Annotated in this window: 49 protein-coding genes (2 of these 49 cut by a window edge); 29 read left to right on the top strand and 20 right to left on the bottom strand. The window is 60.7% G+C overall.

The annotated features are described in order from the left end of the window. Positions 1–3,357 carry the 5' portion of a DEAD/DEAH box helicase gene (locus AC1RO5_RS11405; protein ID WP_493174945.1) on the bottom strand. Its footprint begins 969 nt before the window's first position, so only the first 3,357 of its 4,326 coding nucleotides appear in the window; it begins with the start codon at positions 3,355–3,357; its stop codon lies beyond the left edge, outside the window. 264 nt (positions 3,358–3,621) lie between these two features. On the opposite strand from AC1RO5_RS11405, the gene AC1RO5_RS11400 reads away from it, so the two are divergent. Together AC1RO5_RS11400 and AC1RO5_RS11395 are read left to right on the top strand one after the other, a co-directional pair. Beyond that, positions 3,622–4,506 carry a sugar nucleotide-binding protein gene (locus AC1RO5_RS11400; RefSeq protein WP_032830563.1) on the top strand — a complete coding sequence of 295 codons (885 nt, stop codon included), beginning with the start codon at positions 3,622–3,624 and terminating at the stop codon, positions 4,504–4,506. Continuing rightward, positions 4,499–5,428 (top strand): NAD-dependent epimerase/dehydratase family protein, encoded by a 930-nt coding sequence (locus tag AC1RO5_RS11395; RefSeq protein ID WP_493174944.1) that lies wholly within the window; start codon positions 4,499–4,501, stop codon positions 5,426–5,428. Before AC1RO5_RS11400 ends, AC1RO5_RS11395 begins: the two co-directional genes overlap by 8 nt. Before the next feature lie 274 nt (positions 5,429–5,702). Here the strand turns inward: AC1RO5_RS11395 and AC1RO5_RS11390 are convergent, their stop codons facing one another. The 5 genes from AC1RO5_RS11390 to AC1RO5_RS11370 all read right to left on the bottom strand — a co-directional run bounded on the left by AC1RO5_RS11390 (position 5,703) and on the right by AC1RO5_RS11370 (position 9,901). After that, positions 5,703–6,401, bottom strand: a complete 699-nt coding sequence (locus AC1RO5_RS11390) for an OmpW/AlkL family protein (protein ID WP_493174943.1) — start codon at positions 6,399–6,401, stop codon at positions 5,703–5,705. Between the two features lie 236 nt (positions 6,402–6,637). Then, complete coding sequence (locus AC1RO5_RS11385) at positions 6,638–7,156, bottom strand: DUF3299 domain-containing protein (protein WP_493174942.1); 519 nt, start codon at positions 7,154–7,156, stop codon at positions 6,638–6,640. 11 nt (positions 7,157–7,167) lie between these two features. Beyond that, complete coding sequence (locus tag AC1RO5_RS11380; protein WP_007933653.1) at positions 7,168–8,433, bottom strand: ABC transporter permease; 1,266 nt, start codon at positions 8,431–8,433, stop codon at positions 7,168–7,170. Position 8,434: 1 nt separating this feature from the next. Beyond that, a complete protein-coding gene (locus tag AC1RO5_RS11375; RefSeq protein WP_493174941.1) occupies positions 8,435–9,145 on the bottom strand; it encodes an ABC transporter ATP-binding protein in 711 nt (236 codons plus the stop codon). A gap of 156 nt (positions 9,146–9,301) precedes the next feature. Next, entirely contained in the window at positions 9,302–9,901 is a 600-nt protein-coding gene (locus AC1RO5_RS11370; RefSeq protein WP_493174940.1) for a DUF2796 domain-containing protein, read from the bottom strand. Positions 9,902–10,036: 135 nt separating this feature from the next. Between AC1RO5_RS11370 and AC1RO5_RS11365 the strand changes: the two genes are divergently transcribed. Next, positions 10,037–10,384 (top strand): hypothetical protein, encoded by a 348-nt coding sequence (locus tag AC1RO5_RS11365; protein WP_493174939.1) that lies wholly within the window; start codon positions 10,037–10,039, stop codon positions 10,382–10,384. Between the two features lie 29 nt (positions 10,385–10,413). On the opposite strand, the gene trxA is transcribed toward AC1RO5_RS11365, so the two are convergent. From trxA to AC1RO5_RS11350, 3 genes are all read right to left on the bottom strand, one after another. Next, a complete protein-coding gene (gene trxA, locus AC1RO5_RS11360; protein WP_493174938.1) occupies positions 10,414–11,286 on the bottom strand; it encodes a thioredoxin in 873 nt (290 codons plus the stop codon). Between the two features lie 195 nt (positions 11,287–11,481). Beyond that, positions 11,482–12,138, bottom strand: coding sequence for a class I SAM-dependent methyltransferase (locus tag AC1RO5_RS11355; RefSeq protein WP_493174937.1), 657 nt, complete (start codon positions 12,136–12,138; stop codon positions 11,482–11,484). Then, positions 12,135–12,599, bottom strand: a complete 465-nt coding sequence (locus tag AC1RO5_RS11350; RefSeq protein WP_019650858.1) for a YbaY family lipoprotein — start codon at positions 12,597–12,599, stop codon at positions 12,135–12,137. Before AC1RO5_RS11350 ends, AC1RO5_RS11355 begins: the two co-directional genes overlap by 4 nt. Before the next feature lie 116 nt (positions 12,600–12,715). Between AC1RO5_RS11350 and nrdR the strand changes: the two genes are divergently transcribed. The 12 genes from nrdR (at position 12,716) to AC1RO5_RS11290 (ending at position 21,425) form a co-directional block, all read left to right on the top strand. Then, positions 12,716–13,180, top strand: a complete 465-nt coding sequence (nrdR, locus tag AC1RO5_RS11345; protein ID WP_007906838.1) for a transcriptional regulator NrdR — start codon at positions 12,716–12,718, stop codon at positions 13,178–13,180. Continuing rightward, entirely contained in the window at positions 13,177–14,310 is a 1,134-nt protein-coding gene (gene ribD / locus AC1RO5_RS11340) for a bifunctional diaminohydroxyphosphoribosylaminopyrimidine deaminase/5-amino-6-(5-phosphoribosylamino)uracil reductase RibD (RefSeq protein ID WP_493174936.1), read from the top strand. The genes nrdR and ribD overlap by 4 nt, the downstream gene beginning before the upstream one ends. Positions 14,311–14,354: 44 nt before the next feature. Then, positions 14,355–15,032 (top strand): riboflavin synthase, encoded by a 678-nt coding sequence (locus AC1RO5_RS11335; RefSeq protein WP_493174935.1) that lies wholly within the window; start codon positions 14,355–14,357, stop codon positions 15,030–15,032. Positions 15,033–15,048: 16 nt separating this feature from the next. Beyond that, positions 15,049–16,140, top strand: a complete 1,092-nt coding sequence (ribBA, locus tag AC1RO5_RS11330; RefSeq protein ID WP_413695130.1) for a bifunctional 3,4-dihydroxy-2-butanone-4-phosphate synthase/GTP cyclohydrolase II — start codon at positions 15,049–15,051, stop codon at positions 16,138–16,140. 91 nt (positions 16,141–16,231) lie between these two features. Continuing rightward, complete coding sequence (gene ribH, locus AC1RO5_RS11325) at positions 16,232–16,708, top strand: 6,7-dimethyl-8-ribityllumazine synthase (RefSeq protein WP_003228649.1); 477 nt, start codon at positions 16,232–16,234, stop codon at positions 16,706–16,708. After that, on the top strand, positions 16,705–17,205 hold the full coding sequence (gene nusB / locus AC1RO5_RS11320; protein ID WP_493174934.1) for a transcription antitermination factor NusB: 501 nt from the start codon (positions 16,705–16,707) through the stop codon (positions 17,203–17,205). The genes ribH and nusB overlap by 4 nt, the downstream gene beginning before the upstream one ends. A gap of 23 nt (positions 17,206–17,228) precedes the next feature. Beyond that, on the top strand, positions 17,229–18,194 hold the full coding sequence (thiL, locus tag AC1RO5_RS11315; RefSeq protein ID WP_493174933.1) for a thiamine-phosphate kinase: 966 nt from the start codon (positions 17,229–17,231) through the stop codon (positions 18,192–18,194). Next, positions 18,191–18,694, top strand: a complete 504-nt coding sequence (locus tag AC1RO5_RS11310) for a phosphatidylglycerophosphatase A family protein (RefSeq protein ID WP_018925692.1) — start codon at positions 18,191–18,193, stop codon at positions 18,692–18,694. The genes thiL and AC1RO5_RS11310 overlap by 4 nt, the downstream gene beginning before the upstream one ends. A gap of 22 nt (positions 18,695–18,716) precedes the next feature. Beyond that, entirely contained in the window at positions 18,717–19,451 is a 735-nt protein-coding gene (locus AC1RO5_RS11305; protein WP_493174932.1) for an ABC transporter substrate-binding protein, read from the top strand. 140 nt (positions 19,452–19,591) lie between these two features. After that, positions 19,592–20,209, top strand: a complete 618-nt coding sequence (gene ribA / locus AC1RO5_RS11300; protein WP_007906827.1) for a GTP cyclohydrolase II — start codon at positions 19,592–19,594, stop codon at positions 20,207–20,209. After that, positions 20,206–20,625 carry a hypothetical protein gene (locus tag AC1RO5_RS11295; protein WP_019581376.1) on the top strand — a complete coding sequence of 140 codons (420 nt, stop codon included), beginning with the start codon at positions 20,206–20,208 and terminating at the stop codon, positions 20,623–20,625. Before ribA ends, AC1RO5_RS11295 begins: the two co-directional genes overlap by 4 nt. Then, on the top strand, positions 20,625–21,425 hold the full coding sequence (locus AC1RO5_RS11290) for a cobalamin-binding protein (protein ID WP_493174931.1): 801 nt from the start codon (positions 20,625–20,627) through the stop codon (positions 21,423–21,425). The genes AC1RO5_RS11295 and AC1RO5_RS11290 overlap by 1 nt, the downstream gene beginning before the upstream one ends. Positions 21,426–21,480: 55 nt before the next feature. Here AC1RO5_RS11290 and dxs read toward each other — a convergent pair whose 3' ends face one another. The 4 genes from dxs to AC1RO5_RS11270 all read right to left on the bottom strand — a co-directional run bounded on the left by dxs (position 21,481) and on the right by AC1RO5_RS11270 (position 25,852). Next, positions 21,481–23,379 carry a 1-deoxy-D-xylulose-5-phosphate synthase gene (dxs, locus tag AC1RO5_RS11285; protein WP_493174930.1) on the bottom strand — a complete coding sequence of 633 codons (1,899 nt, stop codon included), beginning with the start codon at positions 23,377–23,379 and terminating at the stop codon, positions 21,481–21,483. 91 nt (positions 23,380–23,470) lie between these two features. Then, positions 23,471–24,358, bottom strand: coding sequence for a (2E,6E)-farnesyl diphosphate synthase (gene ispA / locus AC1RO5_RS11280; RefSeq protein ID WP_493174929.1), 888 nt, complete (start codon positions 24,356–24,358; stop codon positions 23,471–23,473). Continuing rightward, positions 24,355–24,597 carry an exodeoxyribonuclease VII small subunit gene (locus tag AC1RO5_RS11275; RefSeq protein WP_007894317.1) on the bottom strand — a complete coding sequence of 81 codons (243 nt, stop codon included), beginning with the start codon at positions 24,595–24,597 and terminating at the stop codon, positions 24,355–24,357. The genes ispA and AC1RO5_RS11275 overlap by 4 nt, the downstream gene beginning before the upstream one ends. 109 nt (positions 24,598–24,706) lie before the next feature. Further along, the gene (locus tag AC1RO5_RS11270) at positions 24,707–25,852 is read right to left on the bottom strand and encodes a Fic family protein (protein ID WP_493174928.1); all 1,146 of its coding nucleotides are present in this window, start codon (positions 25,850–25,852) and stop codon (positions 24,707–24,709) included. A 276-nt stretch (positions 25,853–26,128) separates the two neighbouring features. Between AC1RO5_RS11270 and AC1RO5_RS11265 the strand changes: the two genes are divergently transcribed. Genes AC1RO5_RS11265 through AC1RO5_RS11240 form a run of 6 tightly spaced genes read left to right on the top strand, consistent with a single transcriptional unit; the run spans position 26,129 to position 36,307 of the window. Then, complete coding sequence (locus AC1RO5_RS11265; RefSeq protein ID WP_493174927.1) at positions 26,129–26,920, top strand: YfaP family protein; 792 nt, start codon at positions 26,129–26,131, stop codon at positions 26,918–26,920. Positions 26,921–26,957: 37 nt separating this feature from the next. Then, entirely contained in the window at positions 26,958–28,670 is a 1,713-nt protein-coding gene (locus tag AC1RO5_RS11260) for a DUF2138 domain-containing protein (RefSeq protein WP_493174926.1), read from the top strand. Then, positions 28,640–29,305 carry a DUF1175 domain-containing protein gene (locus AC1RO5_RS11255; protein ID WP_493174925.1) on the top strand — a complete coding sequence of 222 codons (666 nt, stop codon included), beginning with the start codon at positions 28,640–28,642 and terminating at the stop codon, positions 29,303–29,305. Before AC1RO5_RS11260 ends, AC1RO5_RS11255 begins: the two co-directional genes overlap by 31 nt. A gap of 11 nt (positions 29,306–29,316) precedes the next feature. Beyond that, positions 29,317–33,876 carry an alpha-2-macroglobulin family protein gene (locus tag AC1RO5_RS11250; RefSeq protein WP_493174924.1) on the top strand — a complete coding sequence of 1,520 codons (4,560 nt, stop codon included), beginning with the start codon at positions 29,317–29,319 and terminating at the stop codon, positions 33,874–33,876. A gap of 1 nt (position 33,877) precedes the next feature. After that, positions 33,878–35,497 (top strand): DUF2300 domain-containing protein, encoded by a 1,620-nt coding sequence (locus AC1RO5_RS11245; protein ID WP_493174923.1) that lies wholly within the window; start codon positions 33,878–33,880, stop codon positions 35,495–35,497. 3 nt (positions 35,498–35,500) lie between these two features. Beyond that, entirely contained in the window at positions 35,501–36,307 is an 807-nt protein-coding gene (locus AC1RO5_RS11240; protein ID WP_493174922.1) for a YfaP family protein, read from the top strand. A 362-nt stretch (positions 36,308–36,669) separates the two neighbouring features. On the opposite strand, the gene AC1RO5_RS11235 is transcribed toward AC1RO5_RS11240, so the two are convergent. Then, positions 36,670–37,557: a LysR family transcriptional regulator gene (locus AC1RO5_RS11235; protein ID WP_493174921.1), complete on the bottom strand. Its 888-nt coding sequence runs from the start codon at positions 37,555–37,557 to the stop codon at positions 36,670–36,672. Between the two features lie 127 nt (positions 37,558–37,684). Between AC1RO5_RS11235 and AC1RO5_RS11230 the strand changes: the two genes are divergently transcribed. Both AC1RO5_RS11230 and AC1RO5_RS11225 read left to right on the top strand, forming a co-directional pair. Continuing rightward, entirely contained in the window at positions 37,685–38,887 is a 1,203-nt protein-coding gene (locus AC1RO5_RS11230; protein WP_493174920.1) for a serine hydrolase domain-containing protein, read from the top strand. Beyond that, positions 38,884–40,068, top strand: coding sequence for an MFS transporter (locus tag AC1RO5_RS11225; protein ID WP_493174919.1), 1,185 nt, complete (start codon positions 38,884–38,886; stop codon positions 40,066–40,068). The genes AC1RO5_RS11230 and AC1RO5_RS11225 overlap by 4 nt, the downstream gene beginning before the upstream one ends. Positions 40,069–40,193: 125 nt before the next feature. Here the strand turns inward: AC1RO5_RS11225 and AC1RO5_RS11220 are convergent, their stop codons facing one another. After that, positions 40,194–40,352 carry a hypothetical protein gene (locus tag AC1RO5_RS11220; RefSeq protein WP_493174918.1) on the bottom strand — a complete coding sequence of 53 codons (159 nt, stop codon included), beginning with the start codon at positions 40,350–40,352 and terminating at the stop codon, positions 40,194–40,196. 417 nt (positions 40,353–40,769) lie between these two features. Here AC1RO5_RS11220 and AC1RO5_RS11215 point away from each other — a divergent pair, with 417 nt between their 5' ends. After that, positions 40,770–41,186 (top strand): Lrp/AsnC family transcriptional regulator, encoded by a 417-nt coding sequence (locus AC1RO5_RS11215; RefSeq protein ID WP_493174917.1) that lies wholly within the window; start codon positions 40,770–40,772, stop codon positions 41,184–41,186. A 49-nt stretch (positions 41,187–41,235) separates the two neighbouring features. Here the strand turns inward: AC1RO5_RS11215 and AC1RO5_RS11210 are convergent, their stop codons facing one another. The 5 genes from AC1RO5_RS11210 to AC1RO5_RS11190 are packed head-to-tail and all read right to left on the bottom strand — an operon-like array spanning position 41,236 to position 45,808. After that, positions 41,236–41,913 (bottom strand): phenylalanine--tRNA ligase beta subunit-related protein, encoded by a 678-nt coding sequence (locus AC1RO5_RS11210; protein ID WP_493174916.1) that lies wholly within the window; start codon positions 41,911–41,913, stop codon positions 41,236–41,238. Between the two features lie 4 nt (positions 41,914–41,917). After that, positions 41,918–43,135, bottom strand: coding sequence for an ATP-grasp domain-containing protein (locus AC1RO5_RS11205; protein WP_493174915.1), 1,218 nt, complete (start codon positions 43,133–43,135; stop codon positions 41,918–41,920). 12 nt (positions 43,136–43,147) lie between these two features. Continuing rightward, positions 43,148–44,329: an MFS transporter gene (locus AC1RO5_RS11200; RefSeq protein WP_493174914.1), complete on the bottom strand. Its 1,182-nt coding sequence runs from the start codon at positions 44,327–44,329 to the stop codon at positions 43,148–43,150. Between the two features lie 8 nt (positions 44,330–44,337). After that, positions 44,338–44,652 carry a Rieske 2Fe-2S domain-containing protein gene (locus tag AC1RO5_RS11195; RefSeq protein WP_493174913.1) on the bottom strand — a complete coding sequence of 105 codons (315 nt, stop codon included), beginning with the start codon at positions 44,650–44,652 and terminating at the stop codon, positions 44,338–44,340. A gap of 13 nt (positions 44,653–44,665) precedes the next feature. Beyond that, complete coding sequence (locus AC1RO5_RS11190; RefSeq protein WP_493174912.1) at positions 44,666–45,808, bottom strand: iron-containing redox enzyme family protein; 1,143 nt, start codon at positions 45,806–45,808, stop codon at positions 44,666–44,668. Between the two features lie 937 nt (positions 45,809–46,745). Between AC1RO5_RS11190 and AC1RO5_RS11185 the strand changes: the two genes are divergently transcribed. The 5 genes from AC1RO5_RS11185 to AC1RO5_RS11165 form a co-directional block, all read left to right on the top strand. Beyond that, on the top strand, positions 46,746–47,477 hold the full coding sequence (locus tag AC1RO5_RS11185; RefSeq protein ID WP_493174911.1) for a thioesterase II family protein: 732 nt from the start codon (positions 46,746–46,748) through the stop codon (positions 47,475–47,477). Next, a complete protein-coding gene (locus tag AC1RO5_RS11180; protein WP_493174910.1) occupies positions 47,464–48,288 on the top strand; it encodes an SDR family oxidoreductase in 825 nt (274 codons plus the stop codon). Before AC1RO5_RS11185 ends, AC1RO5_RS11180 begins: the two co-directional genes overlap by 14 nt. A gap of 280 nt (positions 48,289–48,568) precedes the next feature. Next, positions 48,569–51,316, top strand: a complete 2,748-nt coding sequence (locus AC1RO5_RS11175; protein ID WP_493174909.1) for an amino acid adenylation domain-containing protein — start codon at positions 48,569–48,571, stop codon at positions 51,314–51,316. Continuing rightward, entirely contained in the window at positions 51,316–54,963 is a 3,648-nt protein-coding gene (locus AC1RO5_RS11170; protein ID WP_493174908.1) for an amino acid adenylation domain-containing protein, read from the top strand. Before AC1RO5_RS11175 ends, AC1RO5_RS11170 begins: the two co-directional genes overlap by 1 nt. 16 nt (positions 54,964–54,979) lie before the next feature. Beyond that, positions 54,980–57,671, top strand: partial view of an amino acid adenylation domain-containing protein gene (locus tag AC1RO5_RS11165; RefSeq protein ID WP_493174907.1) — the 5' portion only. 2,378 nt of this gene lie beyond the right edge of the window; 2,692 of the gene's 5,070 nt are visible here — the first part of the coding sequence; its start codon is at positions 54,980–54,982; its stop codon lies off the right edge, out of view.

Genomic DNA, 57,671 nt, shown 5'->3' with positions numbered 1-57,671 from the left:
CCGCGCCGGCAGAATGTCGCTGTCCCATGCCGAAGCGGCGGCGGGGTAGCCTTCGAACTGGCTGATGATCGCCGGTAATACCGCGCTGCCCTGGCCTCGGCTCGCGGTAGAAAGATGCTGCCAGTCGAACAGAAAACGCATGAAGTCCTGCAACGCCACCGGCTCGATTTCCCGCCGCAGCCGTTTGACCGTGTAGCGATGAATTCGGGCCAGCAGATGTCGTTCGCACCATTCCTCTTCGCGGGCGTCCGGGCTGAATTGCCCGCGCAGCACGTAACCTTCGCGTTCCAGTTGGGCCAAGGCCTGAGTGACTTGAAGCGCCGGTAAACCAAGCGGTTCGGCAATCGCCGTCAGCGGCAACGGACCAAACGCGCTGAGCCGCGCACGGATCACTTCCAGCACTGCTTCGTCTGGCTCCCAGATTTCATCGAAACCCGGCAACGCTTCCAGCAGTGGAATCAATGTGGCCTGTGGATAAATCGCCTTCAGACAGGTCAGCCGTTCCAGCGCCAACCACAGCGAATGCTCGGCATTGATCTGCAAGCGGCTGGCGCGGCCACTGTCGGCCAGGGTGTTCAGCCACTCGAGCCAATTCGGGTTGGCCTGGGCCTCGCTTTCGGTAATGCACGCCAGGCTCATCAAGGCCTCATGCATTTCATCGAGGCCGGTTGGCGTTGGCCAGGCTTCGTCGCGCACGGCGGCAATCGCCTCGGCGTCCAGCGCGCCGAGGTCATTGGTGGACTGCGGATCGCTCCAGCGGCGGTTGAGTACCGCCTGAGTACGGCGTTCTTCCAGCGGTGCGTCGTCGAGGAAGGTGTAGGGGCGGGCGCTGAGGATTTCTGCTGCCAGTGGTGAAGGCGCCGGCAAATCGCGGCTGATCAGGCGGATATCGCCCTGTTCCATGCGCCGCAACAGCGCCAGCCAGCCTTCGCTGTCCATGGCCTCGTGCAGGCAATCGTCGAGGGTTTGTTCCACCAGCGGATGGTCGGGAATCTCGCGCTCACCGGCGAGGTTTTCCACGCAGGCGATCTGATCGGGAAACACGCTGGCGATCAGGTCTTCGCTTTTCATCCGCTGGATCTGCGGCGGTACTTTGCGGCCGCCGCTGTAGCGTGGCAGCGCGAGGGCGACCCCGGCATTCCAGCGCCAGCGCACGCCGAACAGCGGGGCTTCGAGCACCGCTTGAGTCAGGATATGTTCGGCACTGTTGCTGTGCAGGTAGCGCCACACGTCGTCCAGCTCGAAGCTGTGGCTGGTGGACAGCGACAGCACGATGGCGTCCTCGCTGGCGGCGGCCTGCAATTCGAAATTGAAGGCGCGGCAGAAACGCTTACGCAGGGCCAGGCCCCAGGCACGATTGATGCGGCTGCCGAACGGCGAATGGATGATCAGTTGCGTGCCGCCGGACTCGTCGAAAAACCGCTCCATCACCAGTGTGTCTTGCGACGGCAAGGCGCCGAGGGTCAGGCGGGCCCGGGCCAGGTAGTCGACCAGTTGCTCGGCGCTGGCGAGGTTCAGGCCGAGGGTGTCGGTCAGCCAGTCGAGGGCTGGTTGCAGATCGCCGGGTGTGGCGGCGAGCAGTTCATCGAGTCGCGCTTGCAGGCGGGCCACGGCGAACGACAGTTCATCGCTGCGACCGGGTGCTTCCCCGAGCCAGAACGGAATGGTCGGCGGCTGCCCCTGAGCGTCTTCGACCCGGACCTTGCCGGTTTCGACCCGCAGGATTCGATACGAGGTATTGCCCAGCTGAAAGATATCCCCGGCGATGCTTTCCACCGCGAAGTCTTCGTTGACGCTGCCGATGTTCAGCCCCTGAGGCTCCAGCAACACGCTGTAGTCGGCGTTGTCCGGAATCGTCCCGCCGCTGGTCACGGCAGTCAGCTTGGCGCCCCGACGGCCGCGCAAGGTGCGGCTTACGGCGTCCCGGTGCAGGTAAGCGCTGCGAATTCCCTGGCGACCGTTGTAGCCCTCGGCGAGCATGTGCAGCAGTGCCTGATAGTGCTTTTCGTCGAGTGTGGAGTAGGGCGAGGCGTTGCGTAGCATCTCCAGCAGCGCCTGTTCCTGCCATTCCTGGCAACTGACCTCGGCGATGATCTGCTGGGCCAGCACGTCCAGTGGCGCTTCGGGGATCAGCAAGGTGTCGAGTTCGCCACGGCGCACGCAATCGAGCAGGGCGGCGCATTCGATCAGGTCGTCGCGGGTGGTGGCGAACAACCGGCCCTTGGGCGTGCCGCCAACCTGGTGCCCGGAGCGGCCGACCCGTTGCAGAAAACCGGCAATCGAGCGCGGTGAAGCGATCTGGCACACCAGGTCGACATCGCCGATATCGATCCCCAATTCCAGCGAGGCGGTGGCGATCAGCACTTGCAGCTCGCCGCGCTTGAGCCGTTGCTCGGCGTCCAGGCGAAACTCCTTGGCCAGGCTGCCATGGTGGGCGGCCACGGCCTCTTTGCCGAGGCGTTCGCTCAAGTGCCGGCTCAGGCGTTCGGCCAGGCGCCGGGTGTTGACGAAAATCAGCGTGGTCCGGTGATCGCGGGCGAGGGCGGCGAGGCGGTCATAGACCAGCTCCCACACGTCGTTGGCCATCACCGCTGACAACGGCACGGGAGGCACTTCTATATCGAGATCCCGTGGGCGGGCGTGGCCAATGTCGATGATTTCACAGGCGCGATCGCGGCCAACCAAAAAGCGCGACACCGCTTCGATGGGTTTTTGCGTGGCCGACAGGCCGATCCGCACCAGCGGTTGCGGGCAAAGCGCTTGCAGGCGCTCCAGGCTCAGGGCCAGGTGACTGCCGCGTTTGCTGGCGGCGATGGCGTGGATTTCGTCGACGATTACCGTTTGCGTGGTGCCGAGCATTTTTCGGCCGGAATCGGAGCCAAGCAGCACGTAAAGGGATTCCGGGGTGGTCACCAGAATGTGCGGCGCGGTTTTGCGCATGGCCGAGCGGTCTTTTTGCAGCGTATCGCCGGTGCGCACGGCAGTGCTGATCGGCACGTCGGGCAGGCCCATCACACGCAACTGCTCGGTGATGCCGGCCAGCGGGTTTTGGAGGTTGATCTGGATGTCGTTGGACAGCGCCTTGAGCGGCGAAACGTAGACCACCAGGGTTTCGTCCGGCAGGCCATCCGGGTTTTCAAGGCCGCAATGGACCAGATCGTCGAGCACGGCCAGAAACGCGGTGAGGGTTTTGCCGGAACCGGTGGGCGCGGCAATCAGCGTTGAACGGCGCTGGCGGATCAACGGCCACGCCCGGGCCTGGGCGGCGGTGGCCGTCGCGAAGGTGTTGCTGAACCAGGCGCTGACGGCGGGGTGAAAGCCTGCCAGTGCAGCGTCCGTGGGGATGGGCAGATTCATGAAGTAATTTATGCGGGTGGGGCGGGGAAGTTGCAAGTACCGCTCAGGATCTGCGTCTATTCCGAGGGCCTCTTCGCGGGCAAGCCTCGCTCCTACAGCGAAGAGGCCGGTAGCGGCACCACAAATCCCCGGGAACTACACTTTACGGGTGACGGTTGCGCACTAAACCCGCAAAATGCAACGATTCCGGCAATTATTGAGGACATCGCCTGCGGGCGCTGTCGATAAAGCCATCGTTCCAATCAGACTGGGCCTGCTGACTCTATGCGAATGCGCCTTATGTTACTGGGCGGCGGAAATGCCCTTGGGCAGGCGCTGATTCGCCTCGGTGCGGAGGAAGACATCGGTTTCCTCGCCCCCCGCCCACCACAAGACGGCTGGGACGCCGCGAGCCTGACGCAACTGCTCGACGATACCCGTCCGGATGCGTTGATCAATCTCGCCTACTATTTCGACTGGTTCCAGGCGGAGACCGTCAGCGAGCAGCGTCTGGCCGGGCAGGAGCGCGCGATCGAGCGGCTGGCCGAGCTGTGCCAGCATCACAACATCGTGCTGCTGCAACCGTCGAGTTATCGCGTGTTCGATGGCTCCCGGGCGACCGCCTACAGCGAAAAAGACGAACCGGTACCGTTGGGCCTGCGCGGTCAGGCCTTGTGGCGCATCGAGCAAAGCGTGCGCGCCACCTGTCCGCAGCACGTGTTGCTGCGTTTCGGCTGGCTGCTCGATGACAGCCCCGACGGTACCCTTGGGCGATTCCTCGCCCGGGCCGAGAAAGCGGAAGAACTGCTGATGGCGGATGATCGTCGCGGTAATCCGACGCCGGTGGACGATGCAGCCCGGGTGATCATTTCGGTGCTCAAGCAACTCGATTGCGCGGCGCCGCTGTGGGGCACTTACCACTACGCCGGGCATGAGGCGACCACACCGCTGGCACTGGGGCAGGCGATTCTCACTGAAGCACGCGCCCTGCACCCGCTGGCCATCGAAGCACCGACCGCCCAGGCTCACGCCGCGCGGCCCGACGCTGCCGAAGAACCGCAACACGCGGTGCTGGCCTGCAAGAAAATTCTGCACACTTTCGGGATCAAACCCCGCGCCTGGCGCGCGGCACTCCCGGGCTTACTGGATAGGTTTTATCGCCATGGCTGACGGCCCTGTTTTAATCACCGGCGGCGCCGGTTTCATCGGTTCGCACCTGACCGATGCCTTGCTCGCCAAAGGGCATTCGGTGCGAATTCTCGATGACTTGTCCACCGGCAAACGCAGCAACCTGCCGATGGGCAATCCCCTCGTCGAACTGATCGAAGGCGACGTCGCCGATGCCGCCCTGGTGGCGCAGGCGATGCTCGGTTGCAGCGCGGTGGCGCATCTGGCCGCAGTGGCTTCGGTGCAGGCTTCGGTGGACGATCCGGTGAAAACTCATCAGAGCAACTTCATCGGCTCGCTGAACGTTTGCGAAGCCATGCGTCAGGCCGGTGTCAAACGCGTGTTGTACGCGTCCAGCGCAGCGGTCTATGGCAACAATGGCGAAGGCGAGTCGATTGACGAAGACACGCCCAAGGCACCGTTGACGCCGTATGCGGTGGACAAGTTGGCGAGCGAGCATTACTTCGATTTCTATCGCCGCCAGCATGGTCTGGAACCGGTGATTTTCCGCTTCTTCAACATCTTTGGCCCGCGTCAGGATCCGTCCTCGCCATACTCCGGTGTGATCAGCATTTTCAGCGAGCGCGCGCAGAAAGGATTGCCTATCACCGTGTTTGGTGATGGCGAGCAGACTCGGGATTTTGTCTACGTCGAGGACCTGGTGGACGTGCTGGTGCAAGCCATCGAGAAACCGCAGGTCGAGGTCGGGGCGGTGAATGTCGGCTGGAATCAGGCGACGACTCTCAAGCAGATGCTTGAAGCCCTTGAAGCCGTGGTCGGCAAGCTGCCGCCCGTGAGCTACGGCCCGGCGCGTTCCGGTGACATCCGCCATTCACGAGCGAATAACCGGCGGTTACTGGAGCGGTTCACTTACCCGGAGCAGACGCCAATGAGCGTTGGCCTGGCGCGGTTGTTGGGACGATAAATCGTTCCCCATGCTCCGCGTGGGAATGCAGCCAGGGATGCTCCGCGTCCCAAGAGCGGACGCGGAGCGTCCGGTGAAGCATTCCCACGCGGAGCATGGGAACGATCAGTGAAAAAGGCGCCTTGAAGGCGCCTTTTTCACGGCTGGAATTTGCGTTACCGCTGATGCAATCCTTGTGACGGGGGCGTTTTACTCCCGGTCGACCGCGTATCGGCCGCCATCAGTTCTAAGTCTGACCGTCACAACGCCTCATTCACCACCACGTGAACGTTCTTTAGAACTTGTAACCCAGACCGACCATGTAGATGAACGGATCGACGTCCACGTTCACCCGTGCGCGGGTGCCCGGGGCTACGGCATTGTTCTCGACGGTGGCACGGGTGTCGATGTCGATGTAGCGCACCTGGGCGTTGATCATCACGTTGTCAGTCAGCATGTAGTCGGCGCCGACCTGCCAGGCCAGGCCCCAGGAGTTTTTCGCATTGAAGTTGCTGAAGCCATTGGCGCTGGCTTCGCTGCCGACGTGCTCGTCGTAGATCCAGGTGTAGTTGATACCGCCGCCGATATACGGCTGGAATGCGGACTTGGAATCCAGTGGGTAGTAGACCAGGCTCAGGGTTGGCGGCAGGTGTTTCAGGGTACCGAGTTTGCCGTTGGCGGCGCCGAGCGCGGTGCCTTTGAGCTTCACGTCATGCTCGAACGGCGAAGCCGCCAACAGTTCGATCCCCAGGTTGTTGGTGATCATGTAGGCGAAGTTCAGGCCCAGTTGCGTGTCGCTGCTCATGGTGGCCTTGCCACCCAGATCGGCGCCCTTCAGCGGGCCCTGATCGACCTTGACGCTGGAGCTGTCGGCCGTCGGATTCACGGTGATCGCACCGGCCCGAACGATGATGTCGCCGGCGGTGTGGGCATGGGCGAGCGGGGCTGCGAGCGCGAGGGCAAGCAGCGAAGCGCTGAGCAGGGACTTGTGCATGGGGGCTCCAAAGGACGTTAAAAATGTTCGATGTCCAATGGTAGGGATCCAACTGATACGGTCTTTTGACTCAGCTCAATGAAACAGTGATGGGCTGATTTTGATGGATCTTTGATGGCCTCTTCGCGGGCAAGCCTCGCTCCTACAAGGGCAATGTTGAACCTGTGGGAGCGAGCGGTGCGGCGATCCGACTTGCCCGCGAAGGCGTCCTTTCAATCAACACCTGACTGCCGGATTCACTCCGGCAGTTCATACATATAAATCTTCTGCGCCTCCATCTGATACCCGGCATCCGCCAATTCGCTGGTGGACGCCTTGACCTGCAACGCACCTTCGACCCAGTACGGCTGATACAGCTCATCGAGCTTCACGCCGACTTCGCTTTTGACATGCACGATCTGGTTCGACGGTGGAGGCGGTACGTGGATGCAGGCGCCGAAATATGGCACCAGCAGAAACTCCGTGGTGCGGCCTTCTTCACTGACTTCCAGTGGCACGATGTACCCCGGCAAGCGAATGTTCTGGCCATCGAGACTCTTCACCACCGGCGCGTTCGGCATGTCTTGTCTGGCGGCCGGCGCCGACTCCGCGGACAACGCGTCGCTCATCTTCGACAGGTCGTGCAGCGGCGTCATGTTCGGCACTTCTGGCGGGGCATCCGGCGGGATCATTTCCGACCAGGTCAAGTCTTTCGGCTCGGCCGCCCACAGGGGCAGGGCGACCAGCATCAACAGCGCAAGCAGGGCGCGGGGCATGTTCAAGGTCCTCACAGGCGGATCGACAGGCCATCGGCCAAGGATTGACGATAAGCGCGCCAGGCCGGCACGCTGCCCATCAGCAGCGCGGCGATCAGGATGCCACCGAGCAGCGTCCATTCATATTCGCTTGGCCAGGCCAGCGGCAGGTACAAGCCGTAATTCGACTGCACGTAACCCTGCGCCACGGCGATGCCAACATACAGCAGCGCCACGCCGGCAATCACTCCCGACAACGCCAGGGCAAACGCTTCCAGCACCAGTAAAGTCGCAATATGCCACGGCCGCGCGCCCACCGAACGCAGAATTGCCATCTCGCGGCGGCGCTCGTTGAGGCTGGTGAGAATCGCCGTGAGCATGCCGATCAACCCGGTCAGCACCACGAACAACGAGACGACGAACAAGGCTTTTTCCGCCGTGCTCATCAAACTCCACAGCTCCTGCAACGCCACACCCGGCAGGATCGCCAGCATCGGTTCGCCACGGAACTCGTTGATTTCGCGTTGCAGCGCGAAGGTCGAAATTTTGTTGTTAAGGCCGAGCATGAACGCGGTGATTGCTTGCGGCGTCAGGTCCATGTTGCGCGCCTGATCGGCACTGACCCGACCGTTACCACGCGCCGGCACGCCGTTGTGCCAGTCGATGTGGATCGCTTCCATGCCGCCGAGGCTGATGTGCAGCGTGCGGTCCACCGGGGTGCCGGTGCGTTTGAGGATGCCGACCACGGTAAATGGTTTGTCGTCGTGCTTGACCAGGCTGATCGCCGCCACGCCATGGGCCAGCACCAGTTTGTCGCCGAGTTTGTAGTGCAGTGCATCGGCCACTTCGGCACCGAGCACCACTTCGAACGGATCGCTGGCGAAGGCGCGGCCGTCGGCCAGTTCCAGATGCTGTTGATGGCCGTACTGGTAATGCTCGAAGTACGCCTCGGTGGTGCCCATCACCCGATAACCGCGATGGGAGTCGCCGAGGGACATCGGGATCGCCCACTTCACTTTCGGGTTGTTGGCGAACTGCTCGAAGCTGTCCCAGCGGATGTTGTTGGTGGCGTTGCCGATGCGGAATACCGAATACAGCAGCAGGTTCACCGAGCCGGAACGCGCGCCGACGATCAGATCGGTGCCGCTAATGGTGCTGGCGAAACTGGCCTTGGCCTCGGTGCGCACCCGCTCCACCGCCAGCAGCAGGCAGACCGACAGGGCGATGGCGAACGCGGTGAGGATCGCGGTGAAGCGACGGTTAGCCAGGCTGGCCATGGCTAGACGAAACAAATACATCTCAAACCTCGGACAGGGTGGCGGCGCGATTGAGATCGGCCAGCGACAGGTGGCGATCGAACAGCGGCGCGAGGCTCTGATCGTGACTGACGAACAACAGGCTCGAGCCGGCTTCGCGGCATTCGGCGAATAGCAGGCGAATGAAGTTTTCGCGAGCGTCGTAGTCCAGGGCCGAGGTCGGTTCGTCGGCGATGACCAATTCCGGTTGACCGATCAACGCACGCGCGGCAGCGACCCGTTGCTGCTGGCCGATGGACAGCGAATCGGCGCGGCGGCCCAAAATGTTTTCGTCTTTCAGGCCCAGATGGGCGAGCAGGGTAGCGGCGGCCTGATCGACGCTGCCGTGGCGCTGTTTCGCCCGCTCGGCACGCAGTTTCGAGAAGTGGCAGGGCAGTTCGACGTTCTCCCGCACTGACAGAAACGGCAGCAAGTTGAACTGCTGGAAGATGTAGCCGGTGTGATCGACCCGGAAGTGGTCGCGGGCACCGGCCGAGAGTTCGGTCAGCTCCTGGCCGAGCAGGCGAATGCTGCCGCGATCAGGCTTCTGCACACCACCGAGCAGGCCGAGCAGGGTGGTCTTGCCGCTGCCGCTGGGGCCTTTGAGGAACAGGGTTTCACCAGGCTCCAGGCGGAACGCCGGGATGTCCAGCAGCGGCGGGTGACCGGGCCAGCTGAAGCCCAGGTCGGACAGTTCGATGAGTGCTTGGGTCATGGCGCCGATTTCATGAGGTTTGTCTCGACTTCACATTCAACATTACTCCCTGTAGGAGCGAGGCTTGCCCGCGAAGAGGCCAGTAGATCCAACAGAGATGTTGACTGACAGATCGCTTTCGCGGGCAAGCCTCGCTCCTACAGGATGGGGGTTGGATCAGAACTTGAGGGCAGCAGCCTTGGCTGTCACTTCAACCCCTTGTTGTCCGCCCGGGCTGATCAGTTGTACCTGAATCTTCTGGGTAGCCGGGAATGTGTTGAAGACAGTCGCCAGATCCAGGGTTTTCAGCGCGCCTGGGGCCGAGCAGCTGAATTGGTAACGGGCGTGGATTTCGCTGTGGTCATGGTGATGCTCGTGACCGTCCTTGGCTTCTTCATGCTCATCTTCGTCATGGTCGTCGGCATCCGGCTTGTCACCGAACAGCGGGCTTTCCAATTCTTGAGTCGCGACCACGCAACCGGCGGCTTTCGGCAGGTTGAACAGCGCCAGCGGTTTTTCCAGTTGGGCACGGACCGCGGCGACCTTGGCCTTGTCGGCGTCGGTGGTGGCGGCGTGTTCGAAGCCCACCAGGTTCATTGCCGGGCTTTCCAGTTCCAGCTCGAGGGTCTGGCCGTCCAGAGCCGCATTCAAACGACCGACGCCGTGTTCGTGGGCGCCGAGGCTGCCGTGCTCATGGTCGTGATCATGCTCGACAGCCGCGTGGGCGACAGCCAGTGGCAACAGGGCAAACGGCAAAGCGAGCAGCAGACGGCGCATGGCGGGTCTCCGAAAAGTAAAATGAAAAATTTGTTATGTAATCTTATAACGAAAGTGTCGAGAGTTTGACCGTCTGCTTGGCGTTGTGCAAGACCCATGGGAGCATGCGAGTCATGTGTGGGCAGGAGCAGACTTATGTTGCGAATACGCGGAAGCATCGGCGACTGGCCGGTGGATTTGACCCTGGAACTGGATGAGGGCGACTGGGCGCAGCTCGGTGCGCAGTTGCAGGCAGCCAAACCCGAGGCGAGTGTGACCCCCGCCAAACCGGTGAATCAGGACGAGGCGCTGTGGCAGATCGCCAAAGAATTGCTGCGCAAGGCCGGGCAATTGAGCGGGCCGGATTTGCTGGAGCAACTGGAAGGGCTGACCGGCAGCGCAGCGACGGGCAAGCGCTTGTTGGTGCGCTTGCGCCACTGCGCAGATGTCAAAGTGGTGAGCGGCGGGGATACACCGCTTTATAGCTGGCGCGAGCCAGCGTAGGAGCTGCCGCAGGCTGCGATCTTTTGATTTTAATAGAGCGCGGCAAACAGCTTGCGACGGTATGTGGTCACCAGCGGGTGATCGTTGCCCAGCAGGTCGAACACTTGCAGCAAAGTCTTGTGCGGCAAGCCTTCGTTATAGCTGCGGTTGCGGATGAACAGTTTCAGCAAGGCATCCAGCGCCGCGTCGTATTGCTGACGGGCCAGCTGCTGGATCGCCAGTTGATAGACCGCCTCATCGTCCTGCGGGTTTTTCGCCAGACGTGCTTTCAGGTCTGCCGCATCCGGCAAGTCCCTGGCCTGACCGAGAAACTGGATCTGCGCCTTGGCGCCGGCCAGTGCGGCCTTGTGCTCATCGGTCTTGACCGCGTCGAGCACGACTTGCGCTTCACCCAGTTCACCGCGCTCGGTGAGGCAGCGGGCGTAGAGGATCAGGGCCTTGGCATTGGTGTTGTCTTCAGTCAGCAAGACTTTGAGCGTGGCTTCGGCGTCGGCGAAACGGCCGTCATCGAACAACGCCTGAGCCTGTTCGAATGGATCGGCGGCGGCTGGAGGCGGCATTTGCACATGAGGTTCGAGCATCGTGCGTACAGCGGATTCCGGTTGCGCACCGGCAAAACCGTCCACCGGCTGACCGTCCTTGAACAGCACCACGGTCGGCAGGCTGCGAATGCCGAAACGCGCAACAATGTCCTGCTCGATATCGCAGTTGACCTTGGCCAGCAGCAACTCGCCCTGATAGCTCTCGGCGATGGTTTGCAGCATCGGCATTAAGGCCTTGCACGGCGCACACCATTCGGCCCAGAAATCCACCAGTACCGGTTTGTGAAAAGAGTTCTCGATCACCGACTGGTCGAAATCGGCAGTCGTGGCGTCGAAGATGTACGGCGTTTCCTGACTCATGGGGGATCTCGTAAAAGCGTGGATGGAACCACTATAAAGCTTGGTGGGGGGCGGCTGAAAGCGGGGTGACCATGATCGTTCCCACGCTCTGCGTGGGAATGCCTCCAGTGACGCTCTGCGTCACGCCATATGAAAGGACGCGGAGCGTCCCGGGCTGCATTCCCACGCTGGAGCGTGGGAACGATCATGTCGGCTTCAAGCACGCCGCGCGTGGTAAAGGCTCACATGCCGAAACTCTTCGGGTTCGGCCAGGTCCGGCAAGGTCATCGCCTCCAGCATCTCGATGCGCCGATACAGCGGATGGCGAAAATCCCGCACCCGCGAATCCGCCACCAACGCTTCCCGGCCACGGCTGAGAAATTCGTCGAGTAACGGCAGATTTTCCCGGTCGTACAACACATCGGCCACCAGAATCAGATCAAACCGATCCGCCTCGGCGAAAAAGTCCGTTGAATAGCTGAGCGGCACATCATTGAGTTCGGCATTCGCCCGACACGCGGCAATCGCCAGCGGGTCCAGGTCACAGGCCACCACTTCCAGCGCCCCGGCCTTCACTGCCGCAATCGCGGCCACCCCGGAACCGGCGCCGAAATCCAGCACCCGTTTGCCTTCGACCCAATGCGGGTGTTCGGCGAGATAGCGGGCCACGGCCAACCCACTGGCCCAACAGAAACTCCAGTACGGCGGCTCGTGGAGAATCCGCCGGGTTTCTTCGGGGCTGAAGGCGCGGTCCATGTTGTCGCCGTCGATCAGCCAGAGTTTCAGCTCGGTGCCCGGTAACTCACAGGCTACAAGCTGTGCGTCACCGAGCAGTTCACCCAACGCCTGTTGCAGGTCGAGCGGTGCAATCATGGCGCTTTGACGAATTGCAGCTGACCCAGGGCCTGGGTTGTCGGCTGTGTGACGATTTGCGCCGGCAGATGCAGTATCAACTGCCCGGACTGGCTGGCACGGCCGCGCAGTTCAACGCGAGCGCCAACCGGGAAGGATTCAGGGTTGAAACGCAGGCGAAACGGCAACACCTGATTGGTGCCGATCAGGTTGGCACTGGCGAGCAATTGTTGCGGGCGACCCTTGTCGTCGATCACCAGCAGCGCCAGTTCGACTTCGGCGTCGGTCGGCACGCCTAGCAGGGTGCCGCTGATTTCACGTTGGTAAGCCGGCAGCGGGCCGAGCTCGGCAGACGCCTTGGCTTTCTTCTGTGCCTGTTGCGGCGCCGGGCCGGGCGTCGGTGGCTGGGGCTTGGGTGCATCGCTGCCACAGGCCACCAGCAGGCTGAAAAGACTGAGCAAAACGAGCGGTCGTAACGACATTGGCGGCTCCGGCAAGGTGAAAACATTATAGCCCGTCTGTATACCGCAAACCCTATGGCTTGTCTTGCCACGGGGATGCGCTACCATGGCCCTCCCATTTTTTGTTGCCTGCCACCATGCACTGTCCCTTCTGCGGTGCCAACGACACCAAGGTCATCGACTCGCGTCTGGTCGCCGAGGGCGAACAGGTGCGCCGCCGGCGTGAATGCCTGGCCTGCGGCGAACGTTTCACGACGTTCGAAACCGCTGAACTGGTGTTGCCGCGCCTGATCAAAACCGACGGCAGTCGCCAGCCGTTCGACGAAGAAAAACTCCGTGCCGGCATGCAGCGGGCGCTGGAGAAGCGCCCGGTGAGTGTCGAGCGCCTGGAATCGTCGCTGGTGCACATCAAGCACAAGCTGCGCGCCACCGGCGAACGCGAGGTCAAATCCCTCGTGGTCGGCGAACTGGTGATGGCCGAGCTGAAAAAGCTTGATGAAGTCGCCTATATCCGCTTCGCTTCGGTGTATCGACGCTTCCAGGACCTCAACGAGTTCCGCGAAGAGATCGATCGCCTCGCCCGTGAACCGGTGAAAGAATGACCACCTCCCCGGAACAAGCCATCCTCGACGCCCATTACATGGCCCGTGCCCTGGAACTGGCGCGCAAAGGTCATTACACGACGCACCCCAACCCGCGGGTCGGCTGCGTGGTGGTGCGTGACGGGCAGATTGTCGGCGAAGGCTGGCATGTGCGCGCCGGCGAGCCCCATGCCGAAGTCCACGCCCTGCGCGCCGCTGGCGACAAGGCGCGAGGCGCCACGGCTTACGTGACCCTCGAACCGTGCAGCCACCACGGCCGTACGCCGCCCTGCGCCGATGCGCTGGTGAATGCCGGTGTGGCGCGCGTCGTTGCGGCGATGCAGGACCCGAACCCGGAAGTCGCCGGTCGCGGTCTGCAACGTCTGGCCCAGGCGGGTATCGCCACCGAAAGCGGCGTGCTGGAAGTTGAGGCGCGCAAGCTCAATGAAGGCTTCCTCAAGCGCATGGAGCACGGCTTGCCGTTCGTGCGGGTCAAGTTGGCCATGAGTCTCGACGGTCGCACGGCGATGGAAAGCGGCGAGAGCCAGTGGATCACCGGCACAGCGGCGCGTTCGGCGGTACAACGGCTGCGCGCTCAGGCCAGCGTGGTGCTGACCGGCGCCGACACGGTGCTGGCGGACAATGCCCGCTTGACCGTGCGTGCCGATGAATTGGGCCTGGATCCCGAACAAACCGCCTTGGCCATGAGCCGTCCTCCATTGCGGGTGCTGATCGACGGTCGCCTGCGGGTGCCGCTGGACGCGCCGTTCTTCAAGGCCGGCCCGGCATTGGTCGCGACGTGCATGGCGATCGAAGAGCAATACGCCAACGGTCCGGAATGCCTGATCGTGGCTGGCGACGATGGCCAGGTCGACTTGCGCAAGTTGCTGGTTGAGCTGGCTGCCCGTGATGTCAACGAGGTGCTGGTCGAGGCTGGCCCACGTCTGGCCGGGGCGTTTGCTCAGCAAGGGTTGGTGGACGAGTTCCAGATATTCATTGCCGGCAAGTTCCTCGGCTCCACGGCCCGACCGTTGCTGGATTGGCCGCTGGCGCAGATGAAAGATGCGCCCGAGCTCAAAATTACCGAAATCCGCGCGGTTGGCGATGACTGGCGAGTCATTGCCATACCTGTCCCAACGGTCAGCGTATAATTCCCGGCTGCAGCCCAGAAGGCCCTGTTCTCGAGGAGGACTCCATGTTTACCGGCATCATCGAATCCATCGGCAGTATTCGTGCATTGACCCCAAAAGGCGGAGATGTGCGGGTTTACGTAGAAACCGGCAAGCTCGACCTGAGCGACGTCAAACTGGGCGACAGCATTGCCGTCAACGGCGTGTGCCTGACGGCGGTTGAACTGCCGGGCAATGGCTTTGCGGCGGACGTCAGTCGCGAAACCCTCGACTGCACCGCCATGAATGACCTCAAGAGCGGCAGCCCGGTGAATCTGGAAAAAGCCCTGACCCCGACCACCCGCCTCGGCGGGCACTTGGTCAGCGGTCACGTCGACGGTGTCGGCGAAGTGGTCTCGCGCACCGACAATGCCCGCGCCGTGGAATTTCGCATCCGTGCGCCGAAAGAACTGGCCAAGTACATCGCCCATAAAGGTTCGATCACCGTCGACGGCACCAGCCTGACGGTGAACGCGGTCGATGGCGCCGAGTTCTTGCTGACGATCATTCCGCACACCCTGAGCGAAACCATCATGGCTGCTTACAAGCCAGGGCGCCGGGTGAACCTGGAAGTCGACTTGCTGGCCCGTTATCTGGAGCGCCTGCTGCTGGGCGACAAGGCTGCTGAGCCTGGCTCTTCACAAAAGTCTGGCGGCACTATTACTGAAAGCTTTCTGGCCCAAAACGGCTATCTCAAATCCTGACTCAAGGGGGTGCCTTGTGGCGCTCAATAGCATCGAAGAACTGGTTGAAGACATCCGCCAAGGCAAGATGGTCATCCTCATGGATGACGAAGACCGCGAGAACGAAGGCGACCTGATCATGGCCGCCGAGTGCTGCAAGGCTGAACACATCAACTTCATGGCCAAGCACGCCCGTGGCCTGATCTGCATGCCGATGAGCCGCGAGCGCTGCGAACTGCTCAGGCTGCCGTTGATGGCGCCACGCAACGGTTCCGGTTTCGGCACCAAGTTCACCGTGTCCATCGAAGCCGCCGAAGGCGTGACCACCGGTATCTCTGCGGCCGACCGTGCGCGTACCGTACAAGCCGCTGCCGCCAAAGACGCCAAGGCTGAAGACATCGTCAGCCCTGGCCACATCTTCCCGCTGATGGCCCAAGCCGGCGGCACCCTGGCCCGCGCCGGCCATACCGAAGCGGCCTGCGACCTGGCGCGCATGGCCGGTTTCGAGCCGAGCGGTGTGATCTGCGAAGTGATGAACGACGACGGCACCATGTCCCGTCGCGCCGAACTCGAAGCGTTTGCCGCCGAGCACAACATCAAGATCGGCACCATTGCCGACCTGATTCACTACCGGATGATCCACGAACGTACCGTTCAGCGGATTGCCGAGCAGCCATTGGACAGCGAACTGGGCCAGTTCAACCTGGTGACCTATCGTGATTCGGTGGAAGGCGACGTGCACATGGCCCTGACCCTGGGCACCGTGTGCGCCGAAGAACCGACCCTGGTTCGGGTGCACAACATGGACCCGCTGCGTGACCTGCTGATGGTCAAGCAACCGGGCCGCTGGAGCCTGCGCGCCGCTATGGCCGCGGTTGCCGAGGCTGGCAGCGGTGTGGTGCTGTTGCTCGGTCACCCGCTCGATGGCGACGTGTTGCTGGCGCACATCCGCGAAACCGCCGATCACCTGGCGGTGAAGAAACCGACCACCTACAGCACTGTGGGTGCCGGTTCGCAGATCCTTCGGGACCTGGGCGTGCGTAAAATGCGCCTGATGTCTGCGCCGATGAAATTTAATGCGATATCCGGTTTCGATCTGGAAGTTGTAGAATACGTGCCCTCCGAATAATGACCGGTTGTTTCCAGTCCTTGATTCGCGGCTAACACATCACTGAGGGACGCGTAGAAAGCGCGTCCCGGCTCTTTAAGAGATCTAACGAATGACCCTGAAGACCATCGAAGGTACCTTCATCGCCCCTAAAGGCCGCTACGCTCTGGTAGTGGGCCGTTTCAACAGCTTCGTCGTTGAAAGCCTGGTCAGCGGTGCAGTTGATGCCCTGGTTCGCCATGGCGTGAGCGAAAGCGACATCACCATCATCCGTGCGCCTGGCGCCTTCGAAATCCCGCTGGTTGCGCAGAAAGTCGCTCAGAAGGGCGAGTTCGCGGCAATCATCGCCCTGGGCGCGGTCATTCGTGGCGGTACTCCGCACTTCGAATACGTGGCTGGCGAATGCACCAAGGGCCTGGCCCAGGTGTCCATGGAGTTCGGCGTGCCGGTCGCTTTCGGCGTACTGACCGTTGATTCCATCGAACAAGCCATCGAACGTTCCGGCACCAAGGCCGGTAACAAAGGTGCTGAAGCTGCCCTGTCCGCTCTGGAAATGGTCAGCCTGCTGGCGCAGTTGGAGGCCAAGTGATTAGCGACGATAGCGATCGTTTCAACCCGCGCGATCCAAAGCCTGCGGATGCCGGCAAGCCATCGAAAAGCGCCAAGCGTCGCGAAGCCCGTCAGCTCGCGACTCAGGCGCTGTACCAATGGCACATGGCTAGGCAGTCGCTGAACGAGATCGAAGCGCAGTTCCGGGTCGATAACGATTTCACCGATGTCGATGGCGCGTACTTCCGCGAAATCCTGCACGGGGTTCCGCAGTTCAAGACCGAGATCGACACCGCGCTCAAGCCTTGCCTGGACTTGACCATCGAAGAGCTGGACCCGGTTGAACTGGCCGTTCTGCGCCTGTCCACCTGGGAACTGCTCAAGCGTGTCGACGTGCCATACCGCGTTGTGATCAACGAAGGTATCGAACTGGCCAAAGTATTCGGTTCCACCGACGGCCACAAGTTCGTCAACGGTGTGCTCGACAAGCTGGCCCCGCGTCTGCGTGAAGCTGAAGTGAAGGCGTTCAAGCGCTGATCGGCGCTTGAACTGCCATTGCCATGGGCGAGTTTGAGCTGATCCGCAATTTCTTCGCCGCCGCGCCTTGTGCGCAGGGCGGCGAAGGCGTTGCCCTCGGGATCGGCGACGACTGCGCCTTGCTGGCTGTTCCTCCCGGGGAGCAGTTGGCGATTTCCACCGATACCCTGGTGGCCGGTGTGCATTTCGCCGACCCCTGCGATCCGTTTTTGCTCGGCCAGCGCTCGCTGGCCGTGGCCGTCAGTGACCTGGCCGCCATGGGCGCCACCCCCGTTGCCTTTACCCTTGCCTTGACCTTGCCGACCGGGACTTCCGATTGGCTGGAAGCATTCGCCCGTGGTTTGAACCTCATGGCGCAGAATTGCCGTGTGGCACTGGTGGGCGGCGATACCACTCGCGGGCCGTTAAGCCTGACCATGACGGTATTCGGCCGGGTGCCGACCGGTCTGGCGCTGACCCGCAGCGGTGCACAGCCGGGCGATTTACTCTGTGTGGGCGGTGATCTGGGTAACGGCGCGGGCGCATTGCCGCTGGTGCTCGGCCAGCGGACTGCGGACGCGGCCATCGCCGATCCATTACTGGCCCATTACTGGTCGCCGCAACCGCAACTGGCGTTGGGCCAGGCGTTGCGCGGCAGGGCCACTGCGGCGCTGGATATCTCCGATGGCTTGCTCGCCGACTGCGGGCATATTGCCCTGGCGTCGAAAGTCGGGATTGAGGTAGAGCGCAGCAGGCTGCCGTTGTCGAAGGCGCTGCTGGCTTTCCTCGGTCAACCCGACGCGGAGCAAGCCGCCCTGAGCGGCGGTGACGATTACGTGCTGGCCTTCACCTTGCCGCCCGCCGAGCTGCCATCGTTGCTGGCGGACGGCTGGCCGATCCATGTGCTCGGGCAGGTTGTTGCAGGGCAGGGCGTGATTCTGCTGGACGCCGACGGGCACGACATCACCCCGCCAATCCGGGGTTATCAACATTTTCGGGAGACACCGTGACAGATCATCCCAAACAGGTTCCGTCGGAGTTCGTACCGCCGTCGGTCTGGCGCAATCCGTGGCATTTTTTGGCGTTCGGCTTCGGCTCGGGCACCCTGCCAAAAGCGCCGGGCACCTGGGGTTCGTTAGTGGCGTTACCCTTTATTCCGTTGTGGCAGATGCTGCCCGACTGGGGCTACTGGCTGATGCTCGGCATCACCATGCTGTTCGGCTTCTGGCTGTGCGGCAAGGTCGCCGACGATTTGCGCGTGCACGACCATGAAGGCATCGTCTGGGACGAAATGGTTGGGATGTGGATCACCCTGTGGCTGGTGCCGCAAGGTTGGTATTGGTTGTTGGCGGGGTTCCTGATGTTCCGCTTCTTCGACATCCTCAAGCCGTGGCCGATTCGCTGGATCGACCGGCATGTGCACGGTGGCGTCGGGATCATGCTCGACGACGTGCTGGCCGGGGTGTTCGCGTGGTTGGCGATGCAAGGGCTGGTTTGGCTTTTCGCCTGAAGGCTGCAGTCGAGGACGAAAGATGGCTCGCTGGTTGATGGTGATGGTTTTCGCGACGTTTTGCTCGTTCGCCCGGGCGGGGGATGCACCGACGACGCCGTCCGTGATTCACCTGGCCAGCGAGGCGTGGGAAGACTTTACCGCCGCCGATGGCCGTGGTTTGGGCTGGGACGTGTTGCGCGAAGTGTTTGAGCCTGCGGGTGTCAAACTGGATATTCGAATCGAACCGTACACGCGCGCCACGGGTCTTGCACAGCGTGGCGAAGTGGACGCGTGTGTCGGTGCCTATCGGGATGAAGTCAGTGACGTGCTCTATCCGCACTGGAGTTTCGATACCGATCCGATCTATGCACTGGGCCTGGCCACCAATCCGGCGCCGACCGCGGAAAATCTGGGCAATTATCGATTGGCCTGGGTACGCGGCTACAAGTACCAGGCTTACCTGCCCAACGTGCAGCGCTATAACGAAGTCGCGCGGCGTACCGGGATTCTGCCGATGCTGATCCACAACCGCGTCGACTACTACATCGACGCGCTGACCGAAGTCGATGACATCGTCAGACGAGCCAAGGACCCGTCGCAGTTTCGTCGCACGCACATCGCGGATTTGCCGCTGTACCTGTGCTTCGCCGATACACCTCGGGCCCGGCAATTGATGGTGCTGTTCGACCAGCGCATGGAATTGCTGGTAAAAAGCGGTCAGCTGAAACCGGTCTTCGAACGCTGGAAGCAGCCTTATCCGTTCGGTTCGAAATGAAAGAGTTCAATGTGGGAGCGGGGCAGATATCAAACTTTTTGATCGTTATGGCCGATAATTCAGCCTAAGCGTCTGCGGGAACGTGCTGCTACAATGCCGCCTCTGCGAATCTTCAGTACTTATAGATCAGGAGCACACCGGTGCCTGTCGTTTTTGTCGCCGCTTCCAAGCTGCCAACGCCTTTTGCGCAATTCACCATGCACGGCTTTCTCGATGAAGAAAACGGGCGCGAGCACGTGGTGCTGAGCCTGGGTGAGTTCGCCGACGGTGCTCCGGTACTCGGCCGGTTGCACTCCGAATGCCTGACCGGCGATGCCTTGTTCAGCCAGCGTTGCGACTGCGGTTCGCAACTCGAGGCGGCGTTGCAGGCGATCGCCCGTGAAGGCCGTGGTGTGTTGCTCTACTTGCGTCAGGAAGGTCGCGGCATTGGCCTGCTGAACAAGATCCGCGCCTATGAATTGCAGGATGGCGGCGCCGATACCGTTGAAGCCAACGAACGTCTGGGCTTCGCCGCCGACCAGCGCGACTACGCCATGTGCCTGCCGATGCTGGAGCACCTGGGCGTGAAGTCCCTGCGTCTGATGACCAACAACCCACGTAAGGTCAAAGCCTTGACCGACATGGGCATCGTGGTTGCCGAGCGCGTGCCGTTGCACACCGGGCACAATCCGCACAACAAACTCTACTTGGCCACCAAGGCCAGCAAGCTCGATCACATGATGGGCAACGAGCATCAGGGCGAGGTTGACCGGGCGTGACCCGCGGTCAGGTACGGCGACGACTGGCCGTCAACTGGTGGCAATACCTGGCGTTGGCCTTGCTGCCGCTGTTCGTGGTCAATGGCTTGTTCGGCCAAAGCGAGGCGATTCTGCCGGTGCTGGCCATGCCGTTTTTCATTGCCGGTGTGGCGTCGATGTTTGTCAGCCTGAAGTTCTTTGGCGGTTACAAACATGCGCTGATCGCGACCCAAAAAGCCCTCGATACCCCTGAAGAACCCGCCGCCTGGATCGCCCTGGCCGCGAAACGCCGTGCTGCGTTTCTGGTCGCTGGCCTGCCCGCCTGGATCGGCGCACTGGCAGTGTTCGTTGGTCTGGAAGCCGTACCGCTGATGCTGCTGGCGTTGTCGACTGCGGTGCTGTTCTACCTCTACCGTATCCCACGTCAACTCGGCTGATGCGCAGCGTCTGGCTGGCAGTCCTGTTGCTGGCCGTCAGTGGCCCGGCAGCTTCGGCCGAGCGGGTCGTCAGCCTGGCACCATCGCTTTCTGAAATCGTCATTGAACTGAATTCGGCTGACCTGCTGGTCGGCGTGCTGGATGCCGGTGAGCGTCCTGCCGAGCTCAAAGACATTCCTTCGGTGGGCCGCTACGGTCAGTTGGACATCGAACGGTTGCTCAGCCTCAAGCCCGATTTACTGCTGCTCTGGCCGGGCAGTGTAGGGCCGGCTCAGCGTGAACAGCTCAAGCGGCTGAACATTCCCACCTATGTCGCCGAGCCGCATGACCTCGAACAACTCACTGCGCAGGTTGAGGCGATAGCCACGCAACTCGGTCGACCGGCGCGGGGCGTTGCATTGGCCGAAAACCTGCGTCAGCGACTCGATTCCCTGCGTCAGCGCTATCGAAGGGACGAGCCGCTGCGGGTGTTTTATCAAGTCTGGGATCGGCCGCTGTACACCGTGGGCGGCGGACAGATCATCAGCGATGCGCTGCAGGTTTGCGGGGCAAGCAATGTGTTTGCCGACCTGCCACAGCCTGCACCGCAGGTCAGTGTGGAGGCCGTGTTGCAGCGCAACCCCGAGGTGATTCTGGCCAGCGATCAGGCGCAGCTCGATGCGTGGAAGGCCTGGCCCCAGGTGGCGGCGGTGGCGCAGGGGCAATTGCTACTGGTGACGGATAAAGGCCTGGAACGGCCGAGTGGGCAGATGATCGAAGCGACGGCCAAGCTCTGTCAGTTGATTGCGCCTGATCTCTAACCTGTGGCGAGGGAGCAAGCTCCCTCGCCACAGGGTTTTGCATGTAGCCAGAGGATCAGATATTCAGCAATTGCAGGCGCTGACGCACCGCTTCTTCGATCCCGGCTTCATCCAGCCCGCATTCGGCGAGCATTTGCGCAGGCTTGGCGTGTTCGACGTAGATGTCTGGCAAGCCCAGGTGCAGCACCGACTTGAGGATGTTTTCGCGGGCGAGGAACTCGCTGACCGCGCCACCGGCGCCGCCCATGATCGCGTTCTCTTCGACGGTCACCAGCAATTGGTGACTGCCGGCGATTTCGCGAACCAGTGCTTCGTCGAGCGGTTTGACGAAACGCATATCGACGACCGTTGCATCCAGCTTCTCGGCGACTTTCAGTGCCTCGGCCAGTTGCACGCCGAACACCAGCAGGGCGACTGTGCTGCCCTGACGACGAACCACACCCTTGCCGATTTCAATCGGTTCGAGGTCTTTCGCGATCGGTGCATTCGGGCCCGTGCCGCGCGGGTAACGCACTGCCGCCGGGCCGTTGTACAGGTGACCGGTGCTGAGCATTTTGCGCAGTTCGTTTTCGTCGCTCGGGGTCATCACCAGCATGCCGGGGATGCAACGCAGGAACGACAGGTCAAAGCTGCCTGCGTGCGTCGGGCCGTCTTCGCCCACCAGACCGGCGCGGTCGATGGCGAACAGTACGTCGAGGTTTTGCACCGCGACGTCATGAATCAGTTGGTCGTAACCGCGTTGCAGGAAGGTCGAATAGATCGCCACTACCGGTTTGGCGCCTTCACAGGCCATGCCGGCTGCCAGGGTCACGGCGTGTTGCTCGGCAATCGCCACATCGAAATAGCGCGTCGGGAAGCGTTCACTGAAGGCCACCAGGTCGGAGCCTTCCTTCATCGCCGGGGTGATCCCGACCAGGCGCGGATCGGCTGCCGCCATGTCGCACAGCCACTCACCAAACACACCGGAATATTTCGGCCCGCTGGCTTTTTTCGGCGCGGCGGCCGGAGCGTCCAGCGGTTCGAGTTTGGTGATGGCGTGGTAACCGATCGGGTCGACTTCCGCCGGGGCGAAGCCTTTGCCTTTCTTGGTGACCACGTGCAGGAATTGCGGGCCTTTCAGATCGCGCATGTTGCGCAGGGTGGCGATCAGGGTCGGCAGATCATGGCCATCGATCGGGCCGATGTAGTTCCAGCCCAGTTCTTCGAACAGCGTGCCAGGGACCAGCATGCCTTTGGCATATTCTTCGGTGCGGCGGGCGATTTCCCAGGCGCCGGGCAGGCGCGACAGAACCTTTTTGCTGCCTTCGCGCATGCTCGCGTAAGTGCGGCTGGAAAGGATTTTCGCCAGATAGTTCGACAGCCCGCCGACGTTGCGCGAGATCGACATGTCGTTGTCGTTGAGGATCACCAGCATGTTGGCGTCCACTTCCGGCGCGTGGTTCAGCGCCTCGAAGGCCATGCCAGCGGTCAGTGCGCCGTCGCCGATCACCGCGATCGCCTTGCGATCACTGTGCTGCAGGCGGGCGGCAATGGCCATGCCCAGCGCTGCGCTGATCGAGGTGCTGGAGTGGCCGACACCAAAGGTGTCGTACTCGCTCTCGGAGCGACGCGGGAAGGCGGCGATGCCGTCCTTCTGGCGCAGGGTGCTCATGCGCCCGCGACGGCCGGTGAGGATTTTGTGCGGATAAGCCTGATGACCCACGTCCCACACCAGCCGGTCGTCCGGGGTGTCGAAAACGTAGTGCAACGCGATGGTCAGCTCGATCACGCCCAGGCCGGCACCGAAATGCCCACCGGTCTGGCCGACCGTGTAGAGCAATTCCAGGCGCAACTCATCAGCCAGGGTTTCCAGCTCGGCTTCGCCTAACCGGCGCAGGCCGTCCGGCGTGTTGGCACGGTCGAGCAGGGGCGTGGTCGGGCGCTTACGGGGAATCTCATGAAACGTCGTGGGCATCAGGCGAATCGTTATAGGTATAAAAGATGCGGCAGTTTACCTGATGCATCGCCCCCTGCCCACGCGTTGGTCTTTTTTGGCGGATACGCCGTCAATTGCGGCGGTCAACGATATACCGGGCCAGATCACGCAAGGGCTCGGCTGCCGCGTCAAACGGTCGCAGCGCGTGCAGGGCCTGGTCGCGCAGTTCCAAAGCGTAGGCCTTGGCTGCCTCGAGACCGAGCAGCGCCGGGTAGGTCGGCTTGTCCCGGGCAATATCGGCGCCCTGGCGTTTGCCGAGGGTGGCGGTGTCACTTTCGACGTCGAGAATGTCGTCCTGGACCTGAAATGCCAGGCCGATGGCCTGTGCATAACTTTGCAGCGACTTCAGTTCGTCCTTCTCGGCACGACCACTGGCCAGGGCGCCGAGTTTTACGCTGACTTCGATCAGCGCGCCGGTCTTGTGCCGATGCATGTATTCAAGGGCTTTTTGATCGAGCTTGAGACCCACCGAGCCAAGATCGATGGCTTGTCCGCCGACCATGCCCGCCGGGCCTGCCGCCAGCGCCAGGGCGCTGACCATCTGTAGACGGGTCTCGGCATCCGACGCACTCAGGCGCGGGTCGAGCAGGGCGCTGAAGGCCAGGCTCTGTAAACCGTCGCCGGCGAGAATCGCGCAGGCTTCGTCGAATTTCTTGTGGGTGGTCGGCTGGCCGCGACGCAGGTCGTCATCGTCCATGGCCGGCAAATCGTCGTGCACCAGCGAATAGGCATGGATCAGCTCAACCGCGCAGGCTGCACCGTTAGCTTGCTCGGCCTTGCCGCCCAGCGCTTCACACGCGGCGTAGGCCAGCAGCGGACGTACGCGTTTGCCGCCGTTCATTACGCTGTAGCGCATGGCTTCGTACAGCCGCGCAAGCTCAGGGCTCGGAGGGTTGAACAGGGTTTCCAGTGCCGCGTTGACGCGAGCCTGGCTGGCTGCCGAATACGCTGCAATCATTCTGGCTGATCCGCGTCGAAGGGTTCCTCGGCCAACTCGCCGTCACGCTCGAGCAGCACTTGAACCTTCTGCTCGGCCTGGGCCAGCGCCGCCTGGCAATCGCGGGTCAGCCCGATGCCCTGCTCGAAAGCGGTCAGCGAGTCTTCCAGCGACAATTCGCCGTTCTCCAGACGCTCCACCAGCGTTTGCAGGTCAGCGAGGGATTGTTCGAAATCCAGTGCAGCTTTTTTGCGGGCCATGGCGGCTATTTCCGGTTGACGTTAAACCGGCGCGACACTAGCAGACATGGGGGGTATGGGCAAATGAGCGGGCCTGAAAACCCCTGTCGCGGCGTCGGAAAAACCGGACTCAGAATGCCTCAACCTCAGGGTGAAGGATCTGGTACCGAGTGCTGCGCCCGCCACCGGGCAGGCGTTTCAGGCAGCCCTTCTCCAGCAGTTCGGTCAGATGACGGGTCGCGGTGGCTTTGGAAACCTTTGCCACTGCCTGGTATTGAGCTGCGCTGATCCCCTCCTCGAAACCACGCTCTCCGCCATCGAGTAAACGATTCAACACTTTGATCTGCTCAACTGACAGCTCAGACTCCCGATGCGCCTGCCAGAAGCGCGCTTTGGCCAGCACCGACTCGATCCGGTTCATGGCTTGCTGCAAGCTACGCAGGAGGGTTCGCAGAAACCATTCCAGCCATTGAGTGATATCCAGCGTGGCTTTCTGACTGCTTTCGAGTACTCGATAGTAGCCGGAGCGATCCTCCAGGATGCTCGCCGACATGGCGTAGAAACGGATGGCCTGCGCCTCACCCTGGGCCAGCGCCAGGTCGGTGATGGTTCGCGTGAGACGGCCATTGCCATCGTCGAAGGGGTGCAAAGTGACGAACCAGAAGTGCGCAATACCGGCCCGCAACAATGGATCGAGGCCGGCTTGATTTCGGCTGGCTTCAAACCATCTGAGGAATGTGTCCAGTTGCTGCTCAAGGCCTTGGCGAGGCGGCGCTTCAAAGTGAACGGTTGGCCTGTCGAGACGCCCCGAAACCACTTGCATGGGCTCATCGCCGCGTAACGCGCCAACGTGGATTGGCCGGGCGGCGAAGTCTGTATCCTGATCAGGAAACACCCATTTATGCCAATCCAGTAGTCGCTCAAGCGTCAGTGCTTCAGCAAAATGCTGCGTGGCGTCGAGCATTAATTGCGCCAGACCCTCACTACGTTGGCTCACTTTATCGCCGTCGACCAGATTTAAACCTAACCGTCGCGCCAGTGAAGAGCGCACGGAACCAACATTAAGCTGTTCACCCTCTATAGCTGAAGACGTCACGATATTCTGCAATAACGCATCCAGTTCGTTCTGCGCGCTTAGTGAGCTACCCACGGAACTGGCCATGCCCATCAACCGACCTTGTGCCTGCACACACTCGCGTAATAACGGTGTCAGGCGCTCGGCTTGCCAGTTGAAATTTGGCCAATCAGGCCGTTGCCAGATCCAGAGAGGTGCCATGAACTCGGGTGCTCCAAGGTGAATGAGCCGAATAATAGTCTTATTCGGCTCACTTTATGAGCCGAATAAGATCGATATTCGGCTCACGCCCAACAAACACCGTGATTCCCACCGCAAATATAGATGTATCCGATTGTTAAAAAACTGCCGAATGGCTAATCTTCGCGCCTTCAACGACCCTATATTCAGGGTCTTCTGACGAAACGCAGTTTTTTCGATCTGTAACGCGCCGAGGATCGGGCGCCAGGTTTCGTTATGCATGGCAGGAGGCGTCACATGCGTTGGGTTCTTTCATTGCTGATCATGCTGGTCTGCGCTCAGGTTGCGTGGGCCGAGCCCACGGCCGAGCTATCGGAACCGGTGGGCGGCTGGCGCTATCACGGCTTGCTGGACCGCAGTGAAAACCCTCGCGTCGCCTATCCCACACCGCCCATCGACCGGGGCGTGCAGCGCAATCGCACGATGATCGAAGGCCAGCTCAAGGCCCTCGGCACGCTCCGTCCGCCCCACAGCCTGGCGGTGAACGGCAATCCCCTGAATCTGTACACCGACGATCAAGGGCGTTTTGCCCGCCCGTATGCGTTCGGCGCCGGTTCCAACAGCGTCGAAGTGCGCAGTTCCGAGGGAAAGTCGCTCAAGCGCGTTCAATTCTATGAAGCCAACAACCTGCGCACCCCGGCGCGGATTCGCGTGGTGCTGGGCTGGGACGATCCCAAGGCCGAACTCGACCTGCACATCATTACCCCCGACGGCCAGCACGCGTTCTGGGCCAGTCCGGCGATGAGCAACGGTGGTGGGCTGGACCCGGACGGGGTCGATGGCCCCGGTCCGGAAATGTTCACCATGACTGCGCCGATGCACGGCACCTATCTGGTTTACGTGAACTATTGGGGCAACTACGGCAGCGGCGGCTATAACTTCGATGAGAACAGCAACCAGAACGAGGTGATCACCTCGCAAATCAATCTGGTGCTCAATGAAAACACCGTCGACGAAAAACGCGAGACGTTCATCGTGCCCTTGCGGGCAATCGGCGACCTGCTGCTGGTCAAGACTTTCAACTATTAAACATCCCGCACCACGGATGAAATCGGGTTTTGTGAACATGAGCGATAACACTGTGACTCCGGCCGCCGACGTACCCGCAGCCAAAACTCCACGTCGTTGGCCGGCGCTGCTGATCGGGCTGTGCCTGGCGGCAGGCGTAGCGGGCGGGTTAGGCTGGTTCCTGCACAAACCCAAGGCTCCGCCTGCGCAGTTGGCCAGCGACAAACTGGGCATGAGCCGGCCGGACGGTCTGCTCGAAACCCATTCCTTGAGCCAGTTGCCCAAGGATTTGCTGGCGGTGCCGTTCCTCAAGGAAACCCTGACCGAAGATTTCGTCTTCTATTACGAAGCTCACGCCGACCGTCTCGGTTTGATTGGCAGTCTGCGGCGGATTATTTACGAGCATGACCTGAAGCTGCAGGACAGCCTGATCGAGCAGCTCTTCGACCAACCGGCGGATGTGGCGCTGTGGCGTGGGGCGGATGGGCGTCTCAAGGATTTCCTGTTGGTGATGGATCGCGGCGGACTGGCCAAGGTGCTGGAGCCGCTGGCGAAAGTGGCGCTGGATGATTCGCAGCTGAGCAAGCTCGGCGAAGTGAAAGTCGGTGCCGACGCCGTCACCCTCTATCAGCTCAACTACAACGCCAGCAAGTCGTTGGTGTTCGCTTCCCATGGCGACAAATTGGTGGTGCTGTCCAATCCGGCCAAACTCTATGATCCGGAAAATGGTGCTTTGGAGGAAACCGGCGGCGTTTCGACCAAGGCGATCGCCGCCTTGCTCAACGGCGACAAACTGTTCCCTGAAGCCTTCGACCTGCCGCCGCGTGCGCCCGAGGTAAAACAGCGCCTCTCGGTCAACTCCAGCGTATTGGCCATGGGTTACCAGCGCTTTATCCCGAACTTCGCTGGCCTGCGTTTCGACATGGACGACAAGGGCTGGCACAGCTTCCTCGCCATGGACGAACTGGACAACCAGCCGGACTTCGACTTCAAACCAATCTGGCAAGCCATGCCGATGGGCGCCAGCGCTTGCGTGGCGTTGCCACTGGCCGCCGAACAACAGAAACCGCTGCTGGTGAAACTCGGCGCCGAAGAGTCCGTGGCCCAGGCCCTGACCGAACACATGGCCGGTGCCGCCGGCCTGTGCTGGTACGCCGACTCGCGGCTGTACACGCCGCTGCTGGTGGCCAGCCTGAATGACGATGACAGCGCCAAACTTGACGGTGACTTGGGCAACCTGTTCGGCTCGATGGTGGGCGCCTACGAAGGCAATGTCGCCGAGCACGCATTCCCGGTGGTCGAGAAACAGGACGGTAAAACTCATCAGTGGCAGCGCCAGGTCAGCTCCAACTTCGGCCCTTATAAGGCCAAGGATGCCGAGCAACCAGACGCGATCACCGGTAAAGCTTTCATGCGTGTCAGCCTCGCGCGCCACGGTTCGACGCTGTTGTTCTCCCTCGACGACAAACTCGTCGACAAAGCGCTGGGCACCCTCGACAAACGCTTCCCGCCGCTGGCTGATGTGTTGCCGAAAGATCTGCTGATGCCGATCTATTTCGGCCCCGATTCCATGGCGCAACTGATGCAACAGGAAACCCTCGACAGCCTGCCGCAGGACATGGAGCCGGTGTTCTACAACGCCGCGCAAACCTACCTGATCCCGAAACTGCGCACCCTCGGCGGCTACGGCAAATACGCCCTGACCTTGCCCAAAGGCAGCGAGCCCGACGGCCACTGGCAATGGCTGCCGCTGGAGTGGAAAGCTCTGTGACCGCACTCATCCGAGGCCTCGGCTTGCTGGCGTTGCTGCTGGGGACCCGCACATTCGCCAGCGAAGCCGCCGCGCTCGACCCGCAGCAATCCCAGGTATTCCGCGCCTGGTTTGTGCGCATCGCCCAGGAACAATTGACCCAAGGCCCGAGCCCGCGCTGGTATCAGCAGGATTGCGCCGGGCTGGTGCGCTTTGCCGCCAACGAAGCGCTGAAGGTCCACGACGACAAATGGCTGCGCAGCAATGGCCTGTCCAACCGCTACCTGCCGCCGGAGCTGCAACTGAGTGAAGCCCAACGCGGCCTCGCCCAGCAATGGCAGCAGGGCGGCGGCAAGGTCGGGCCTTACGTCAACGCGATCAAATTGATTCAGTTCAACAGTCATCTGGTCGGCCGCGATCTGGCCCAGGCCCGGCCCGGCGATTTGATGTTTTTCGATCAGGGCGACGACCAGCACCTGATGATCTGGATGGGCCGCTTCATCGCCTATCACACCGGCACCACTACCCCCACCGACAACGGCATGCGCTCCGCAAGCCTGCAGCAACTCATGACATGGAAGGACACCCGATGGATACCCGACGCAGCCAACCCCAACTTCATCGGCGTCTATCGACTGAACTTTCTCTCCCAATGATCGGTGCCCGCATGCTGCGCATTTGCTCAAAACTGCCTCTTTTGCTTGCGTTGGTTCTGCCTCTGTCGGCAGTCAACGCCGAAGACACCGTCGAGCCGAGCGGCTATACGCCGGTGGCCGGTGAAAGCTTTTTCCTGTTGGCCGACAGCAGTTTCGCCAGCGACGAACAGGCGGTGGTACGCCTCGAAGCACCGGGTCGTGACTATCGCCGGTTCCGCATGGAGCCTTACGGTGGCGCCGACATTCGGGTGTATCGCATCGACAAACCGCTGGATTTCCTCAAGCGCCAGAAGAACCTGCATCGGGTGGTCAGTGACGGCCAATTCAAAGGCGAAGGCCTGTCGAACACCCTCGCGTACCTGTGGGACAACTGGTACCGCAAATCCCGTCGGGTGATGCAGCGGGCGTTTTCCTATGAGTCGCGCAAGCAAGTCACCGAGGAAGTACCGGAACTGAAGATGGGCACCGCCATCGCCGCGCCAACGCCCTACGATGCTCAGCCGCAATTCGCGTTGATTCCGGGCCTGCCGGTGGTCAGCCAATTCCGTTATCCACTGTGGCAAGCCAAACCGATCCAGCCGCCTGAAGGCGTGAAACTGGTTGGTTCTTCCAGTGAGTTCGTCAGCGTCTCGCCGGGCAACGTTTATATCCCGTTGGGCAACCTGAAACCGGGCCTGTACCTGGTGGAAGCGCTGATTGGCAAGTACCGCGCGACCACCATGGTGTTCGTCTCCAACACCGTGGCCGTGAGCAAGATTGCCGGTGATGAATTGCTGGTGTGGGCCGCGCGCAAACACGAAGGCAGTTCGGTACCCAAGGTCAACGTGTTGTGGACCGATGGCCTGGGTGTGATGAGCAGTGGCGCTACCGATGCCGATGGTTTGCTGCGCTTGAAACACGTCAGCCCGGAGCGTTCGTTCGTGATCGGCGAGGACGAAGAGGGCGGGGTATTCGTCTCCGAGAACTTCTACTACGACAGCGAAATCTACGACACCAAACTCTATGCGTTTACCGACCGACCGCTGTACCGGCCGGGTGATTGGGTGTCGTTGAAAATCGTCGGTCGCGAGTTCAAGAATGCCCGGGATTCCGTGGCGCCGACCGCTGCCGATGTCAATGTGACGGTGCTCGATGCCACCGGCACTGCGCTGCAGTCGTTGGCGTTGAAGCTCGATTCCAAGGCCGGCACCCAGGGCCGTTTCCAGTTGCCGGACAATGCGGTGGCGGGTGGTTATGAGCTGCGTTTCAGCTACAAGGATCAGGCCTACAGCAGCGCCTTTCGCGTGGCTGAGTACATCAAGCCGCACTTCGAGATTTCCCTGAACCTGGCCAAGCAGGATTACCGCACCGGCGAGCCGGTCAAAGGCAGCCTGGTGTTGTTGTACCCGGACGGTAAACCGGTGGCCGACGCCAAGTTGAGCCTGAGCCTGCGTGCCCAGCAGTTGTCGATGGTCGATAACGAACTGCAATACCTGGGGCAATTCCCGGTGGAGCTGACCAGCGCTGAACTGACCACCGACGCCAAGGGCAACGCGACGCTTGACCTGCCCGCCGCCGAGAAACCGAGCCGCTACATGCTCACCGTGTTCGCCAGTGATGGCGCGGCGTACCGGGTCAAGACCACCAAGGAAATCCTCATCGACCGTGGTGCCGCCAGTTTCCGCCTGAGCGCGCCGCAGCGGTTCAGCGCGGTGGGCGGCAAGGTTGCCTTCAGCTATGCCAACCAAGGTGGCAGCGAACAGAGCAAAGCGGTCAACCCGAGCAGCTACAGCTGGGTGCGGCTTGAGGATCAGAGCACTGGCGAAGGCAAACTCGCCGCCAAAGACAAAGGCTTCACCTTGGCCTTCGATCGTCCGGGTACTTACAACCTGACGCTGAAAGATGATCACGGCCGCGTGCTTGGTGCGACCGGTCATTCGGTCACTGGCGATGGTGTCAAAGCAGTGCCCGGCACCGTGGAAATCGTCCTCGACAAACCCGAGTACAAGGCCGGCGACGAAGCCCTCGCGTTGATCACTTTCCCCGAGCCGGTCAGCGATGCGTTGTTGTCGCTTGAGCGCGACAAGGTCGAGGCCACGGCGTTGCTATCCAAGGGCGGCGACTGGCTGAAGATGGAAAAACTCAGCGACACCCAATACCGCGCGCGCATCGCAGTGAAGGATAACTTCGCGCCGAACCTGACGTTCTCCGTGCTCTATACCAAGGGCGGTCAGTACAGCTTCCAGAACGCCGGTATCAAGGTGGTCGCGCCACAGATCGATGTGGCGATCACTACCGACAAAGAGGCGTATCAGCCCGGCGATACCGTGTCCGTGGACCTCACCACTCAATTCGCTGGCAAGCCGATTCCGGCTCACCTGACGGTCAGTGTGGTCGACGAAATGATCTACGCGCTGCAGCCGGAAGTGGCGCCGACCATCGACCAGTTCTTCTACCACCCGCGCCGCAACAACGTGCGCACCAGCGCCAGTTTGTCGTTCATCAGCTACGACGTGGCACTGCCGGGCAGCCCGGGCGCGCCGGGCAAAGCCAACCGCAGCGAGCGTGGAGTGAAAGTGCTGGAGCGGCCGCGTCGTGAAGACGTCGACACCGCCGCGTGGCAGCCGGAATTGATCACCGATGCCAACGGCAAGACCCGCTTCACCTTCAAGATGCCGGACTCCTTGACCCGCTGGCGCATCACCGCCCGCGCCATCGCCGATGACGGTCAGGTCGGGCAGAAGAAGCAATTCGTGCGCTCGGAAAAACCGCTGTACCTGAAGTGGAGCGGCCCGACCAAATTCCGTAACGGCGACAAGCCGGATCTTGGCGTATTCGCTTTCAGTCAGGCCGAGAAACCGGTCAAGGCTGAGCTGGTGATTCATTACGCGGGTGCCGAGCAACGTGTGCCGGTCACACTGAACAACGGCGTCAACTACATCGCATTGCCGGCATTCACCTTGGCCAATGGCGAGTGGACCGCCGAGCTGGTGCAGGACGGCAAAACCGCTGACGCCCTGGCCGTGCGGCTGACCGCGACCGGTGAAGGCTGGCAGGTGACCCAGAGTCAAAGTCTGGACGCGGTCAGCGGCGACACGCCGTTGACCTTGCCGACGGACGCCACGGATATTCGCCTGCGTCTGGATGACAGCCCGCAAGCGGTGTTCCGCTCGGCCCTCGATGATCTGCTGAGCTATCCGTACGGTGGCGTCGAACAAACCGCCAGTCGTTTGCTGCCGCTGAGCATCGCTTATCCAACGTTGTCGTCGAATCCGCAGATCCGTGATCGCTTGCGTTTGATCATGCAGAACAGCCGCCTGCGTCTGGTGCAAATGGCCGGGCCGTCGGCGTGCTTCACTTGGTGGGGCTTTGATGGCGAGCCGGATGCGTTCCTCACCGCTTACGCCTATTACGCCGACTGGCACGCCAGCAAAGTGCTGGAACTGAGCCTGCCGCCGGAGCACTGGCAGCGTGTGCTGGAGGTGTACGCGAAACAGGCGCAGAACACGCCACTGTTGCAGCGTGCGTTGATTCTGTCGTTTGCCAAACAGATGCAATTGCCGGTGAACACGTTGCTCAGCGGTTTGATCGACGACCTGGTGAAAGCCGGCGAAGGCAATGCGGCGAGCGTCATGGACGATGGCGCAGAGAGCCTGGTCATGAACGATCCGGATTCGGCCTTGGGGCTGGCCAGTGCTCGGGTGTTGACCGCGTCTTTGGCGCGTCAGGCCAAGGTCAATCTGCCGCCGGCGTTCAGTCGTCAAGTGGATGCTGCGCAACAGCAAGTGGCCGTCAGCGCTCAACCGTTTGTCGAAGCCCTGAACCTGTCGCTGCAGACTTTCGATCAGGCTCATGCGCAAGCGTTGTTGCAACGCCTGTTGCCACAGCAATCGACCCTGGAACGCGCGTTGGCGCTGACCTGGTTGCAACGCAGCATCGAGCAGGCCTCTCCGACCATCGCATTGGCACCGGGTGAAGGCTGGAAGAAACGCTACGGTGATACCGGTGAGATGTATTGGACGTGGCAGGGCTCTTCGCCAGTGCCGGCGGTATTGTCGCTGACCGGGACGCAAGAGCGCCCGCTACGCGCCGCGCTGAGCTACCAGACCAAACAACCTGCGGTTGATCCGATGGCTGTGACCATCACCCGTCGCCTGTCGCGTCTGGTACCGGGTGATGAAGCGTTCGAATTCAAACTCGAAGCGGTCGGCACCAAGCCGTTGTCCAGCGACAGCCTGTACCTGGACGAAGTGATCATCACCAGCAAAGCCGCGAAACCGCTGCGCTACGGCATGCTCGAAGTGCCGCTGCCACCGGGTGCGGACGTCGAGCGCACCACGTGGGGCATCAAGCTGATGGGCAAGGCCGGCACCGAGCCGACCGCGTTGGAGAAGGCCCGTTTCGAGCCGGGGCAAATGGCGTATGCGGTGCCAGTGGATGCGCTGAGCGGTGAGTTGCGCCTGCGTCATCTGGTGCGCTTCTCGCAAAAAGGCCAGTTCAACCTGCCGCCGGTGCGTTTCACCCAGGTCTACGCGCCGCAGCATCAGGCTCAGGAACAGAAGCCGGCGCTCGGTCAGGTAACGGTCAACTGACATGACCCGGCGTTTGGTCTGGTGGTTGCTGTGTTTGATCCCTGCGCTGGCGACAGCGCAGGACGAGCCGTTGCGCCTGGGTTTCAAGGGTGAGTTGCTTGCGTTGAGCCAGACTCAGGTGATCTCGCGTGAACCATTGCCTGATGACTTGCAGACGCCGTTGGGCAGCTTGTGGAAGCTGTTTGTCTACGGTTGGCTGGTGGACACCGGCGCGCGCGAGCCCGCTTATGAATGTCGCGGGCAATCGAAGGAAGAAGTTTATTGCTGCACGGCGGGCGGCACGATCGGGCGTGATCAGGCATTGGTGAAGTCTTGCGGCTTGTACTTTGAGCCTGCGCGCCTGGGCATTGCCGGCGCACAGTGGCGCGAGTATTGGCAGGCGAGACAAGCGCCGAAATGGTTGCTGGATTTGCCGTTGTTGCAACCGCAGACCCGGGTTCCGGTGGCGGAGTTGTTGAAGGTGTTGGCCGTGATGCCGGCGCAGGATCAGGCGCGAAGGGTGTTGCTCGATGTGGTGCTCAATGCCGCGGATGGCAATGTCGTGGGTGAACTTGGCGGTCGGTTGCGGGTGAAAACCTGGAGCTGGCTGGGGGATCAGGATCCTTCGTCGCGCCAAGGCGGATTCGCGGGCTGGACGGTAGACGGCACGCCGATCTGGGCCGGTGGGCGTGGCACCAGCCAAATGGTGTTGCGCCATTATGGTCAGTCGCTGGCGACGGTGCTGCCCTTGTCATGGCCAGCCGAGGCAGGGAAGTGCGTTGAGGTCGGTCTGTTCGCGCGTTATCCACTGAAACGCGTGCTGTCGGGGGATCGCGTTGTAGCGCCCGGCCCTTTGCAAGGCGACTACCGCGTCGAGTTCGCCAGCGGCAATCAACTAGATATCCACAGCGACGGCGAGTTGTTCTTGCTCAAAGACAAACTCATCGCCCGCCTCGATCGTGAAGAATACGTCGCCCGCGTCCTGCAGCGTGAAGCCAGGCCTGAACCCGTCGAAGCGGCCAAAGCCCTGGCCGTCGCGATCCGCACCTACCTGCTGCAAAACGCCACTCGCAACGGCGACTGCTTGAGCATCGACGACAGCAGCAGTCGACAACGCGTTGCACCACGTCCGGCCGTCACTGAATCGCGCAACATCGCCGCGTGGACCAGTGATCTGGTTCTCGCCGGCACCGCCGTCACCTATCACTCCGATCAACCGGGGCCGGACAAACTCTCCTGGCAGCAAGCCGTCGAACAAGCCAATGCCGGCCAACGCTACGACGCCATTTTGCTGCACGCCTACCCGCGCGCCAGCCTCAGCCGCTGGGACAACCCGGTCGCCTCCTGCGAAGCGCTGCCCGCCGCGCAAGACTGGTTGCAAAACCAGCGTCGTGGATGGCGCCAACGGCTTGAAAGCGAAGTTGGCTACAACGAAGTCAGCACCTTCGCCGTCTGCCGCCTGGCCTTTGGTCGTCCGTTTGTCGATCGCGAACGCCAGCGCATCTACGTGCGCGGCGTGCTGTCGTTGCAAGACCGCCTCGACCTCACCCACGAATACCTGCACCTGGCCTTCGAAGCACACCCCAACGGCCAGGATGAAACCTACATCGAAGGGCTCGCCCGTCACCTCTTGCTGGAATAGGCCATGAAACTCCGTTATCCACAGGTCTTGCTGTTCCTTTGCGCTTTTTGCGTACTGCCAGCGACATTTGCCGCCGTCAAACTTGATACGCCCATTGGCGGCTGGCGTACCGGCGCCCCTGAAGGCGACGGCGAAAACTTTCGTCAGACGGTCAATTACCCGGCTTCGTCGGTTAACACCCCGGTGGGCCAGGCCAACACGGCGCGCATTACCGGCCAGATCCAATCCACCCCCAAGAGCACTGAACCCGGCAAGCTGATCGTCAACGGCGTCAGCATGCCACTGAAGATCGACCCCGCCGGTCGCTTCGACCGCCCGTTCTCATTCCCCAAAGGCAGCAACAGCGTTGAAGTCCGCAGCCCCGATGGCCAACAACGCCACCGCACGCAGTTCCTCAATGCCAACGGCGGCGCCACCCCAGCCAAGTTGCGTGTGCTGCTGGCCTGGGACAGCGACGGCACGGATCTGGACTTGCACCTCGTCACCCCCGATGGCGCACACATCTGGTACGGCGATCGTGTCGCGCCCAATGGTGCGGCGCTGGATGTGGACGTCACCACCGGCTACGGCCCGGAAATCTTCGCCATGCCCGCGCCGATCAAGGGGCAATACCTGGTGTACGTGAACTACTACGGTGGCGGGTATCGCGGTGATGACGAAGGGCAGGAGGATGCGGTTCAACCGGTGACCACCGCGCAAGTGACGGTGATTACGGAGGAGGGGACGCCTGATGAAAAGATGGAAACGTTCCTGGTGCCGATGCGGGCGGTGGGGGAGTTGACGTTGGTTAAGGGGTTTAGTTATCCGTGAGGGGAATAGTCTCGGCAGTGCTGAGACTATTAGCCTGGCCAGCAGACTTTACTCAATCCGTAGCAGCTGCCGAGCCCGCGAGGCTGCGTTCGAGCCGGGGTCGCGCTCGACCGAGGTCCTCGCATATCCGCTGTACACGGTCTTCCCGAAAGAACCGGTTGCTTGATTTTACGACTGCTTCGCAGCCGGACGCAGGCTTCGCCAGCTGCTACAAGGCGTATGTCGTGGCTGAAATGGTTTAACTGACTGGTGTTAGGCAAACGAGCCACTACAGGGACGACGCAATTGTGACAGCACTGCTGTCACAATTACCCTGGACCCAAAACCTGCTCATTCTCAACCAGAGCAAACGCCCGGCAGCCTCACTCCCGCACCCCTCCACCACAAATAAAATCTATAAACGCCCGAAGTTTCGGTGTGAGGTACCGGCTCGACGGCCACACCACCTGTATGTTCAACGTGCGCAGCACCTGGTCGGGCAATATCGACACCAGTTCACCGGCGTCCAGCGCCTCGCGCACCGCGAATTCGGGGACGCAGGCGATGCCCAGTCCTTGTCTGGCCATGTGGATCAGCATTTCCAGATTGTTGCAGACCATCGTTGCCGGCACTTTCAACTCTGTACCTTCGGCAAGCCCCGACAATGGCCATTTTTCCAGTTTGCCCGTGGAGGGCAGCTTGTAATGCAGGCAATGGTGTTCTTGCAGTTGCTCGACACGCTGCGGGTAGCCGTTGTTCGCAAAGTAGCCCGGGCCGCCGACGAGGTAGAAGCCAAAGCTGTCGAGTTTCCTGGCCATCAGCCGGGAGTCGTGCAGTTGACCGGTGCGCACCACGGCGTCGAAGCCTTCCTCGACCACATCCACCAGCCGATCGGTGAAGTCCAGCTCCAGCTGTATCTCCGGATAACGCTGCATGAACCGCGACAGTTGCATGAACAGTACGTTGCCGAGCAGCGGCAGGCTGATGCGCAGTTTGCCGCGGGGTGTCTCGCTGGAGCTGGAGAGTTCCTGCTCCGCCGCTTCCAGCTCGTTGAGCACTCTGCGGCAGCGCTCCAGAAACAACGAGCCTTCGCTGGTCAGGTTGATGCTGCGGGTATTGCGGTGGAACAGGCGTGCGCCGAGTTTCTCTTCCATGCGCGCAATGCTCTTGCCCACCGCCGAGGACGATATGCCGAGCAAGCGGCCGGCCCCTACAAAACTGCGGCTTTCGGCGACCTGCACGAACACCGTGATGCCATTGAGCTTATCCAACCCTCACTCCTTTGATTGCGGACAAAAAGGTCCGTGGACCTCGGAAGTGTAACCTCTGTTTCCCCGTAACGGCCGGCTCTACCATCGCCACATTCAGGTCATTCATCCAGCCAATTCGGGGTCAGACATGTCAGTCAACGAACCGCTTCGCCCATTACAATCGCTTCGCTCGTTCGAACCCGTCGAGCTCGGTTCACGGGTCGACGCCGTGCTCGAGCAAACGCTGCACGACCAACGCCTGGTCGGTGCCGTGGTGCTGGTGGCTCACCGGGGCAAGCTTATCTATAACCGAGCGGCCGGCCTGGCCGACCGTGAAGCGCAATTGCCGATGCGCGAAGATGCCTTGTTTCTGCTGTCTTCGGTCTCCAAGCCAATCACTTCGGTGGCGGCGCTGGTACTGGTCGCCAAAGGTAAAATCAGACTGGACGATGACATCAGCCAGTGGTTGCCCTACTTCAAACCAACCCTGGGTGACGGCCAACCCGCGACCATCACCGTGCGCCAGTTACTGAGTCATACCGCCGGTTTGACGTATGGTTTTCTGGAAAGCGATCAAGGCGGCCCTTATCGCGATGCCGGGGTGTCCGACGGTCTGGATCGTAGCGACATTTCGCTGGAAGAAAACCTGCGCCGTCTGAGCCATGCGCCCTTGCTGTACAGGCCCGGCAGCGGTTGGGGCTATTCGATCGCCACCGACGTGCTGGGCGCACTGATCGCCGCGGTCAACGGTACGTCCCTCGCCGAGGCGATCGATGAGCTGATTACCCGGCCGCTGGCGTTGCGCGATACCCGCTTCAGTGTTTCCGAGGTCAGCCGTCTCAGTCCTGCGTACCTGAACGATCAGCCACAGCCACGGCGCATGAATGAGCTGGAAGTGATTCCGGTGTTCGAAGGGACTGCCGGCATCAGGCTGCAACCGGCCCGGGCACTGGACCCACAGGCCTATAACTCCGGCGGTTCCGGCCTGGTCGGCACCGCGGGTGAGTTTCTTCAGTTGCTCGAAACCTTGCGCAAGGGCGGTGCGCCGTTACTGCCCAAGGCCCTGGTGGATGAAATGGGCAGCAACCAGACCGGCGAACGAGAACTGGACAACTGGCCCGGCCGAGGCTTCGGTCTGGGTTTCACGGTACTCAAGGACCCGGCAGCGGCACAAACCGCCGAGTCGGCCGGCAGCTGGCGACTGGGCGGCGCCTATGGGCATTCGTGGTTCGTCGACCCGGCAGAGCAACTGACCGTGGTCGCCTTCACCAACACGGCCTTCGAAGGCATGTTCGGGCAATTCACCGTGGATCTTTGCAACGCTGTCTACGGGCTGGAGTCTGAGTCATGAAAATGCTCCATCCGATTTACTTCCTGGCGCTGGGGCTGTTCGGCGTTTACACCATCGAATTCGGTGTGGTCGGGATCCTTCCGGTGATCATCGAACGCTTTTCGATCAGTGCATCGCAGGCGGGCCTGCTGGTGGGGCTGTTCGCACTGATCATTGCGGTATTCGGCCCGATCATGGTGTTGCTGCTGTCGCGCTTCAACCGCAAGAAGGTGCTCACGATTGCCCTGTTCGTTTTCGCCGGGACCAGCGTGCTGTCGGCCTATGCGCCCAACTTTGAATCGCTGATGGTGCTGCGCGTCATCCCGGCGTTGTTCCACCCCGTGTATTTTTCCCTGGCATTCGTCGCGGCTACTTCGCTTTACCCGCCAGGGGAATCGACCCGCGCCGCCGCCAAGGCTTTTGTCGGCACCAGCATGGGCATGGTGTTGGGCGTGCCGCTGACGACACTCATCGCGGCACAGTTCTCCTACGAAGCCTCGTTTCTATTCTGCGCCGTGGTCAACTGCATTGCGGGCCTGGGGATCATTGCCAGGCTGCCGGACGCTCCGGGCAAACTGGCCATTTCCTATAAAGAGCAGTTGGCCATCCTGCGTAAATTCCCGCTGTGGCTGAACATCACTGCTTCGACCCTGATCTTCGCCGCGATGTTTTCCGTGTACAGCTACTCGGCCGAGTACCTGGCCAAAGAAGCTGGCATGAGCGCGCAACTGATCAGTATTCTGCTGGTGGTCTTCGGCATCGGTGGCGTCGCCGGCAATCTGTATGCCGGTAAACTGATCGGTCAGAACATGGTCAGGACGACGATTTTGCATCCGGTCCTGCTGGCCGCTTCTTATGGGTTGCTGTACCTGTTCGCTGGCCCGTCGCTGATGACCATGCTGGTGATCGTGGTGATCTGGGGCGCAACCCATACCAGCGGGTTGATCGTCACGCAGATCTGGCTGACTTCCGAAGCGCCGCAAGCGCCGGAGTTCGCCACTGGTATCTACATCTCGTTCATCAACCTGGGCGTGACCATCGGTTCTACCACCGGTGGCTGGTTCCTGGCGCGGATGGGATTGCAGGGCACCCTCTACAGTGGTTTGCTGTTTGCCGCGCTGGCCGTGTTGGTCATCGTGGTAAAAGTTCTGTTTTTCAGTGCGGTACCGCGCAAGGGGGGCGTGCAAATCGTCGCAGACTGAGTTGTACGATGCGCGATAGCCGGGATTATTCCGGGCATTAAAAAGCCGGCTTGTGGCCGGTAGTCGGTACCATTGAACACCTGTTCGCTCATGTGAGCCATAAAAGCGTTGGTGGCAACGAGAGCTCAAACCAACGGTTTTAATTTCAAGCCGACGGCCGACAGCAGATAGCCAACAGCGAAAACCATCAGATGCGGGTCGAACGGGTAGCCGTCCACTTGGCCAAAGCGTGGCAAGTGATAACCGTTTATGAAGTTCAGGAAGTTTCCGCTTTTATGCTGCAACAGAATGCGCCGTCCAGTTTAGCGCCATTGGTTACCAGAAAGGAGCATCCTGGTGACTCTCTTGCCCCTGATTGATGGTTGTGCTCAGGCGGAGTCCACGAAGCACTGCGCACGCCGCATTCTCATCGCAATGGTGGCCTTCGAAAAATTCCGCCGGAACCCGCTGCGGTGATCGAGCGCCAAAGAAACCGTCGGCCCGAGTGCCCGCGGATACTTCACCGAAGCAGCAGCGGTTAAGCGAACATATTTAACTTCATCTCGGCGCTTCCCACGAGATAAAATCTGCGACGTTGAGCGTTAAACCCATAGAAAACACCAATCTGACCTTGAGGGACGTGCTAGTAAGTGCGGCCAATATTAATTGTGTGATCGGTAATGAAAGTCTGTTATGGAAAAGATAGATGTGGGGGCGGCAGAGTGGACAAGGTTGATGAACTGATAATTGCTACCTTGAGGGATGACTCCAGAGTCAGCCTGGCGCAGCTTGCGCGACAAGTTCACAAGTCTAGAACCGCTGTAGAGTCGCGAGTTCAAAAGCTGATCGACAAGGGCATTATCCTGGGCTTCACCATCAATGTGGCCGAGGATGAAGAAGCACAGCAGTCGGCGTTTTTGATGCTCAAGCTCAATGGCAGCAGTTGCCACCTGGTGTTTCCGAAGATCTACCAGTTTCGCGAGGTGGTGCATGCTTATTCGCTGTTTGGCGATGTAGACATGATGCTCGACGTCAAATACAGGAGCTTTGAAGAGCTGATGGTTTTCAAGGAAAACCTGCTGAAGATCGAGCACGTGAATGAGGTCGTGGTAAACCCCGTGCTCAAGGCCTGGTGCTAGGCGCAACCGCTGCCTCGTCCGTCGGCAGCGGCTACAACGGGGTCAGCACTCAGGCGTGATCGTGGACGGTCTCGAGAAAGTGATGACTCAAGGCCGGCATTCTCTGGCGAAGGGTGTCCACCAACTCTTCGATGACCGCCTGGTTGAACGCGAATGGCGTGTCGTCATGCCCCAACACCACCACCAGCAGGCTGGATGACTCTTTGGTCAGCCTGAAGTCATGGGCGTCGGCGTCGACCTTGCCGATGCTCGCCAGGGGCACGTCCCCGCAGGTATAGACGATATCGCCAGCGGGAATCGTGATGTCCTTCTTGGCGAACAGTGGGCGGAAAGCCCTCGGTTTCTCCGAACGCATGACGTAAATATCATCCTGCTGATGATAGGTGTGCACGCCGATGCTCACCCCGTGCCGGATCGCCACGGCGTTATAAGCATCGACGATGTTGTTGATGGGGTGCACGCCTTTGGCGATGAAGCGCCGCAGCAGCTTTTCGTTGGCGCTGACGGTGTTTTCGTAGCCGAGCTTTTTGAGTTGTTTGGCAAACCCTTCATAAATGAGGTTCGAGTCCAACTCGTTGAGGTGGGACGCAACGTGATTCAAGTTATTTTGCAGGACACCTACGAAGCTCTGGTCGTCAGACACGGTGATGTCTTCGATAACCGCGGCACACGCATTATTGATGCCCAGGTCACTGGCTGACTTTCTGATGATCAAACGACTTTTCATAACCTTAACACCACAGTTTTTTGCGTAGATTGGCAGTACTGATATCCAGTTGCGGCGCCGAAGGATGCTGTAACCAGAACAGCCCCGGGCAGGTGGCGAAGTCGATCGTGACCGGGGTGGTGTCGCCGGGCCTGATGAAGTACCGGTGGCCGCAATAGGCCTCGTCCGCCACCGCGCTCTGCACTGCCTGCGGGGAGGGTGCATTGAAAGTGCGGCTTTCGTCGGAGCAGAAGAAACCGATCCGGCCATGGCTGGTCTGGCTGACAGCATCGGCCTGGGGGCGTTGGCGACCGAGGTAGCAGTCGATGGACAGCGACAGCAAGTCTGGCTGGTACACCTGTTGAAACAGCTGTGGCGCGATGCCGCCGTGCAGCCGGCCACCGGCTTCAATCATCACGGGACCGGCGTCAGACCAGATGATCTCCATGTGAATCGGGCCGACCTGGATGCTCAGCGCAGCCGCTGCCTGGCGGGCGTAGTCGATCAGCGGTTGCAGGTCCGCGGCCTGGGGATCGAGGGTGTCCAGGCTTTCGTAGACAAACATGCTGCCGTTTTTCTGGATTTTGGTGTATTTGCACACCGAGGCAATGATGTACGTGCCGTCAAAGGCGACCATATCCACCACGTACTCCGGGCCCGATATGAACGGCTGCACTATAAAGCCGAGGTTGATTTCCCCAAGGTCGTTTTTCTGCTGCCAGGCCGCATTGTTCAAAGCGTTCTCTACTTCGCCTTTGCCTTGGGCAAACACCACGCCTTCGGTGGCGGCCGAGTTCAGCGGCTTGACCACGTAGGTGGCCGTCTCCTCCAGTGAGGCAACCACTTCGGGAATGCGGGTAGGCGAGCTCAGCAGTTGTGAAGCAATGTTCGCCAACTGATGTTTTTTCAGGGCTTGCTGCATGGAGAACTTGTTGCGGCGCAGGTCGCTGGTGATGCGGCTATTGCCCGGGATGCCGAGGATTTCCGTCAGGTAATCCGTGAGGTAGATCGCGGTTTCGCACCCTGCGATCACGGCGCTCAGCGACAGGGTTTCCAGGGTAATCAGCAGGCTCTCTTCCCAGTAGTAAACCTCCTGGAAATTTTCCGTGATCAGGTCATTACTAAAGTGTTCGGGCAGGGTCCGTGTGGAGATCACGGCAATGCACCGTACGCCTTGGGCATTGAGCAAGGGCGCGTAGAGTTTGCCCGTGGAGAACGGGTCAACAATCAGTACGGTTTTCAAATCATGTACTCCTTATTCAGTGGTGGCGGTGGCCAAGACTGCCGGGGTGAGATTCCACGCCATTACGGCAGCGGCCAACAGGGCGGCGGAGACGATCATCAACAGGCGTGCACCTTCGAGTCCCAGGACCCCGGCGGTGGTGAAGAACGTCAGGATCATCGGCGCCGAGCCACTGATCAGCAGGTAGTAGAGCGAACTTTTGGCAGCGATCAGGTCGGCGATCCGTGCGTTAGGCGCTGACTCGATCAGGGTTTTACGCAACTGGATCCGCAGGCTGTTGATGCAGAAGCCCAGCAGGAAGGCGGCCGCCATCATCACGTAGAGGTTCTGGAAGTAGACGATTGCCACGTCGGCCAGTATCACCAGCAAGATGGCGCAGTAGTTGTTGAGCTTGATCCGTGGCAACACCGCCGCGCTGAAGGCTCCCAGGCCCGCCAGGCCGCTGGCCAAGCCAAACAGGGCGGCATTCCACTCATTGAGCTTTTGAAAAACGATGGGTACCAGGCTGTTGAACGCGCCGATATGGAAACCGATCATGCTCAACACGATGATCAGGATGTAGAGGTTTCGCGGCAGGTGCAGTGGCTGGGCAGTGTGGATGTCTGCTGCACGCTCCGGGGCATCGGCGGTGGGGGTTGCGGCCACAAAGAGAATGGCCACCAGCGAGAGGATCGCCCCCAGGCTGATGATCTGCAGGGTCTGGTTGACCGAGAACATATCCACGATCACCCCGCCCAGGAGGGCGCCGCCAAAGGCGCCGATCTGGATGGAGGTTTGCATCAACCGCGCCGAGGTGTCGCTGTTGGTCAGGCCGGCCAGCACCAGCTTGGTGTTTTTAGACTCCAGTGTGCTGATGGTGAAGTAGTCGGTGACACCCACCACAAACGCGATGGCCAGGAACCCGATCGGCAGCAGGGCGGCGTCGGTAAACGACAGCCCCAGCACGGCGGCGAACGCGGTCAGGCGAATGTACAACAGCCTTTTCATGCTCAGTTCTATGGTGAAGAACTTGCCGATGTACTGTTCGCACAAATAAGGCACCACAGTTGCCACACATAAGGTTGCGCCAACCAGGAACGTCGAGCCGGTGGCCTCCAGGCCGAACCAGACCATGGCAATGACAATCGCCATGTCCAGCCCGGTGAAGAGAGTCACGATCGAGTAGAACGCTGCAAGTGTTGATTTATTAGTCATGGGAACCATCAGTCGTAACGAGAGATTTTAAGTAAAGGCACACACCGCTCGGTGTCACCGACGACGGTACTGATCTGGTTCCTGACGCGGACGGTGGGCAGCGACTTTTTTTCCAGGTTGCATACCTTGTAAGCGTTGTCGTGCCAGGGGCAGATCACGCTTTGTCCGTCACCGGTCACTTCGCCCATGTGCAACGGGCCACCGCGATGGGGGCATGCGGTTGGCAGCAGTTGAGTCGAATAAGCGTGACGCTTGAGAAAGTAGGTTTTCTCCTCTACGGCCACGTAGTTGGCGTGGGAGAGGTTCAGGCTGATGGCTTTCATTGGGCTCGCCTACTCAAATGGCCGTGACGGTGTAAGTGCAGGATTTGCTGGTGACGTACGTGCCATGGATCATTCCCTTGGGAATCACCACGCCTTCCCCGGCCTTGAGGCGCACGGTCAGTTCGGGGCTGGCGATGAAATCCAGTTCTCCCGATTCGACCCAGAACAGCTCATCGTTAGGGTGGGTGTGCAGTACCGAAAGCTCGTGTTCAGACTCGGTGATCGTCAGGTCCACCGGCTTGCGACCCTGGAGGGCAGCGGCCTGTGCACGATGTTCATCCATTTCGTCATGCCACTTGATATGGGCATAGAGTTCCTCGTCGGCGATGTCTTGAAGCAACTTGAACTCTTCGAAGCCACGGATAAGGTCGGGGATTATCTTGTTGCCGAATTGCTTGATCATCGGAAGGATCAGGCGCTGGAGGGCCATTCTTCCGTGATGGACATCGATGTGTGAATGCTCATCGAAGTATTCGGTGGAGACGCTGCCGTTGAAGATGGTCTTGATGGCGCGTGACTGATGCTTGGTGGTCAGGGCCAGGGTGGCCTCGGTGTAGTACATGGCGCCGATGTACCGGAACAGATCGCCATGGTTGGCCGAGACGTAGTGGAAATAGTTGGTGAGCGACAGCGAGCCGGCGGTATAGAACTGCCAGTAGTGGTGTACTTGGTGCGACATGCCCATGTCCTTGAGCATGTCTTCAAAAATCGTGCTGTGCTTCTTTTTGTCGACGCCGTAGCCATACTCGTCGATCAGGATCTTGAACAGCTCGCTGGTGTAGACACCGCAGTTACCCAGCACATTGCGCGCCATGGCCGAGGCTTCACTGAGAAAGTCGCCGGCACATTGGGTCATGAAAAACTTGGCGGCACGTTCGGGGTTGCGGCTGGTGGTCAGTACCTCATAGAGCCTGGATTCGGACTGGGCGACGTCATCCAATACCTTGTTGGTGTGAGCCACAAAGGAATCCAGGCACCAGGGACCGTTGATGTGGACTTCTTCCTTGAGCCAGTTGTAGAGGTAATTTTCCAGTAGCGGACGGATCTTTTTACCGCTGGCGGCGTGCTGGGGATCGTAGAAATTCTTGAATTCCTTGAGGTCCAGAGCTATCGGCGCCTTGGGTAAAAACACCAGGTCTTGTTCGTAAATATTCAATAACAGCCGCTGTGCCAATAGATGTTGGCTGTTTGAAAGCTGATCACTTGTCAGGCGGGTACTGATAATGGAGTCGGTGACGTCCTGCGGTCTCGAAGGTCGCTGATACGGACTGTTGGCATAAAAGCTGCGAGGTTGAGCAAATGCATTAGCGCCGCAATAGTGAGTCAGGGCTTCAGTATCCGCGCTTAACACAAAATTTGCCGCATCATCTGAAAGCTTGGTTGTCCATAACATAAGTAGTGTCTTTCTATGGAGTTGTTCGATGGCCAGATGCTATAGCTTTGTTTTTTCTAAAGACAGATTAAAAGTTGTGCGCGCATGTAGTGAAATTCACTAAACGCATAGGTGGAGTTTTCTTTATCATTTGGGCCGGTTGATTTTTCCTGGTGCGACGACTACATATGTTCGTCGGCTTTTTCTAGGCGTGCCTTTCGGCTGGCGATTAGAAGGGGCTCTAGGAGAAACATTATATGTATCAGTGGTTTGAAGTCAGTGGGTACGTGCCGTTGTGGCGAGCGGCCAGCCTCGGCATCGCGCTGCGGGGCACTCGTGGCCAGCCATTGCGTCCAACCCGTCGCCCTGACCTTTGATAGGCAACACTCCCAAGAGGCAGGCAGTCAGTGGGGATGTGCCCCCAGCACGCGCAAAGGCTTGAATTAAACTCCGATTCTTTAGTTGTGACTGTTCGTTCGGACAGTTTCATGGTTTAAAAAGTTAATAACTCATCCGCTTGGATCGAGTGTCTGTGTCCGTTCAGAAAAAACACTTGCCGAAAATGGTAAGTGATTTTTTCGCGCTCGGGTGGGCGGTAGTTATGTTTTTGTTGTTGCTGTTCCTTGAGGTGTTTTATAGCGGGCGTTGTAATGCTTGTGATTTGAGTTGCACTTCAAGCCGCGTTATTAATTATTTCGGTTAATCTCTATCCAGGTGCAGAATGTCTAAAGTTCCATTGTTGTGTTTTCCGTTTGCCGGCGCCGGTCCCTCTGTCTTCCAGCCATGGAAAGCCTTGGCGGGTGATCGCTTTGAAATTCTTCCGGTGACGTTGCCGGGCCGGGAACGGCGCTTCGTCGAACCAGCCTACCGGTCGGTCAAGGACGCCATTGAGGGCAGCCTGGCGCAAGTTCTGGAACTCCTTGCCGGACGCACCGAAGTGGCGATTTTCGGGCATAGCATGGGCGCCGTTCTCGCGTTTGAGATGGCGCGCAAGCTCTGCTCAGTGACCTCAGTGAAGGTGGTGCACTTGGTGGTCAGCGGCTCGCCCGGCCCCATGTCTCCCCGTGAGGCGCGGGCCACAGGCCTTAGCGATGACATGTTCCTGGCGCAGGTGGCCTCGTTCGCCGGCTATAACCATCCGGCGCTGAGCAACCCCGATATGCGCGCCATGCTGCTGCCTTCCCTGCGTGCCGACGTCGAACTGCATGAAGGCTACCTGCCAGAGTCGGATCAGCCGTTGCCCGTGCCTGTGCTGTCGATTCGCGGCGTGCAGGATGACCTGGTCACCCGTGAGCAAGCCGCAGAGTGGTCCCGCGCCACCACTGCAGCCTTCACTGCCCTGGAAGTAGAGGGCGGGCATATGTACCTGAGTGAAAATCCTGGCGCCGTATTGCAGGCCATCCACACCGCCCTGTCGTGCGTCGCGCCGGAGGCTGTCCATGCGGCTGGTTGATAAGACGGCGGTGATTACCGGTGCGGCCCGTGGGTTGGGACGCGCCTGCGCCGTTCATTTTGCCGCGCAGGGTGCTGACCTAGTGCTGTTGGATGTGGCCTCGGACATCGAGGGTGTCCCTTATGCGCTGGGTACCCTCAGCCAACTGGACTACACCGCGCAGCTTTGCCGCGAGCAGGGTGTTTCGGTGCTGACGGCCCAGGTTGATGTTCGCAACGGCGCACAAATCGATGCGGTGATTGCCACGGCCCTGGAGCGCTTTGGCCGGATCGATGTGTTAGTCAACAACGCCGGTATTGCCGCGCCTTCGGGAAAAATGATCCATGAAATCTCCGAAGAGCAATGGCAACTGATGATTGACGTCGACCTGACGGGGGCCTGGCGAATGATCAAGGCGGTAGGGCACTGCATGTTGGCCCAGCGCAGCGGAAGCATCATCAATATCGCGTCGACCGCCGGTTTGGTGGGCTACCGCAATTTCGCCGGCTACGTCAGTGCCAAGCACGGCATTGTCGGGTTGACCAAGGCGGCGGCACTGGACTTCGCCCCCTTCAAGGTTCGGGTCAATGCCCTTTGCCCGGGCTCGGTGCGGGATGACCCCAAGGTCGAAGGCCGGATGCTGTCGGAGATCGCCCGTTCACTTGAAGTACCCACCGGTGAGCACGAGGAAATCTTCGTCCAGGCCCAGCCGATGAATGCCTTGATTGAGCCAGAGAGCATTGCCACCACGGCGATTTGGCTGGCGTCCGATGATGCACGCCAGGTGACTGGTAGCGTCATCACGGTCGATGGCGGTTTTACTGCCCGTTGAAGGCGGCCCGTTTTTCATAATTTCCCAGGGCTCGTGGTTGTGTATACCCAGGAGCAATAAGGCCAGGTTCAAAATGGACAATCTACTTAGCACTGCTGTATCGACTGAGCCTCGTGTTTTTCAGCGCTCCGCCGTTGTTGGCTCAAAGAGTCGCGATGGCGCTTATTGCCATGCCGTGCGCTACAGGATAAGTGGCGTTTCTTGCATTACACAGCTTCAACAACATTACTCACGTGTGGTCGCTCTCTATTTGCCCGATGGCAATACTGGCGCTGTGCCTGTGCCTGCCATCCTCTGGCATGAAACCGTTGCCGGTCAGTCAGGGGATGCCATCGCGGTACGCCGCTCCCGCGCACAACTGCGCAAGCCACTTTCGCCCTTGAGCCCGGCTGCGCTGCGGGCGGTGTTGCTTGAGTACGAAGATGGCGTGTGCGACTTGATCCTCATCGGGCGTCGCAGCCAACTGGATTTGCGCTCGTTGATGCTGCTGGGGGATGCCTTGCTGAGTGGTAGCGAGCTGGCGCTTCAGTTGGTCGGTGAGCCCGGGGCGGGCACCTGCCTGCCCGATGAAGAGAGCCAGGAGGATGAGCGTTTTCCCGCGCCGGAATGGGCGCTTGGCGAGCTTGACCAGGCGCCGCGGCTCAAACGTTTCCGACTGGCATTGGCGCCGGACGAAATGGGCAGCACTGCCAGTTGGATGGCGGCATTGGCGGTGACCTTGGGTAAATACAGTGACATGGAACCTTGTGAGGTCGCGACGCTGGTGATGGACAGCCAGCGCCCGCCTTATGCAATGGGCGCCTGCGAGCGACTGGTGCATGTGCCGATAACGCCTGAGCCACAGAGCCTGTGCGCGGGGTTGCTGGAAGACATCGGCGCTCGCCTGTCTCGTCTGGAGGATGCCCCTTCGGGCCCGCTCAAATCCTTTGTAGCCGCCATGATTGTCCGCGATCATCAGGCGGACCTGATCCCCTTCAGTGACTATCAGTCATCGTTGAGCCGCCTGTATTCGCTGCTGTTTCTGCGTGATCGGGACGCTGAAGGCCAGGCCTATCTCGAATGTTCCTACCATTGCCGCTCGTTTGATGGCGAGGTCATCCGGCACTTTGCCCAGTCACTGGTTTTCGTTCATCAGCAATTGCTCCTGAACCCGCACCACAGTGTGAAAAACCTGCACTTGCTCAGTGACAGTCACGCCCTGGAGGTCGGGGCACTGGGCCGTACGGTGCAGGGTGCGGATCCGCTCCAGCGCATTGATCAACTGTTTGCCGAACAAGCCCGTTCTCATCCCCATGCCCTGGCGCTTTCGTTCGAAGGTCAGAAGCTGAGCTATCAAGCGCTGGACCAGCAGAGTAGCCAGTGGGCCCACGTATTGCGCGCCGAAGGGGTCGCACAGGGGGACTTGGTCGGCGTGTGCCTGGAGCGTTCCCTGGAACTGGTGGTGATGCTGCTGGCGGTGCTCAAGGCCGGCGCCATTTATGTGCCGCTCGACCCGGCGTACCCTGCCGAACGGCTGGGTTATACCGTCGAAAATGCCCGCATCAGCCTGGTCGTCAGCACCCTGTCGGAGTTCCCGATCCCGGTCCGGTTGCTTTCTCCCCAGGTCATTATCGAGCGCTGCGTCGACTACCCGCCGGTTGCGCCGGCGATTACCAGCGACTCGCAAGCGCCGGCCTATGTCATTTACACCTCAGGTTCCACCGGTAAGCCTAAAGGTGTGGTGGTTCGCCATTGCAACCTGATGAGCCTGCTGGCCGGTACGCAGGAGGATTTCAAATTGTCCGCGTCCGATACCTGGACGCTGTTCCACTCCAGTGCGTTTGATTTCTCGGTCTGGGAAATGTGGGGTTGCTTGCTGACCGGTGGGCATCTGGTGGTGGTTCCGTATTGGGTGTCCAGGTCGGCCCGGGAGTTTCACGAACTGCTGGTGCGTGAGCGGGTCAGCGTGCTGAACCAGACGCCTTCGGCATTTTCCCAGTTGATCGAGGCCGACGAGCACAGTGGCGAGCCCTTGGCATTGCGCCTGGTCGTGTTTGGCGGTGAGCCCCTGGACGCCGGGATGCTGGTGCGCTGGTTCGACCGTCACCCCGAATCCGCGTGCCGGATGGTCAACATGTTTGGCATCACTGAAACCACCGTGCATGTCACGGCACAGACCATTACCCGTCGAGAGGCCCTCAAAGCCACGCGTTCGGTGGGGCGGCCGGTGGATGGCTGGCACGTCTATATCATGGATGAAGCGGGTCAATTGCTGCCGCCAGGGATCAGCGGCGAGATCTGTGTCGCCGGTGCCGGGGTTGCCCTGGAGTACCTTAATCAGCCGCAATTGACCGCCGAGCGTTTTATCAGTGGGCCCGGTGACACGGGACGGCTCTATCGCAGCGGCGACAAGGGACGCCTGCGCCCCGATGGCCGGCTGGAACATCTTGGCCGTCTGGACAGCCAGGTCAAACTGCGGGGCTTTCGTATCGAGCTGGATGAGATTCGCTCGGTGTTGTTGCAGGTCAATGCGGTGGTCGCGGCCGCGGTGGTGCTCAATCAAGGCAAGGCCGGGGATGCCGCTTCGGCGCGACTGGATGCTTATCTGGTGCTCAATGGTGGCAGCGTCCAGGACGTGCGTCAGCATGCCGGCAAGTTTTTGCCGGATTACATGCTGCCTTCCACCTTCACCGTGCTCGACGTCTTGCCACTGACGGCCAATGGCAAGCTGGACGTGCGGGCCTTGCCGGCACCGACGTTGCAAGTGCAGGCACCCCAGTCGGTGAAAAAAGCTGTGGCTGACGGCGACGCCGTGACCCAGGGTCTGGTGGCAATCTGGGAAGCCGTACTCGGCGTGCCGGTGGGCCTGGATGACAACTTCTTCGAGCTGGGGGGCAACTCACTCTATGCCGTGCGCATCGATGCCATGTTGCGTGAGCAGCATCTGCCTTCGATTCCCATGCGCGAGATCTACATTCAGCAGACGGTTCGTAACCTGGTGGGGTTCCTGCACGCTTCTGGCGCTGAACAGTCGAGCGCAGGCCTGTGATGACGAATATCCACGTATCCCTTGATGACAGCCACGTTCGCGAACAAACGCTGGACCTGACGGATCTTGGCGCAACCACCCTCAGCCCGGCCATGCTCCTGGCAGGATGGGCGTGGTTGATTCAGGTCTACACCCAACAGTCCCTGATCAAGCTTGAAAGGCACGCGCCGCACGCACCATCGTTGGCCCTGGAACTTGAAATCGAACTGTCCCATGCGTTCTCGGTCTTTGCGGGTCAGGTTGAACGGCACCTGGACCCGGTGCCCGCGACTGCGCTATACATCGCCTCCATCGGCGCCGACGTGCCTCGCAACTGGCAGGAAATCACGGTGGCCCGGACGGATGGGCAACTGCGGCTGCGCAGCGACCTGACCCTGGATGCGCGGGCCTTCGGGCGTTATGCCGATCAATTGGCGCATGTCTATCGACAGCTGGCGCAAGCGCCCGACCGGCTCATGAGAGAGATGCAGGCTTTGCCGGCCGAGCAGGCTGCGCAGGTGCTCGACGGGTTCAACCAGACCGGGCGTCGCTATCCGCAAAGCCTGACCATTGAGCAGCGTTTTGCAACGATTGCCGGTCAGTTTCCTGAGCGGTGCGCGGTCATGCACCGTACTCACAGCTTGACCTATCACCAACTGGAGCAGCAGGCCAATGGGCTCGCCGCTCGCCTGCGGGCCGAGGGTGTTGTCGCGGGCCAGATCGTGGCGCTGCTGATGCCGCGCGCGCCCGCCATGGTGGTGGCGACCCTGGCGATTCTCAAGGTCGGCGGTGTGTATCTGCCGATCGATCCGGACTATCCCGAAGACCGTATCAACTACTTGCTGCGCGACAGCGACGCGGGGCATTTATTGGTGGATGGCGCGTGGCAGGTGCAAGGGCGCGAGGTGTTTGCCGGCCGAATCATGACGGTCGGTGACCTTGCTTCCCAACTGCCGGCGGATCCCGCGCCCTTGGCCCCTGACCGTGCCGCAACCGGGGCTTACGTCATGTACACCTCCGGCACCACAGGCCAGCCCAAGGGGGCGATCGTGACCCATAGGGGCGTGATGCGCCTGGTCTGCAACCCTGACTATGTTGACCTTGATCAGCACACCCGCATGCTGCAGGCGGGGGCCATCGGTTTTGATGCGGCGACCTTTGAAGTCTGGGGCGCGCTGCTCAACGGTGGATGCCTGCAAATCGTTGATCGCGACGTGTTGCTCGATGCGACGGCGCTGGGCGGCTTCCTCGCCACCCATCAAACCACCTGCGCCCTGATCACCACATCGCTGTTCAACCAATTGGCTGAACAGGATCCTGCGTTGTTCAAGCCCTTGCACCAGTTGGTGGTCGGCGGGGACGTCATTTCCCCCTTGCACGTTCAACGGGTGCTTCGCGCCTGTACGCCGTTACGCCTGATCAATGCCTACGGACCGACTGAAAATACGGTGATCTCCACGGCTTGCACCGTTACGCAGGCCGATGGCCTGCCGATTACCATCGGGCGTCCTATCGCCAATTCGACGGCCTTTATCCTCAACCGCTTCGGTTACCCCGTACCGATCGGTGTCGAAGGTGAGCTGTGGGTCGGCGGCGACGGCCTGGGCCTGGGTTACCTGAATCAGCCAGAGCTGACGCAGGCAGCGTTTCAGTCCGCCGCCGGCATTGGCGGGCGCCAAGTCTACCGCACCGGTGATATGGCGCGCTGGCGGGAAGACGGTCGTATCGAGTTTCTCGGACGCCGTGACCATCAGGTGAAAATCCGTGGTTTTCGGGTGGAAACCAGTGAGATAGAACAGCAATTGCTGGCGCTGGAAAATGTTCGTGAAGCCTTGGTGGTGGTGCTCAAGCAGCCGGTGACCCAGGAGCGTGTGCTGGTGGCCTACGTGACGCTGGATGACGTTGGGTCCATGGACCGTGTGCGGCATTTGCTGGCGCAGAAGCTGGCAGGGCACATGGTACCTGCGGCCTTTATCCGGCTCGCGAGTTTGCCTCTGGCGACCAATGGAAAGGTCGACCGTTCGGCGCTGCCGCTGCCTGAGCCTGCTGATTTCACCTGCGGCGGGCTTGATACCACGCCGCCATCGAGTGACACCGAGCAGGCATTGGTGCGGCTATGGGCTGAGGCGCTGGGCATGCCGCAAGTGGGGACCCATGCCAGCCTGTACGAGCTGGGGGCCAGTTCGTTGACGGCGACGCTATTGGCGGGTCGCATCGAACACGCCTTGGGCTTGCGCTGCCCGGTGGCGCAGTTGCTGGCCACCCCGACCATTGCCCAGGTCGCGGCTTACCTGGATTCGGCAGAAGGGCGTTCGGCGGTGCTTGCCGAGGGAATGAGCGCTGCGGGCAAACAACCGCTCTATCCGGTTTCAGCGCAACAACACCGCGTCTACATCGAGCAAATGAAGGACGATCGGGCTACCCACTATCATTTGCCGATGGTGGTGCCGCTCCCCGGAACACCGGACGTGACGAAATTGCGGGGTGCCTTGCAGGAGCTCGTACAACGCCACGAAATATTGCGTACGGATTTCCAGCAGCAAGACGCCTCGACCTGGCAGCGGGTCCATGAGCACGTGCCGGTCGAACTGAATGTCCATGATTATGCCGGCACGGCCGAGGCATTTCTGGGGGAGTTTGTCCGCCCGTTCCACTTGAGTCATGCGCCGTTATGGCGAGCGGCGTTGGTGCGGCACAGCGGCGGTACCGCGCTGGTGTTCGATATCCATCACCTCATCACCGACGGTTTTTCCCTGGCCATGCTGTTCCGGCAATGGGCCCTGGCCTATGGCGGCGTGCCGGTCGCCGAGCCGCAGCTGCATTACAAGGACTACGCCCAATGGATCTCCCAGGGGGCGGCAGCACCGCTGTTGGCGCAAGCCAGAGCTTATTGGCACGAAGTGTATCGCTTGCCTTTCAGGCCGCTGGATATCCCGTGTGATCGTCCACGCACGGCGAAGCGTTCCAACGCCGGCGGCAGGCTGAATTTTGAGCTGGGAACCGTGCGCACCGCCGCGCTGCGGGCCCTGGCCCGGGAGCGAAACGTCACCCTGTTCCAGGTACTGCTGGCCGGTTACGGCCTGTTTCTGGCGCGCGTCAGTATGGCCCGGGACGTGACCCTCGGGACGCCGGTCTCAGGCCGTAACCTGGCGCAAAGCCAAGCGCTGCAAGGCATGTTCGTCAACACCGTGTGCCTGCGTCTGGCACTGCCGGGGCACGTGGGTTTTGACCAGTACCTCCAGGACGTTGCCGCACACGCCAACCAGGCTTTCGACCATCAGATCTACCCGTTTGATGGCCTGGTGAAAGAGTTGCCAGTGGTGCGTGAGCCCAACCGCAACCCGCTGTTCGACAGCCTGTTTGCCCTGCAAAACACTGAGCTTGAGTCGATTGATTTTCTCGGTGGCCAGCCCCGCTGGTTACCCGAGGCGACGCAGAGCACGATTTTTGAGCTCAACTTGCAGATCAGCGAGCAGCCGCAGCAACTCACGGCCGCCTGGATGTACAGCACCGATCTGTTTCTTGCCCCGACGATAGGCAGCTTTCGCGATACCTATCTGGCGTTGCTGGATGCGTTGTTGGCTGACCCTTCGCAAACCCTTGATTCGTTGATCACAGAGCCGGCCGAACAGGCCGTTGAACTGCCCACTATCGATTTCTGTTTCTGAAATTCTGGAGCTTGTCATGCAATCCATTGAAACCCTTGGCCAACTCAAGGTCGCCGCTGCCCAGCGCCCGAAACAAGCCAGTTACTGGCGCGAACTGTTCAAGCTGGACTGGAGTAAAACCGGCTTTGCCGTGGACAAGTCCGCAAGTGGTGAGCCACGCCAGGGTACGTTGAGCTTTTCGTTACGCCCTGATGTCGCGGCCAATGTCATCAAGGTGACCCGAGGCAATGAAGCCAGCCAACAAGTACTGCTGACGTCGGCGGTCATGGCGCTGTTGCATGTCTACACACGTCATGAGGTGATTGTGGTTGGCCTGCCGGCCAGCTTTGAGGCCAGCCTGGCCGCTTCGCAAAACCTGGCCTTCCCTCTGCACGCCAGTCTGGAGGCGGCTACCAGCTTCAAGCAGTTGCTGGATCAGGTGCGCAGCCGGGTACTGGGTGCCATAGAGCACAGTGACTACCCGCTCGAGCTGTTTGCCGAAGAGTTCTCGCTGCCTGAAACCGAAGGCCAGAGCCCGTTCTTCGAGGTAGCCGTGGAAATCGCCCACCCAGAAAAACCAAGCCTTGCGCAGCGTCTGGACCTCGCGACGCTGTTCAGCTTCACCGTCACCGCTGAACAGGTCGAATTGACTATTCATTTTGATGCACGCCTGCATGAGGCGACCACGCTGCGCTGGCTGGCCATGCACCTGGAGGAGCTCCTGGCCCAGGCCCTGCAAGCGCCTGAAGCGCCGCTGGCGGATCTGAACCTGATGACGCCCCGTGACGTGGATTTCCTGGCCACCGTCAATGCGACCGAGCAGGCCTACGACCAGAACGTGAGAATCGAAACGTTGTTCGCCCGTCAGGTGAGCCTGCGCCCCGATGCCATCGCGGTGGTCTCGGACCATGGGCAGATGACGTTTGCTGAGTTAAACAAGCGCTCCAACCAACTGGCCCGTACCCTGGCCGACAGGGGCGTGTGCCGTGACCAGGTAGTGGCTGTAGTCGCCCAGCGTTCCAACGAAATGCTGGTGGCGATTCTTGCGGTCATCAAGGCTGGCGGGGCGTACTTGCCCATTGATCCGAACTACCCCCAGTCACGCATCGACTATGTGCTCAATGACAGCGGCGCCCGTCTGATTCTGGCGCAGACGCACTTGTTGAGTGCCTCCCAGGAGCGCACCCAGCAGGTCATCGACCTGGATGATGCCAGCGTGTATGCCGCTGACGACCAGGCCCTGCCGGTGGTGGGCGACTCGCGCAATCTGGCCTATGTCATCTACACCTCCGGCTCCACCGGGCAACCCAAGGGCGTCATGGTGGAGCACCACTCGGTGGTCAATCGCCTGGCCTGGATGCAGCGCGCCTATCCCATCGGCCCTGGCGATGTGATTTTGCAGAAGACCCCCATTGCCTTCGATGTGTCGGTATGGGAACTGTTCTGGTGGATGATCGAGGGCGCGACGGTCTGTCTGCTGGCGCCGGGCGCCGAGCGTGACCCTGAGGCGATGGTCAGCGCAATCGAGGCCCATCGGGTCTCAACCCTGCATTTTGTGCCTTCGATGTTGAACGCCTTCCTCGGTTATGTGCAAAGCACTCAATCAGGCGCCAGGTTGGCGAGCCTACGCCAGGTGTTTGCCAGCGGTGAAGCGTTGGGGGTGCACCAGGTGCGGCTGTTTGAAACGCTGCTGTTCGACACTCACTCAACGGCCTTGATCAATTTGTACGGGCCGACTGAAGCCACTGTGGACGTGTCGTACTTCAACTGCTGCGGGCGCGACTTGAGCCACTTGGTGCCGATAGGTAAACCCATCGATAACACTCGCCTGCACATTCTGGATGCCAACCTCAAGGCTATGCCGGTGGGCGTACCGGGCGAATTGTGCATTGCCGGCGCCGGCCTGGCCCGTGGTTATCATCAGCGCGAAGCGTTGACTGGCGAACGCTTTGTCGAACAGCCAATGGACGGTGAGTCGCGCATCTACCGCACCGGCGACCTGGCGCGCTGGCTACCAACCGGAGAAATAGAGTACCTGGGGCGTATCGATAACCAGGTCAAGCTGCGTGGCTTGCGCATCGAACTGGGGGAAATCGAAACCCGCCTGCGGGCCTTTCCCGAGGTGCGCGAGGCAGTGGTCGTCGTTCGCCAGATCGGTGAGACCCAATCGCTGTGCGGCTACGTCGAGGCACCGCAGACATTGGACTTGACGCACCTGCGCAGTTTCCTCGGACAATTTCTGCCGGACTACATGGTGCCGATGCACTTGACCGTCCTTGAGGCCTTTGCCTTGTCCCCAAGCGGCAAGCTTGATCGCAAGGCTTTGCCGGATCCGCTGCTGGCAAAAACCGACGACACTGAATATGTGGCGCCGCGCAATGCCTCCGAGGCGTTGTTGGTAACGATCTGGGAGGACGTGCTGGGCGTCCGGCCGATTGGTGTCCATCACAACTTCTTTGCGCTGGGGGGCGACTCCATCCACTTCGTGACCATCCTGGCCCGGGCGCGTACCCAAGGGCTGGACTTCACGTTCCAAGACTTCTTTGCCCGCCCTACGATCGTCAAGCTGGTGGAAGGGCTGGCGTCAGGCAGTGTCGGCGAGCAGGCTCGCCATACCTTTGAGCCTTATGAGCTGCTGACCCAGGCGGATCGCGACCGCCTGCCGGACAGCGCCGAAGACGCCTACCCGTTGTCTATGCTGCAGGCGGGGCTGATCTTCCAGAACGAAC

The sequence above is a fragment of the Pseudomonas sp. GW822-FHT02G04 genome, assembly GCF_058802085.1.
Note: the sequence above shows the minus strand (reverse complement) of the source record. Positions and strands in the feature narration are given on the sequence as shown.

Excerpts from the sequence above, each read along its gene's own strand:
- thiL (WP_493174933.1), top strand. The coding sequence starts at position 17,229 with ATGGGCGAGTTTGAGCTGATCCGCAATTTCTTCGCCGCCGCGCCTTGT.
- AC1RO5_RS11400 (WP_032830563.1), top strand. The coding sequence starts at position 3,622 with ATGCGAATGCGCCTTATGTTACTGGGCGGCGGAAATGCCCTTGGGCAG.
- AC1RO5_RS11350 (WP_019650858.1), bottom strand. The coding sequence starts at position 12,599 with ATGTCGTTACGACCGCTCGTTTTGCTCAGTCTTTTCAGCCTGCTGGTG.
- ribD (WP_493174936.1), top strand. The coding sequence starts at position 13,177 with ATGACCACCTCCCCGGAACAAGCCATCCTCGACGCCCATTACATGGCC.
- AC1RO5_RS11305 (WP_493174932.1), top strand. The coding sequence starts at position 18,717 with ATGGCTCGCTGGTTGATGGTGATGGTTTTCGCGACGTTTTGCTCGTTC.
- AC1RO5_RS11170 (WP_493174908.1), top strand. The coding sequence starts at position 51,316 with ATGACGAATATCCACGTATCCCTTGATGACAGCCACGTTCGCGAACAA.
- AC1RO5_RS11245 (WP_493174923.1), top strand. The coding sequence starts at position 33,878 with ATGACCCGGCGTTTGGTCTGGTGGTTGCTGTGTTTGATCCCTGCGCTG.
- trxA (WP_493174938.1), bottom strand. The coding sequence starts at position 11,286 with ATGAGTCAGGAAACGCCGTACATCTTCGACGCCACGACTGCCGATTTC.
- AC1RO5_RS11275 (WP_007894317.1), bottom strand. The coding sequence starts at position 24,597 with ATGGCCCGCAAAAAAGCTGCACTGGATTTCGAACAATCCCTCGCTGAC.
- AC1RO5_RS11380 (WP_007933653.1), bottom strand. The coding sequence starts at position 8,433 with ATGTATTTGTTTCGTCTAGCCATGGCCAGCCTGGCTAACCGTCGCTTC.
- AC1RO5_RS11180 (WP_493174910.1), top strand. The coding sequence starts at position 47,464 with ATGCGGCTGGTTGATAAGACGGCGGTGATTACCGGTGCGGCCCGTGGG.
- AC1RO5_RS11355 (WP_493174937.1), bottom strand. The coding sequence starts at position 12,138 with ATGATTGCACCGCTCGACCTGCAACAGGCGTTGGGTGAACTGCTCGGT.
- AC1RO5_RS11265 (WP_493174927.1), top strand. The coding sequence starts at position 26,129 with ATGCGTTGGGTTCTTTCATTGCTGATCATGCTGGTCTGCGCTCAGGTT.
- AC1RO5_RS11260 (WP_493174926.1), top strand. The coding sequence starts at position 26,958 with ATGAGCGATAACACTGTGACTCCGGCCGCCGACGTACCCGCAGCCAAA.
- AC1RO5_RS11270 (WP_493174928.1), bottom strand. The coding sequence starts at position 25,852 with ATGGCACCTCTCTGGATCTGGCAACGGCCTGATTGGCCAAATTTCAAC.
- AC1RO5_RS11335 (WP_493174935.1), top strand. The coding sequence starts at position 14,355 with ATGTTTACCGGCATCATCGAATCCATCGGCAGTATTCGTGCATTGACC.
- AC1RO5_RS11225 (WP_493174919.1), top strand. The coding sequence starts at position 38,884 with ATGAAAATGCTCCATCCGATTTACTTCCTGGCGCTGGGGCTGTTCGGC.
- dxs (WP_493174930.1), bottom strand. The coding sequence starts at position 23,379 with ATGCCCACGACGTTTCATGAGATTCCCCGTAAGCGCCCGACCACGCCC.
- AC1RO5_RS11240 (WP_493174922.1), top strand. The coding sequence starts at position 35,501 with ATGAAACTCCGTTATCCACAGGTCTTGCTGTTCCTTTGCGCTTTTTGC.
- AC1RO5_RS11370 (WP_493174940.1), bottom strand. The coding sequence starts at position 9,901 with ATGCGCCGTCTGCTGCTCGCTTTGCCGTTTGCCCTGTTGCCACTGGCT.
- AC1RO5_RS11365 (WP_493174939.1), top strand. The coding sequence starts at position 10,037 with ATGTTGCGAATACGCGGAAGCATCGGCGACTGGCCGGTGGATTTGACC.
- AC1RO5_RS11200 (WP_493174914.1), bottom strand. The coding sequence starts at position 44,329 with ATGACTAATAAATCAACACTTGCAGCGTTCTACTCGATCGTGACTCTC.
- AC1RO5_RS11185 (WP_493174911.1), top strand. The coding sequence starts at position 46,746 with ATGTCTAAAGTTCCATTGTTGTGTTTTCCGTTTGCCGGCGCCGGTCCC.
- AC1RO5_RS11390 (WP_493174943.1), bottom strand. The coding sequence starts at position 6,401 with ATGCACAAGTCCCTGCTCAGCGCTTCGCTGCTTGCCCTCGCGCTCGCA.
- AC1RO5_RS11395 (WP_493174944.1), top strand. The coding sequence starts at position 4,499 with ATGGCTGACGGCCCTGTTTTAATCACCGGCGGCGCCGGTTTCATCGGT.
- AC1RO5_RS11385 (WP_493174942.1), bottom strand. The coding sequence starts at position 7,156 with ATGCCCCGCGCCCTGCTTGCGCTGTTGATGCTGGTCGCCCTGCCCCTG.
- AC1RO5_RS11255 (WP_493174925.1), top strand. The coding sequence starts at position 28,640 with ATGGCTGCCGCTGGAGTGGAAAGCTCTGTGACCGCACTCATCCGAGGC.
- AC1RO5_RS11290 (WP_493174931.1), top strand. The coding sequence starts at position 20,625 with ATGCGCAGCGTCTGGCTGGCAGTCCTGTTGCTGGCCGTCAGTGGCCCG.
- AC1RO5_RS11195 (WP_493174913.1), bottom strand. The coding sequence starts at position 44,652 with ATGAAAGCCATCAGCCTGAACCTCTCCCACGCCAACTACGTGGCCGTA.
- nrdR (WP_007906838.1), top strand. The coding sequence starts at position 12,716 with ATGCACTGTCCCTTCTGCGGTGCCAACGACACCAAGGTCATCGACTCG.
- ribH (WP_003228649.1), top strand. The coding sequence starts at position 16,232 with ATGACCCTGAAGACCATCGAAGGTACCTTCATCGCCCCTAAAGGCCGC.
- AC1RO5_RS11210 (WP_493174916.1), bottom strand. The coding sequence starts at position 41,913 with ATGAAAAGTCGTTTGATCATCAGAAAGTCAGCCAGTGACCTGGGCATC.
- AC1RO5_RS11250 (WP_493174924.1), top strand. The coding sequence starts at position 29,317 with ATGCTGCGCATTTGCTCAAAACTGCCTCTTTTGCTTGCGTTGGTTCTG.
- AC1RO5_RS11375 (WP_493174941.1), bottom strand. The coding sequence starts at position 9,145 with ATGACCCAAGCACTCATCGAACTGTCCGACCTGGGCTTCAGCTGGCCC.
- ispA (WP_493174929.1), bottom strand. The coding sequence starts at position 24,358 with ATGATTGCAGCGTATTCGGCAGCCAGCCAGGCTCGCGTCAACGCGGCA.
- AC1RO5_RS11230 (WP_493174920.1), top strand. The coding sequence starts at position 37,685 with ATGTCAGTCAACGAACCGCTTCGCCCATTACAATCGCTTCGCTCGTTC.